Origin of the sequence: Nonomuraea sp. ATR24, assembly GCF_041950485.1 — a bacterium.
GTDB classification, from domain to species: Bacteria; Actinomycetota; Actinomycetes; order Streptosporangiales; family Streptosporangiaceae; genus Nonomuraea; species Nonomuraea ceibae.
Window position 1 is genome coordinate 1 of the sequence record NZ_JBGNUU010000009.1, and the last position, 54206, is coordinate 54206.

The window sequence follows — 54206 nt, forward strand, 5'->3', positions numbered from 1 at the left end:
TTGGTGGGGGAGGGGAGGGCGTGGTGGACGGCCAGGGCGGCGGCGAGGGTGAGGGGGACGTTGATCCAGAAGATGGCGTGCCATCCGCCCACCTCGACGCCCAGCAGCGAGGCGGCGGGGACGCCGGCGAGGAGGCCGCCGTACACGGGCCCGAGGGCGCTGCCGAGCTCCTGGGCGGCGCCGACGGCGCCGAGGGCCAGGGGGCGCTCCCGCTCGCCCCACAGGTCGCCGATGAGCGCCATCGTGATCGGCAGCAGCGCGCCCCCGGCGACGCCCTGGACGGTGCGGCCGGCCACCACCATCACCTCCCCGGACGCCAGCGCCGTCAGCACGGAGCCGGCCGCGAAGGCCGCCAGGCAGGCGTGGATGAGCGGCCGCCGCCCGAACCGGTCGGACAGCCGCCCCAGCAGCGGCATCGCCGCCACGTACCCGAGCAGGAACCCGGTGACCACGGGCGTGACCCGTTCGAGCCGGTTGAGCGGGATGCCGATGTCGGCGGCGATGTCGATGAGGACGGTCACGACCACGTACGCGTCGAGGGCGGCGAGCAGCACCACCGCCCCGCCCACGCCGAGGACGACCCGGCGGGCGCTCCTCATCCGGCGGACGGCGCCGACGACGACGATGACGACGGCGGGGGCGTGATCGTCACCGGCGCGTCGTAGTCGGCGAACGAGACCGTCACCGTGCCCTCGCGCAGCTGCAGCAGCACCTTGGTGAGCCTGCTGCTGGCCCGGTCGACCCAGACGGTGCCGTTGACGCCCTCGGTGACGCCGGGCACCAGCGTGCTCAGCGCCTGCCCGGTGAAGGCGACGTCGACCCGGTAGGCACCGTCCTCCTCGGCCCGGACGAGCGGGTCGGCGGCGGTGGCGAGCAGCCCCGGGATGCCCTTGGCGGGGTCGAGGATGAGCGACGGGTCGTAGAGCTGGGCGAGCTGTTGCCGGGTCATCTCCTGGTAGCCGCCGGTCGGCCCCTTGAAGTGGACCTTGTCGCCGATGAGCATGAACGACACCTCCTGGAGGTTGCCGAACACCTCCAGCGTGATGGTCCCGTCGGCGTCGCCCTCGGCGGTGAGCCGCCCGTCGGCCTTCTTGACGGGCACGTTCGGCTTGCCCTCGGTGGCGATGGAGAACGCGGCGGATTTGACCGTCTTCATCGCCTCGGCGGCCTGGCGCATCAGGTCGGGCCCGGCGGGCAGCGCCGCGCCCTCGCCTGCGGAGGAGCAGGCCGCCAGGGCCACGACGGCCAGGGCCACCACGAGCAGCTTTCTCAACATGAGCGGATCGTAGCGAGCGGGACGGACACCCGGGCGGCCCCTGCGGTATCGACTGCGTGTCAGCGCAGTTTCTTCAGATGCTCCACGATGGGCCCGTAGGCGGCCTCCAGCTCCTTGAGCTGGTCGTCGGTGAGCCGGTCGACGAAGTGCTCGCGCACCCCGGCCACGTGGTCGGGCGCCACCCGCTGGATCGTCTCCCAGCCCTCGTCGGTCAGCACGGCGAACGTGCCCCGCCGGTCGTCGCGGCAGTCTTCGCGGGTGACCAGGCCCTTGGCCTCCATCCGGGAGATCTGGTGGGAGAGCCGGCTGCGGGACTGGATGGTCGCGTCGGCCAGGTCGCTCATCCGCATGCGCCGCGCGGGGCTCTCGGACAGGTTGACCAGGATCTCGTAGTCGTTGAGTGACAGGGCGTGTTCCTGAAGCTCCCGGTCCAGGCGGTGCATGAGCAGCTTGTGCAGGGCCAGGTGGGTTCGCCAGGCACGCTGCTCAGCGGGGGAAAGCCAGCGAGGCGCGCTCATGATCTCCAATCTAGCGCACGTAGAGTGACGAAGGTGGGGGAGAAGTCGGGAGAGAGCCTGGGCACCGTGCTGGTGGCCGGGGCGGCGAACCTCGCCATCGCGGTGGCCAAGCTGCTGGCGGGGATCGTCAGCGGGTCGGCGGCGATGCTGTCGGAGGCGGCGCACTCGGCGGCCGACACGGTGACGGAGGTGCTGCTGCTGGTCGCGGTCCGGCGTTCGGGCAAGCCGGCCGACCGGCGCCATCCGTTCGGATACGGCAAGGCGGGGTTCTTCTGGGCGATGATGGCGGCGTTCGCGACGCTGGCGGGCGGCGCCGGGTTCTCGATCACCCACGGCGTGCACGAGATCGTCCGCGGGGAGGAGCTGTCGGCGCTCACCCCGGCGTACGTGGTGCTGGCGGTCTCGTTCGTCATCGAGGGGGTGTCGTTCCTCAAGGCGTACGGGCAGCTGCGCGGCGAGGCGGGCCGGTGGCGGGTCAGCCCGCTGCGGCTGGCCAGGAAGACGTCCGACACGGCGCTCAAGGCGGTGCTGCTGGAGGACGGGGCGGCGCTGGCCGGGCTGGTGATCGCGGCGCTGGGGCTGCTCGGCTCGCAGCTCACCGGGTCGTCGCTGTGGGACGGCCTGGCGTCGGTCCTCATCGGCGTGCTGCTGCTGGTGGTCGCGCTCACGCTCATCCAGGCGAACCTGTCGCTGCTCATCGGCCAGGCGGCGCCGCGCCCGATCGAGACGGGGGTGCGCGCGGTGCTCCTCGTCCAGCCGGAGGTGGAGGACGTGGTCGAGCTGCTCACCATGGTCATCGGGCCGGGCCGGTTCCTGGTCGCGGCGAAGATCGACTTTCGGGACGAGGTGCGCGCCGGAGGTGTGGAGCGCGCCTGTGAGGAGGTGGACCGCAGGCTGCGCGAGCGCTTCCCCGGCATCGACCAGGTGTTCCTCGACCCCACCCCGCCCCGCCGCCGCTAGTCGAACGCCATGACGATCGCCACGCCGACGACGTGCATGACGACCACGGCGACGAGCAGCGACACGAACACGAACTTGGCCGGCCCGTGCTCGAACGTCCGGCCCTCTTCGAGGGGGCGCCGCTGGGTCATCCGGTCCGCGATGCGCTCCTCCAGGGGCTTCTTGTAGAACATGCGCCCACATTATCCGGACATCGGCAGGCGGGTGGCGGGCGAGTCGGTGATCACGGCCACCAGGACGTCCGGCTCCGCGTGCCATTCCAGCAGGTGGCGGCCCGTCCAGTCCGGTTCGGCCGTGGCCATCTCGGCGAGGGTCAGCTCGCCCCGCTTGATCAGCGCCTCCTTGCGCACCCAGTGGCGGATCAGGTCCTCGTTGCCGCGCGCCCCGGCCAGCTCGGCGGGGGTGAGCGCGATCGGGGCCAGCGTGCGGTCGAGCGGGCCTGGCGGCACCCGCTCGGCGTCCACGCCGACGCGGCCGGGGCCGGCCGCCGCGCACACGTAGCCGCGCGTGTGGCTGAGGCTCACGCCCAGTTCGGGGGCTTCGACCAGGTACGGCCTGCCGTGCCCCGGCCCGTGCACGTCGCAGTGCTGCGCCAGCGTCAGCTCGCCGGGATCGGCGCCCAGCACCCGGCCGGCGCAGAGCCGTACCAGCAGGTGGGCGGCGACGAACGCGATCCGGTCGGGGGCGAAGCGGAAGCGCGCGGCGCGATCGCGCTCGACGTCCGTCAGCCACTCCAGGGGTGCGCGCACCTCGTCGGGCGGGCAGCCCATCGCCGCCGCCAGGGCCGTCGCAGGAGTGATCGTCACTGGGTGGATCGTACCTCCCGCGCAGGGAATTTGAGGGGGATTTCACCGCCCGCCAACCCCTCCAAATACGGATAAATCCTAGGATTAAGTGATATTTCGGGATAAGTCGCGCACTGGGGGTGGCGGCATGGTCCAGCTCATCAAGCCGGAGCTCGACAGGCTCCGCGACCGCTGCGCCGGGCGGGTCGTCACCCGCCACGACACCGAGTACGACGTGCTGCGCTCGATCTGGAACGGCGCCATCGACCGCCGCCCCGCCGTGATCGTCCGGTGCAGCGGCCCCGAGGACGTCTCGGCGGGCGTGCGCTTCGCCCGCGAGGAAGGGCTGGAGATCTCCGTACGCGGCGGCGGCCACGGCTTCGGCGGCTCGGCCGTCACCGACGGCGGCCTCATGCTCGACCTCAGCCCGCTGCGCCTCGTCGACGTCGACCCCGCCACCCGCAGCGCGGTCTGCTGCGGCGGCGCCACCTGGGCCGACGTCGACGCCGCCACCCAGGCCCACGGGCTGGCCACGCCGGGCGGCACGATCAGCCACACCGGCATCGGCGGCCTGACGCTCGGCGGCGGGTTCGGCTGGCTGACCCACAGGCACGGCCTGACGATCGACAACCTCGAGGCGGCCGACCTGGTGCTGGCCGGGGGCGAGCAGGTGCACGCCTCCGCCCGGGACCACCCGGACCTGTTCTGGGCCCTCCGGGGCGGCGGCGGCAACTTCGGCGTCGTCACCGCGTTCACCTACCGGCTGCACCCCGTCGGCCCGGCCGTGCACGTCGCCGTGCTGTTCTGGGAGGCCGAACGCGGCAGGCAGGCCGCCGAGGTCATCGACGCCGCCGCCACGGGCCTGCCGGACGACGCCGCCGTGCTGATCGGCTTCGGGATGAGCGCCCCGCCCGCCCCGTTCGTGCCCGAGGAGCACCGGCTGCGCCCAGGCCACGCGCTGATCGTCGCCGGGTTCTCCACGGCCGAGCGGCACGAGGCGGTGCTGGCCTCCATCCGGCGGGAGCTGGAGCCGCTGTTCGAGTTCGTCGCGCCGATGCCGTACACGCAACTGCAGTCGCTGCTCGACGAGAGCGCGCCGTGGGGCATCTCCGCCTACGAGAAGGCGCTCGACCTGCCCGGCCTCACGCCCGAGGCGATGACGGCGATCTGCGAGCAGGCGGCGGGCAAGTCCTCGCCGCTGTCGTTCCTGCCGACCTTCCGGCTCGACGGCGCCTTCGCCGCCAGGGACGACGACGCCACCGCGTTCAGCGGCAGCCGCGCGCCGCACTACACGATGTCCATCGCCGCGATCACGCCCTCGGCGGACGAACTGCCCGCCGAGCGGGAGTGGGCGCGCTCCGCCTGGGAGGCGCTGCTCCCGTACGCCGGGGGCACGGGCTCGTACGTGAACTTCATCGCCGACCGGGACGAGGAGCGGGTGCGCGCCTCGTACGGGGCGAAGTACGACCGGCTGGCGGCCGTCAAGGCCGCCTACGATCCCGACAACGTCTTCCACCTGAACGCCAACGTCAGGCCCCGGCCGGGGCGGGAGGAACCGCCCCGGCCGTGACCGTCATCGGGTGAGGCGGTAGCCGGGCAGCCCGGGGATCGGGCCGGTCGGCGGCCGGTGACGCAGGGCGGACATCTCGGCCGGCGGCACGGCCTGGCACCGCAGGCCCCGCTCCGGCGGGTCGACGGAGACCAGGTAGGCGTCGATCGCCCGCGTCGGGCAGTCGCCGCGGCCGTAGATGCCGTGACCCCAGCCCTCGTAGGTGATCAGCCGGGCCTCACGGCCGATCTGCCGCGCCGCGCTCACCGCCCACGGGTAGCCCGTGGCCGGATCGTGCAGGGCGTTGCCCAGCAGCAGCGGGGGTGTGCCGTCGACGCGCAGCCGATGCTGCGGGTTGGGGATCGGCGCCTCGGTGCCCAGGCACGCCGCGGTGATCGGATGCGCCGCCGCGCTGACCAGCATGTCCGGCGCGATGCGCGCGGACCTGCGCAGGTGCTGCTCGTAGGCGCGGTAGTCGCGGATGGGCAGCAGGTAGTCCTGGCAGAAGACGCGCGTCGGATCGTTGATCGCCTGCTCGGCGGACGAGGCCGACGAGGCGGTGGAGGGCGGGGTCAGGATCGGGCGGGCGGTCGCCGCGCCGCTCTCCAGCGCCACCAGGAACTCGGCCAGCTCCTTGAACGCCGGGCCGTAGAACGCGCCGAACGCCTGCCCGATCAGGTCGAGCTTGCCCAGCTTGATCTCCGGGGAGCCCGGCAGGCTCAGCTCGCCGCGCTCCGCCCGCGCCAGCAGGTCCGCCCAGACGGTCCGCACGTCCCTGCCGTGCAGCGCGCACGTCCGGGTGCGCTCGCACCAGGCGACGAACTCGTCGAAGGAGTCCTGCGCGGTCCACGACTCGGTGTCGAGGAACGCCCGCGTGCCCAGGCTGTGGTCCATGTTGCTGTCGAGCGCCAGCGCGCGGATCCGGTGCGGGAACCGCTCGGCGTAGAGCTGGCCGATGAGCGTGCCGTAGGAGATGCCGTAGTAGGTGAGCTTGTCGTCGCCGAGCGCGGCGCGCAGGGCGTCGAGGTCGCGCACCACGCTGCCGGTGTCGACGTGGTCGAACAGCGGCCCGGTGCGGGCCCGGCAGTCGTCACGGTAGCGCCGGTTGTGCGCCAGCAGCGCGTCGAACCCGGCCTGGTCCCTGATCGACAGCGGGTCGGGCGCCTGGAGGGCCAGCTCCAGCGAGCACAGGACCGGATGGCTGCGCGCCACGCCGCGGGGGTCGAAGCCCACCACGTCGAAGCGGCTGGTGATCTCCGGGGTGAAGCCGAGGTAGCCGCCCACCACGGCGTCCACGCCGGAGCCGCCGGGGCCGCCCGGGTTGATGACGAGCGAGCCGATCCGGGCCGCCGGATCGCTCGCCTTGCGCCGGGCCAGCGCGAGCTCGAACGTCTCGCCGCGCGGCCTGCGCCAGTCGACGGGCACGGTCAGCGTGCCGCACTCGGCCGACGGGTCCTCGGCGCACGGAGCCCAGGAGATCGCGCCCGCGCTCGCCGTGGCCGGCGTCAGCGGCGCGATAAGGCTGAGGACGAGAGCGGGGAGGAGCGAGAGGATCAGGACAGGTCTTCGCACTGCGCGTCCAATCGTCGGGGATCCGATCATCGACCGGATCTCCCGACAAGACCATCCGACTGGAGGACGAAACGGATGTCATCCTCCAGGCCGACATCAGCGCAGCAGACCGGCCATCCAGTCCTCCACCTCGTCGGGGTGGCGGGGCAGCGCGCCGGACATCAGGCGGGCGCCGTCGGCCGTGATGACCAGGTCGTCCTCGATCCGCACGCCCAGGCCGCGGAACTCCTCCGGCAGGGTGAGATCGTCCGGCTGCAGGTACAGGCCGGGCTCGACGGTGAGCACCTGGCCCTCCTCCAGGACGCCGTCGAGATAGACCTCGGCGCGCGCCCTGGCGCAGTCGTGCACGTCCAGGCCGAGCATGTGGCCGCTGCTGCACAGCGTGTAGCGGCGGTACAGGCCCGTCTCCATGAGCGTGTCGGGCGACTCCTTGAGCAGGCCCCACTCGTTCAGCCCCTCGCAGATGACGCGCATGGCCGCCTGGTGGAAGTCGCGGAAGCGGGCGCCGGGCCGCAGCGTGGCGATCGCGGCTGCCTGCGCCTCGTACACCAGCTCGTACACCTGCCGCTGCACCGGCCCGAACCGGCCCGACAGCGGCAGCGTGCGGGTGACGTCGGCGGTGTAGAGCGTGTCGGACTCCACGCCCGCGTCGAGCAGCAGCAGGTGCGCCGGGTCGAGCGGGCCGTCGTTGCGGATCCAGTGCAGCACGCAGGCGTGCGCCCCCGAGGCCACGATGCTGTCGTAGCCGGTCGCGTTGCCCTCCAGCCGCGAGCGCAGCCCGAACACGCCCTCCAGATAGCGCTCGCCGCGCGGGTGGCCGAGCGCCGCGGGCAGGGCGCGCACCACGTCCTCGAAGCCGCGCGCGGTGGCGTCGACCGCCCCCTGCAGCTCGCCGACCTCCCACTCGTCCTTGATCAGCCGCATCTCCGACAGGAAGCCCTCGAACTCGGCGTCGCCGTCGCCGGGCGCCACCATCGCGTCCACCGCCGCGTCCACGCCGCGCAGCACCCGCGCCGAGCCCTTCAGGTCCAGCTCGCGGATGTGCGCGCAGTCCACCTGGTACAGCTCCGACGCCTCGGCCAGGTCCGGCCTGCGGCCCACCCAGAACTCGCCGTAGCGGCGGTCGCGGTAGAACTCCTCGCCCTCCTCGCGGGGCGAGCGCGGCCTGACGTACAGCCGCGCCTCGCCGGACGGCTCGATCACGAGCACGTCGTCGGGCTCGCCCGCGCCCGTCAGGTACGCGTACGCGCTGTGCGGGCGGAAGCGGTAGTCGCTGTCGTTGCTGCGGACCTTGAGCCGCCCCGACGGCACCACCAGCCGCTCCCCGGGGAACCGGCTCGCCAGCGCCGCCCGCCGCTTGGCCGCCCACGGCGCGACCGGCAGCGCCGTGACGTCCGTGCGCCGGGTGTCGGCCCACCCGGTCCGCATGAACGCGGCCAGCTCCCCGGTGATCGGCAGGTCGTGGCTCCCGGTGTTGAGCGGCTCGTTCATCAGGTGTCTCTCCGCAGGTGGATCGTGATTATCCCGGACTTTCGGTACGGCAGCTTACGTGACTCCTTGACGGGCTCCCACCCGGTTGCTTGCCTGGGACGACAAGCGCTTAACCGGGTGCCCGCCGGGGTAACTCAGAGCCGAGGTGGTGCAGATGCTCATCGGGACGATCCTGCGCGGCAAGGGAAGCGGCGTCACGACGGTGGCGCCGGAGGCCACCGTCCGCGACCTGCTGGACAAGCTCGCCGAGCACAACATCGGCGCCGTCGTGGTCTCCGCCGACGGCGTGACCATCGACGGCATCGTGTCCGAACGCGACGTGGTGCGCCGCCTGCACGACCGGGGCGCCGCCATCCTCGCCGAGCCGGTGTCGTCGATCATGACGGTCGAGGTGCGCACCGTCGCGCCCGGCGACCGGGTCGACGAGCTGCGCAAGATCATGACCACGCACCGGGTGCGGCACATGCCCGTGGTCGAGGACGGCCGCCTGGTCGGCATCGTCAGCATCGGCGACGTGGTCAAGAGCGCGATCGAGGAGCTGGAGACCGAGAAGGCGTCGCTGGTGGACTATCTTCACCGCTGACCGGGGTGGGACCCTGGTCGGGTGATGTACGGGCCTCCCGAATACCCTCGCGCGTCCAGCAGCCCGACGATCATCCTGCTGGTGTCGGGGATGACCGGTGTGCTGGGGTTCCTGATCGGCTTCTTCGCCGGGCTCGGCTCGGGGGAGACGGCCGCCCCGCCCGCGCCCCGGGTCACGGTGACGGTCGAGGGGCCGACGGCCGAGCCGGAGCCCGCCCCGACGGCCACCGGCCAGCCGCCGGGCACCGAGGCTCCCGGCACGGGCGCGCCCGACACCGGGACGCCCGACATCGGCACGCCCGACACCGGCGCGCAGCCCCCGGGCACCGGCACGCCGCCCGTGACCGCCGGGCCCGGCGGCGGCAACGCCACGCTCCGCACCCTGGTCGTGGGCGTCGACATCCAGCCCGGCACCTACCGCACCACCGGCCCCGTCACCGCCTCCCAGAGCTGCTACTGGGCCCGGATGAAGGGCACCACCGCCTCGATCGCCGACGTGATCGACGCCGGCATGCCGACCGGCCCCGCCACCGTCACCGTCCTCGCTACGGACAAGTCGTTCCAGACCGGCGGCTGCGCCGAGTGGACCAAGGCGTGAAGCAGGTGTTTGCGGAGGCCACACCGCACGTAGGAGGATTCCCTCAGCCCACCTAGGAGGATGACATGTCGGTGTTGCGGAGCTTCGTGGACAGCGTGCGGAACGGCTCGATCGAGGTGATCGACCTGACCGCGCCCCTCTCCTCGGACACGCCGATCCTCCAGCTCCCCGAGCCGTTCGGCAACACGATCCCGTTCCGCCTGGAGGAGATCAGCCGCTACGACGACCGCGGCCCCGCCTGGTACTGGAACGACATCCACACGGGTGAGCACACCGGCACCCACTTCGACGCCCCCGTCCACTGGGTCACCGCCCGCGACGGCCAGGACGTGTCCCAGGTGCCCGTGACGAGCCTGCTCGCCCCCGCCGTCGTCCTCGACTTCGCCGCCGAGGCCGCCAAGGACCCGGACTTCCTCCTCCAGGTCGACCACGTCAAGGAATGGGAACGCGCCAACGGCCCGCTCCCCGATGGCGGCTGGCTCCTCTACCGCACCGGCTGGGACTCCCGCTCCGGCGACCAGGCCGCGTTCCTCAACGCCGACGAGACCGGCCCGCACACACCCGGCATCTCCGTCGAGTGCGCCCGCTGGCTGGCCGAGGAGACGCCCGTGCTCGGGCTCGGCGTCGAGACCGTCGGCACCGACGCGGGCGCCGCCCACTCCTTCGACCCCGCCTTCCCGTGCCACTCCTACCTGCTCGGAGCCGGCAAGTACGGCCTCACCCAGCTCCGCAACCTCGACCGGCTCCCGGTGACCGGCGCCGTCGTCGTCGCGCCGCCGCTGCCCATCCTCGGCGGCTCCGGCAGCCCCGTACGCGTGCTCGCCCTCGTCGAGCGCGGCGGCGGCGAGGCCGGGCAGGCGCGGTGACCGTCGCCGAGGCCGTCGGGCGGGCTCTGGCCGCCGCCGGGGCCCGCGTCGCGTTCGGGGTGGTCGGCAGCGGCAACTTCCACGTCACCAACGCCCTCGTACGGCACGGCGCGCGTTTCGTCGCGGCCCGCCACGAAGGCGGCGCCGCCACCATGGCCGACGCCTACGCCCGCACGAGCGGCCACGTCGGCGTCGTCACCGTCCACCAGGGGCCCGGGCTCACCAACGCGGTCACCGGCATCGCCGAGGCCGCCAAGAGCCGCACCCCGCTCGTCGTGCTGGCCGGCGAGGCCACCGACGCGCGCTCCAACTTCCACATCGACCAGGACGCCCTGGCCCGCTCCGTGGGCGCCGTCGCCCTGCGCGTCACCTCCCCGGCCACGGCCGTCGCCGAGGCCCTGGAGGCGTTCCGCCTGGCCCGCGACGACCGCCGCACCGTCCTGCTCAACCTTCCCCTGGACCTCCAGACCGCCGACACCGCAGCCAGTACGGAGTCCACCCGCGTCGAAGGAGTCCCGGACCGTGGGGTGGCAGGGGGCGCCGCCCTTGAGGGGCCTGCCACCGGCCAGGGGGACCTTCGCGCGAGGGTGGAGGAGCTCGCGCGGTTGCTGCGGGAGGCGCGGCGGCCGGTGTTCGTGGCGGGGCGCGGGGCCAGGCGGGCGCGGGCCGAGGTGGAGGCGCTGGCCGGGCGGGCCGGGGCGCTGCTGGCGACGTCTGCGGTCGCCCGGGGCCTGTTCCGGGGCAGCCCGTGGGACCTGGACGTGAGCGGCGGGTTCGCCACGCCGCTGGCCGCCGAGCTGATCCGCGACGCCGACCTGGTGGTGGGCTGGGGGTGCGCGCTGAACATGTGGACCACCCGCCACGGCGCGCTCATCGGCCCGGACGCCACGGTCGTGCAGGTGGACCTGGAGCCCGAGGCCGTCGGCAGGCACGTCCGCGCGGACCTGGGGGTCGTCGGGGACGTGGCCGTGGTGGCGCGCGCGGCCGGGGACGCCCTCGCGGCCGGGCAGCCGTCCGCGGGCTACCGGTCGGCGGACGTGGCGCGGCGGATCCGGGAGGAGGGCCGGTGGCGGGACGTGCCGTACCGGGACGAGAGCGGCGACGGCCGGATCGACCCGAGGACGCTCAGCATCGGCCTGGACGACCTGCTGCCCGCCGAGCGCACCGTGGTCCCCGATTCCGGAAATTTCATGGGATATCCGGCGATGTTCATGGATGTCCCCGACGAGGCCGGGTTCTGCTTCACCCAGGCGTTCCAGGCCGTCGGGCTGGGCCTGGCCGGCGCGATCGGCGCGGCCGTGGCACGCCCGGACCGGCTGACGGTGGCGGCGCTCGGCGACGGCGGCGCCTGGATGGGCGCGTCCGAGCTGGAGACCGTCGTGCGGCTCGGCCTGCCGATGGTGGTCGTGGTGTACGACGACGAGGCCTACGGCGCGGAGGTGCACCACTTCGGGCCGGGCGGCGACCCGCTCGACACCGTGCGGTTCCCGCCGGCCGACCTGGCGGCGGTGGCGCGCGGGCACGGGTTCGCGGCGGTGACCGTGGGCGCGGCGGCGGACCTGGCCGGGGTGGCCGACTGGCTCAAGGGGCCGCGCGACCGGCCGCTGCTGGTGCACGCCCAGGTCACCCGGGAGCGCGCCTCCTGGTGGCTGGAGGAGGCGTTCCGGGGCCACTAGAGCTTGCGCTGGGTGCGGGCCTCCTCGGCGGCCGACAGCACGGTGGCCAGCGGCGCGCCGCCGCCCGCCGCGACGGCGGCGGCGATCGCGCCCTCCACGAACGGCACGTCGGCCAGCACCACCCGGCCCGGCTCCACCAGCAGCCTGGCGGTCAGCACCGAGCTGCCGAGGTCCGGGATGAGCACCACGCCGTCGCCCTCGTCGACCTGCTCGACGGCCTGGTCGATGAGGTCCACGCTGGTGCCGGTGCGGCCGTCGCCGGTGCCGCCGCACGCGGCGACCCGCACCCGGTCGCCGGCGATGCACCGGGCCAGCGAGGCCACCTCGGCGGCCAGCCCGGCGCTGTGCGAGATGAGGATGAGCCCGACCATCAGGACGCCACCGCCGCCAGCGCCGCCATGATGATCGCCGCCGAGGCCGCCCCGGGGTCCTCGTGGCCGACGCTGCGCTCGCCGAGATAGCTGGCGCGGCCCCGGCGGGCCCGCAGCGGGATCGTCGCCCGCGACCCCTCCTCGGCCGCGCGGGCCGCCCGCTCGAACGCCTCCCGCGCCGCGATCTCCTCCTGTACGGCCCGCGTCAGCTCCCGGGAGGCGGGCACCAGCGCGTCCAGCATCGTCTTGTCGCCCTGCGCCGCCTTGCCCAGCCGCTCCACCGCCCGCACCCCCGACTCGAACGCCGCGGCGAACACGGCCAGCGTGACCGGCGAGTCCATGCTCTTGCCCATCTGCCGGAACGCCGACCCGTACAGGGGACCCGAGGCCCCGCCGACGCGGCGGATCAGGGTCGTGCCGGCGGACACCAGCGCCTGCACGGGCGTGGCGGGCGGCCACTCGGCGAACGCCTGCCGCACCTCGGTGAAGCCGCGGTCGAGGTTCGCGCCGTGGTCGGCGTCGCCGATGGCGGCGTCGAGCGCGGTCAGCCGGTCGCGCTGCAGCCGCACCAGCCGGCCCGCGTCCTCGAACCAGGCCAGGAAGAACGCCGTGTCCATCCCCTCGCCCGTCCCGCGGTCCATCAGCTCGCCCATCCCGCCCATCAGCGCCCCCAGCGCAGCCCCGGAGTCTCGACCGGTGCGTCCCAAAGGCGCGTCAGGTCGTCGTCGAGCCGGCACACGGTCACCGAGAAGCCCTGCATGTCCAGGCTCGTCACGTAGTTACCCACCAGCGAGCGCGTCACCCGTGCCCCCTTGCCCCGCACGAACGACTCCACCTCGGCGAAGACCACGTACAGCTCCATCAGCGGGGTCGAGCCCATGCCGTTGACCATGACGAGCAGGTCGCCGCGCAGCGGCAGGTCGCCGTGGATCGCCTCCATCGCGATCGCGGCCAGCTCGCGCGCCGACACCAGCGGGACGCGGGCGCGGCCGGGCTCGCCGTGGATGCCGATGCCGAGCTCCACCTCGTCGCCGGGCAGGTCGAAGGTGGGCTTGCCGGCGGCGGGGGAGGTGCAGGAGGTGAGCGCGATCCCGAACGAACGGCTCCGCCCGTCCACGTCGGCGGCCACCCGGGCCACCTCGGCCAGCGGCGCGCCCTCCTCGGCCAGCGCCCCGGCGATCTTCTCCACGAACACCGTGGCCCCGGTGCCGCGCCGCCCGGCGGTGTAGAGGGAGTCCTGCACGGCCACGTCGTCGTCGACGATCACCTTCGCCACCTCGACGCCCGCGCACAGCTCGGCGGCCATCTCGAAGTTGAGCACGTCGCCGGTGTAGTTCTTGACGACGTGGAGCACCCCGGCGCCGCCGTCGACGGCCCTGGTGGCGTCGAGGATCTGGTCGGGCACCGGCGAGGTGAAGACGTCGCCGGGGCAGGCGGCGTCCAGCATGCCGTGGCCGACGAAGCCGGCGTGCAGCGGCTCGTGGCCGGAGCCGCCGCCGGAGACCAGCGCCACCTTCCCCGGCCTCGGCGCGTCGGCCCGGTAGACCACGCGGTCGCGCACCCGCAGGGACGGGTGGGCCGCGGCCAGGCCGTTCAGCGCGTCCTCAACCACGGACTCGGCCGTGTTGATGAGCTTCTTCATGGTGAGAACATCTGCCCGTTATGACGCCCTGGCAAGCACCCCGGCGTGGAGGGCCGGCCGGGTAGGCTACCGTCTGCACATGGCTGAGATCGTGTACCCGCCGGTGATCGCCGCCGCGCGGACCCTCTTTCGCGTGCTCGACTACCGCTTCCACTTGGAGGGCACCGACAACGTGCCGCGTTCCGGCGGCGCGGTGCTGGTGAGCAACCACATCAGCTATCTGGACTTCATCTTCGCCGGGTTCGGCGCGCTGCCGTCCAAGCGGCTGGTGCGGTTCATGGCCAAGCAGGACGTGTTCGACCACCGGATCTCCGGGCCGCTGATGCGCGGCATGCACCACATCCCGGTCGACCGGGGGGCGGGCGCGGGCTCCTACGCGACGGCGCTGCGCATGCTGAAGGCCGGCGAGGTGGTGGGCGTGTTCGCCGAGGCCACGATCAGCCGGTCGTTCACCGTCAAGGAGATCAAGAACGGCGCGATCCGGATGGCGCAGGCGACCAAGGTCCCGGTGATCCCGGTGGCGCTGTGGGGCAGCCAGCGGCTGTGGACCAAGGGCAGGAAGAAGCAGCTCCTCCAGCGGCACGTGCCGATCACGATCCTGGTGGGCGAGCCGATGCACCCCAAGCGCGGCGAGGACGTCAACGAGCACGCGGCCGACCTGCGCGAGCGGCTGACGGCGCTGGTCGACCGGGCGCAGCGCACCTACCCGGAGATCCCGCCGGGCGTGTGGTGGCAGCCGGCGCACCTGGGCGGCACCGCGCCGACCCCGGAGGAGGCCGCCGCGATGGACGCCGCCGAGGCCGAGGCCAGGGCCGCCAAGCGGGAGGACTAGATCGCCGCCTGATAGCTGCTGGCGCGCATGCCCGCCAGCAGCCCCGCGGTCTGCTCCGGGGTGAAGCGGCGCACGGGGTCGTGGTGCAGCAGGCCCTCGATGAGCGGGCGCATCACGCCGGCCCGGCGCGGCGGCGGGAACCGGCCGCTGCGGGCCATGCCGAGCACGGTCGCGGCGTCCTGCCCCGGGTAGGGCGGCTGGCCCTCGATGGCGCTGTAGAGGGTGGCGCCGAACGACCACATGTCGGCCTCCTTGCTGGCCGGGCCGCCGTAGAGCCGCTCGGGGGCCATGAACGCGGGGGTGCCGCGCAGCCGCCGCGAGGTCGTCATGCGGATGTCACCCTCGGCGGTCGCTATGCCGAAGTCGCTCAGCACGACCCGCTCGCCCGTCAGCATGACGTTGGCGGGCTTGACGTCACGGTGCAGCACGCCGGCCTGGTGCGCGGTGCGCAGCGCGGCGAGCAGGTGCTGGCCGATGGCCGCCACCGACTGCGCCGGCAGCGTGCCGACCTGCGACAGGAGCTGGTGCAGCGACAGCCCGTCGAGGTATTCCATCACGATCCAGAGCTTGCCGCCCTCTTCCATGAGGTCGTGGACCGTGACGATGTTGGGGTGGCTGAGCCGGGCCGCCATTCTCGCCTCGCGAAGGACACGACGGCGCACCATCTCGGCCTCGCCGGCGAGCGTCAGCTCCTTGAGCGCCACCTCACGGTGCAGAAGCTGATCGAACGCGCGCCAGACGACGCCCATGCCCCCACGACCGGCCTCCTCGTTCAGGAGGTACCGTCCGCCGATCTCCCGCCGCATACCATCCCCTCTTTGACAGGGGTAATCATGTCATCTCTGCGCGCAGCTTTGGGTGCCTAACGTGATCTGGATATGTCGGGAATCGTAGCTTGGCTGGTCAACGGCGCGGAAATTCGCCCGCGAACGACACGCCAGAGCAGGCCGACGGCCACGAGCGACAGCACGACGGACCCGCCGAACACCGCGGGCAGCCCGGCCGCCTCGCCCAGGACGCCGCCGAGCGCGGCCCCGACGGGCATCCCGCCCATGCCGATCAGCCGGTAGGCGGCGTTCACCCGGCCCAGCAGCTCGGTGGGGATCAGCCGCTGCCGGGTGGAGATGACGAGCACGTTGGACACCGCGCTGGAGATGCCCCACAGCAGCGCCGTCGGGTAGAGCAGCCAGGTGACGGGCACGAACAGCGGCACCAGGTGCAGCAGGGTGTTGAGCAGCCACATGCCGATCAGCGTCCGGCCCTCGCCGAGCAGCCCGGAGATCCGCTCCGACACCAGCGCCCCGGCCGCCGCCCCGGCGGCGAACACGGTCAGCATGAGCCCGTAGCCGCTCGGCTCCAGCCCGAACCGCGACTCCTCGCCGACCAGCCACAGCACGAACACCCCCCAGTAGGCGGCGGTGGCGAAGTTCAGCGTCCCGGCGGTCAGGGCCAGCGCCCGCAGGAACCGCTGCGACCACAGCCAGCGCAGCGCCTCGGCGATCTCCCCGGCCATGGGCCGCCGGGCGCCCGCCGGCTGGTAGGAGCCCCGCATGCCCAGCAGGAGCAGCCCGGCCGCGGCGTACAGGAGGCCGGGCCCGCCGAAGACGGCGGCGGGCAGGACGGTGACGAGGACGCCCGCGAGCGGGGAGCCGGCGAACTCGTTGCCGATCATCTGGGCGCTCTGCAGCCGCCCGTTGGCCCGCGTGAGGGCCTGGGGCTCGACCGCCATCGGCAGCACGGACTGCGCGGAGGTGTCGGCGAGCACCTCGGCCACGCTCGCCAGCAGCACGGCGGCCAGCATGACCCACAGGTTCATTAGCCCGAGCACGGCCAGCGCGCCGGCGGCCACGAGCACGCCCGCGCGCAGCGCGTTCGCCGTCACCATGATCCGCCGCCGGTCCAGCCGGTCGGCCAGCGCCCCGGCGGGCAGCGCGAACAGCAGCCACGGCAGCGTGGTGGCCGCGCCGACGAGCGCCACCTGCGCGGGGGAGCGGGTGAACGACACCGCCAGCAGCGGCGCGCCCACCTTGAGCACGCCGTCGGCCAGGTTCGACAGCGTGGCCGACGACAACAGGAAGCCGAACGATCGATTCACCGGGGCACTCCGATAGTGTGTAAGGAAAAGTGTGCAAATGAACCTTTGCAAAGATAGGTGTGCACAGTGATGTCCCGCAAGAGCCCTTCCGCGCGGAAACTCGACGCGAGCGCGCTCAAGTCCTTCGCCCATCCCCTCCGCCTGCGCCTGTACGAGCTGCTGGACGAGCACGGCCCCTCCACCGCCACCCGGCTCGCCGCCCTCGTGACGCAGAACACCGGCGCCACCAGCTACCACCTGCGCGAGCTGGCCAGGCACGGGATGATCGAGATCGCCCCCGAGCTGGGCCGAGGCAAGGAGAAGTACTGGCGGGTGGTGCCCGGCGGCTTCTCCTACGGCGACCCGCCCGGCGACCCCGAGACGGCCGGCGCGCTGGAGTTCCTCCTCGACGACCTCGTCCGGCGGCGCGGCGCCGAGCTGGCCCGATGGCGCGAGGAGGAGCCGCGCACCCCCAAGGAGTGGGTAGAGGCCAGCGTCCTCGGCCGCCGCTCCCTGCGCCTGACCCCCGACGAGACGCGCGACCTGCGCGACGAGGTGTTCGAGGTGATGGAACGCTACCGGGCCCGCTCCGACAGCCGCTCCCACGACGCCCCCGGCACCGGGCACGTCGTCATCCACTTCGACGTCCTGCCCACAGGCATGACGGACTCCTAGGGGCCGCCCTCATCACTTCCGCGCATACCGGTGAACGCGCCGGGGACGGCCTGCGTACCTCCTGCCGACCAGCGAGAACCGGAAGGGGATGAGGGCACGTGCGACCCCGACGCGGCCGTACCCTGCTCGCCGCCTGCTGTGCCGCCTGGTGTGCCGCCGCGCTGCTGACCGGCTGCGGCGGGCAGGCGGCCCTGCCCAGCGCCGACACGGCCCGGGTGGCGGACCTCCTGGAGACCGACATCCCGGAGGAGAGCCTGGCCCCGCCCGCCACCAGCCTCACCGACCCCACCGGCGCTCCCGCCCCCACCGGCGCCCCCACCGGCGCCCCCGCCGCCTCGCCCGCGCCCGGCCGGCGTGACGACCTCACCTGGCCCACCGAGTCCGGCCCGCTGTCGCCCGCCGACCGCGACCTGATCAAGAAGGTACGGCTGGCCACGCTCTGGGAGATGACGATCGCGCAGGAGGCCGTCCAGCGCGGCGCCAGCGGCAAGGTGCGCACGATCAGCGCCGAGATCGCCGAACAGCACCACGGGCTCGACGTCGAGGCCAGGGAGCTGGCCAAGCGGTTCGACATCCGGCTGCCGGTGGAGCCGACCGAGACGCAGCAGCGCTGGATGGCCGACATCTCCGGCAGGTCGGGCCGCGACTACGACGTCACGTTCGTGAAGTGGCTGCGGCTGGCGCACGGGCAGATCTTCGGGCTCATCGGCGCCGTACGCGGCAGCACCCAGAACACGCTCGTCCGCAAGTTCGCCGAGACCTGCAACGCGGCGGTGCTCAACCACCAGCGCCTGCTGGAGAGCACCGGACTGACCGGCCCCGAGTCCTTCCCCAGCCCCCCGCCCGTTTGAACGGCCACCGCCCGCTCGATTGTGAAAGTAGACTCTCAATTAAGAGACTGCACTCACAAGGAGCTGTCATGACTGATCTGCCCACCCGCCGCACCCCTGGATGCCCGTTCGACCCGCCCGCCGCCCTCTCCGACCGGCCCGCCGTCGGCCCCCTCACCTTCCCCGACGGCCACCGGGGCTGGCTGGTGACCGCGTACGAGCCCGCCCGCGCCGTCCTGGCCGACCCGCGCTTCAGCGTGCGCGCCGACCTCAGGCACTCGCCGCTGCCCCGCCCCAACGTCCGGCCCCGGAGCGCCGACGGCACCGCCCCGCCCGGCTGGTTCGGCGGCATGGACCCGCCCGCCCACAGCCGCTACCGGCGACTGCTCGCCGGCAGCTTCACCGTCCAGCGGATGCGGCGCCTGGAGCCGCGCGTCGCCGAGATCGCCGCCCGCCGCCTCGACGCCATGGCCGCCGAAGGCCCGCCCGCCGACCTCGTCCAGGCGTACGCGCTGCCGATCCCGTCCCTGGTCATCTGCGAGCTGCTCGGCGTCCCTTACGACGACCACGCCTTCTTCCAGGAGCACTCAGCCGTCGCCCTGGACCTGGCCAGCTCCGAGGAGCGGGCCACGGCGTCGGTCGGCGAGCTCGCCGGCTACCTGGCCGGGCTCGTCCGCCGCCACCGCGCCCGCCCCGGTGACGACCTGCTCGGCGAGCTCGTCACCCGGAGCGACCTGACCGACGAGGAGCTCACCAACATCGCCCTGACGCTCCTGGTCGCCGGGCACGAGACCACCGCCGGCATGCTCGCCCTCGGCGTCTTCGCCCTCCTGCGGCACCCCGACCGGCTCGACGCGTTCCGCCGCGACCCGTCGCTCACCGAGACCGCCGTCGAGGAGCTGCTGCGCTACCTGACCGTGGTCCACCTGGGTGCCCCCGGCCGGGTGGCCCTGGAGGACGCCGAGGTGGGCGGCCGGACGGTCCGCGCGGGCGAGACCGTCGTGCTCGCCCTGCCCGCCGTCAACCGCGACCCGGCCCGCTTCCCCGACCCCGCCGTCCCGCGCCTGGACCGCGCCGAGGCCCGCCACCACCTGGCCTTCGGGCACGGCGTCCACCAGTGCCTGGGCCAGCAGCTCGCCCGCATCGAGATGCGCATCGGCTTCCGCGCGCTGTTCGACCGCTTCCCGGGGCTGCGCCTCGCGGTCGCGCCGGACGAGGTGCCGATGCGGGACACGGCGCTGGTGTACGGGGTGCGGCGGCTCCCGGTCGCCTGGTAGCCGCCGCCGGCCGCGGGGGCGCGACCTGAGGATGACCCCGGCGCGACCTGGTGACGATGTGCGCGGGGGCGGCGGGGCGGCACTCTGGGCCGGTGAACACCTCTCAACCAGGACACCGGCGTTCCGCCGTGCCCCTCGTGATCGTCGCCGCCTGGTCGGTGAGCTACCTGGTCCTCGGCCTCCTCTGGGCGTCCGGCGGGCCGGGATACCCCTTCGACGCGGGCGGGGAGGGCGTGGGCAACACGCTGCTCGACCCCCTCCCGGCGGCGGCCGGGGGCGGCGCGCTGGCGGGGGCGGCGCTCGTGGCGGGCGTCGTCGCCGCGCTCGCCGCCCGGGGGCCGCTCGCCCGGCCCGCCGCCGTCGTGGCCGTCGTGGCGGGCGCCGCGCTGGCGGTGCTCCTGCCCGACGTGCGCATCATGATGACCGCCGGCTACCTGCCGGTGATGCTCGTGGCCGTGCTCGCCGGGCAGGCCGAGTTCTCGCTGATCGTGTCCATGCTGACCTGGCCGACGGTCAACCTGCTGATCCTGATGGCGGCCGGCGTCGCCCTGATGGCGCTGGGAACGCGCACCCTGCTCGCGGGGGCCCAGCGCGCCGGTGGCGCGGATGGGGCGCTGCGGGCCGGGCGGTGGGCCGTCACCGTCGCGGTCGCCGTCCCCGTCGTCTACGCGATCACCCGCGTCGGCTGGCTGCTCGGGATCCCCGTCGGCATCAGCGACGACTTCCTCGCGAGCATCGCCTCGATCACCCCGATCGGCGCGGGGCTCGCCACGCTCGGCCTGCTCGGCGCGGTCCTCACGCTCGGCCTGGTCCGGCCGTGGGGCGAGATCTGGCCGCGCTGGGTGCCGTTCCTGCGCGGCCGTCCGGTCCCGGCCCGCCTTCCCGCGTACGCGGCGCTGATCGTCGCCGTGCCCATCACGTCCGCCGGGCTGATGTACGTACGCAAGAAGCTCACGGGTGAGCAGGCCGGCCCGCCGGGAGCCGTCGACGAGCTGGGCGCCTGGCTGCCGGAGATGCTGTGGCCGCTGTGGGGCGCCGCCCTGGCCGTCGCCGGGCTCGCCTACCTGGCCCGGCGCCGCGACCCCGCCACCGCGATCCGGCCGCGCCGCCGACCATAATGGCGGGTGTGCGCGCGTCCCTGTCCCAGGCCGAGGCCGCGGTGGACTCGTTCCTCGGCCGGCACCGGCTGAGCGTCGACGCCGTGCTCGCCGTGCTGCTGGCCGTGCCGCTCGGCCTCGTCTCCTCCGGCCTGCTCCGGGCCTCCGACAGCCCGCTCTCCCTGCGCCTGCTGGCGGGCGCGGCGGTGCTGATGGTGCACGCGTGCGTGATCCCGCGCCGCGTCCGCCCGCTCGCCGCGTACGGCGTGGCCGCCGCGGCGATGCTGCTGCTGGGGCTGCTGCCGCCCCTGCACGACCCGGCCGGCGCCTACTACCCGGCGGTGATGCTGCCCAGCTCGCTCGTCTTCGGGCTGCTCCTCTACACGGCGTCGGCCCGGCTCGGCCTGCGGCTCGGGCTGGCCTGCCTGGGCGTCGCCCTGGCCGGGGTGGTCGTGGTCCTGGCGCGGGTGTGGGCCCCGGCCTCGTGGGGCGGCTCGTCGGGCGGCTACGGCCTGGCCGCCTGGCGGATCGGGCTGTCGGCGGGCCTGGCCGCCGTGACCGCGTGCCTGTGGTGGCTGGGCCGCCTCAGCCGCGTGCGCGCGCTGTACGTGGCCGAGCTCCGGGCCAAGGCCGAGCGCGCCGAGGCCGACCGCGCGCGGGAGCGGGCCGAGGCGGCACGGGCCGAACGCGACCGGATCAGCCGCGAGATGCACGACGTGGTGTCCCATTCGCTCGCCGTCATGGTCAGCCAGGCCGAGGGCGGCCGGCTGTCCGATCCGGGCTCGCCCGGGGCCGCCGTGTTCGCCACCATCGCCGGTGTCGGCCGCGATGCCCTGCGTGACATGCGCGGCCTGCTGGGCGTGCTGCGCGCCGACGGCGGCACCGCGCCGCAGCCCGGCCTCGGCGACCTGCCCGCCCTGCTCGACCACGTGCGCACGACCGGCGTACGGCTGTCCGTGGCGGAGAGCGGCGAGCCGCGCCCGCTGCGGCCCGCCGCCGACCTGACCGCCTACCGCGTCGTGCAGGAGGCGCTGACCAACGTCATCAAGCACGCCGGGCCCGAGGCCACGGCGGAGCTGGCGCTGGCGTGGAGCCCCGGCGCGCTGCGCATCACCGTCCGGAACGCCGGCGGCGGGCGGGACGGCGGATCGGGCGCCGGGCCGGGCGGCGGGCCGGGCGCCGGATCGGGCGCCGGGGAGCCGGACGGCGGGGAGCTGGGCGCCGGGCTGACCGGGATGCGCGAACGCCTCCGCATGGTCGGCGGCGCCCTGGAGACCGGCGCGCGGCCCGGCGGCGGCTTCGAGCTGTCGGCCGTCGTCCCCTACGAGCCGAGGAGCCTCCCATCATCCGCATCATGATCGTCGACGACCAGGAGCTGCTGCGCCACGGCGTCACCATGGTGGTGCGCTCCCAGCCCGACATGGAGGTGGTCGCCGAGGCGGCCGACGGCGCGGAAGCCCTGGAGAGGCTGAAGGCGCTGCGCGTCGACGTGGTGGTGATGGACATCCGGATGCCCCGCATGGACGGCGTCACCGCCACCCGGGAGATCCAGCGGCTGGCCGACCCGCCCAGGGTGCTGGCGCTGACCACGTTCGACCTCGACGAGCACGCGCTGGCCGCGCTGCGGGCGGGCGCGAGCGGGTTCATGCTGAAGGACGCCCCCGGCGAGGAGATCATCGCGGCCATCCGGCACGTGCACCGGGGCGACGCGATCATCGCGCCCGCCACGACCCGGCGCCTCGTCGGCAGGCTGGTCGCCCCGGGCGGCGGCGATCCCGAGGCCCTGCTGGGCGCCCTCACACAGCGCGAGCGCGAGGTCTTCCTCGGCCTGGCCAGGGGCGCCTCCAACGCCGAGATCGGCGCCGAGCTGTTCCTGTCGGAGGCCACGGTCAAGACGCACGTCGGCCGCATCCTGACGAAGTTCGGGCTGCGTGACCGGGTGCAGGCGGTGGTCCTGGCCTACGAGTCGGGCGTCGTCACCCCGGGCGACCGCCGCCCGTAGCCGCCCGTACCCGGGGAGCCGCCCGGGCACGGGGAGCCGTCGCGCCGGGGAGCGGCCGTGCCCGGGGGGAGCGGTCAGAAGCCGGTCAGCTCCGGGTGGTCCCTGACGGGCCGCAGGACGCCGGGCAGCACGGTGCGCAGCTCGTCGACCGTGGCGGGCGGCAGGTCGAGCCGGACCTCGTAGCCGGCCTCCGTGCCCAGGTCGTCGGCGGCCTCGGGGGTCAGCTCCAGCCGGAGGACGGCGCCGTCCAGCGTGATGGCGCGGACCCCGTCGCCGGTCGTGCCTTGGTCGGCGCGGCTCACGAACCACTCGGCGCCGCGCCGCAGCACCAGCAGATGCCCGGCCTTCCGGTCGCCCCCGCGCTCGCCCAGGTAGAGCAGGTGCTCGCCCACCCTCTGCCGGTGCTCCAACACGCGCGCGGTCAGGGCGGACGGCGGCCGGTAGGCCAGCTCCCCGCCGATCGGCAGCAGGGGCCCGGGCTCCTGCCCGCCTCGGTGGCTGTGGAGCCGGTCGTAGCGCTCGCCGTAGGTGACGGGCAGCCCGAGCGGTGCGGCCGTCGGCAGCGCGTCCAGCAGCCACCCGGGCGGCTCCGCGCGGGGGAACGCGGTCAGCTCCACCAGCGCGGCGGCGGGCGGCACGTCGGCGAACGGCGGCCCGGCGGCGTCGACGCGGCCGTGGTAGGCCCGGCTGCCGGGCGTGTACTCCAGCTCGCAGGTGAACCAGGTGCCGTCGCCCGCCCGGTAGGACAGCTCGCGCAGCCGCCGGAACGGCTCGTCCAGGCCCTCGGCGGCCAGCTCCCGCCCGTCGCACGTGAGCCGGGTCCGCGCGTGCGCGCCGACCTGGGCGTGGTGGACGGCCAGCCGCGACCAGCCGGGCGCGGCGGCGGCGCGGGCCAGCTCGCCGATCGTCAGGCACAGGTCGTGCCCCTCGTCGTAGCGGGTGTGCCGCCGGCCCCGGATCCGCTTCGTTCTCATGGTCATCCTTCCTGGGCGGTGAGCCGGTCGTGCAGGGCGCGGATCGCGCGGAGCAGGTCGCCGGCGCCCTTGCGGGCCGCCAGGTCGCGTACCTCGGGGATCTCGCCGCGAGCGCCGGACCAGCCGGCGGCGGCTCCGGCGAGCGCCACGAACGCGGCCAGGCCGTGGCGCGGGCGCTCGCCCGGCCTGGGCAGCAGCAGGGGCAGCGCGGCGGCGGCGATCCGCCACACGTGCGCGTGGGCGCCCTGCGAGGCGGCGGCGTCGAGCGCGGCGGTGAGGTCGGTCAGCCGGATCGTGCCCTGGGCCGCCATGAGCCCGGCCTGGCGGCCGATCCCGGCGGCGGGCAGCTCGTCCCGCGCGGCCGCCTCCAGCAGCACGCCGACGGACTCGGGCAGCTCCGGGTCGCCCAGGACGCGGGCGAGCACCGCCGCGCACGCCTCCCCGGCGGGCCCCTCGGCCCGGGCGAGCTGCCGGGCCTGCTCCGCCCCGACGTGGAGCGGCCCCCAGCCCCGGGTGAGCAGGTGCGGCATGAGGTGGGCGGCGGCGACCTCGCGGTGCGAGGGCAGCGTCGAGGGCCACCAGGCGCAGTGCTCGGCCTGCGAATGCGGCCAGGGGAGGCTGAGCATCGCGTCGACCAGCGGGAGCCCCGTGGCGGTCGCGTCGATCGAGACCACCGGGCGCAGGGTGTGGCCGTGGCGCCGGTGGCAGTCGTGGTCGCCGTTCGCGCTGCCGCACTCCCACGCCAGCCCGACCTCGGCCTCCGGGCAGGTCCACGCGGCCACCATCCGGCCGGCGGCCGACGTCAGGCGGGACGCCCGCTCCGCCGCGTCCGGGTCGGGGGTGCGGGGCAGGCGCAGCAGCGCCTGCTGCAGGTCGGCGGCCGGCGGCCGGGCCCCGGCCGCCTCCAGCACCTCCATGCGGCGGACCAGCTCGGCCGCCGCCACGTGCCCGGTGGTGTGCGTCGGCGTGGCCAGCAGCAGCGGCGGCAGCGTGTCGTCCTCGACGGCCCGCAGCACCTCGGCGCCGCGGTGGAGCAGCAGCAGGTGCGGCACGGCGACCCGCCGCGGCAGAAAGGCCTGCCAGACGCCCCGCGCCGGGGCGGTGCCCGAGAGGGAGCGGGCGGCGCCGAGCAGCCACTGGCCGGGCCGCGTCCACTCGCCCGAGCGGTAGTCGTCCACGGACGAGGAGAAGAGGCGGGGATACATCTCCGCCGCCACGCCCGCGCGGTCGTGGTAGGCGAGCGTGACGAACCCGGCGAGCAGCCGCTCCCACGCCTGCCAGGACCGCGGCGCGCCCGCCATGAGCAGCCGCCCGAGCTCCTCCACCGTCTCGATCGGAGGCTCGGCCTCCTGGGAGCGCGCGGGCGCGGACGGCAGCGGCGGCGGCGTGAACACGGGCTCGGCCTGCGCCACCTCCCCGCCGCCCACGGCCTCGGCCACCTGCCGTCCGAGGCCGGCGGGCAGCAGCCCGACCGCCTCGCGGACGGCGGCGCGCCCCTCCTCGTCCATGCCGCCCGCGCAGGCCAGGACGAGCTCGACGGCCTTCTCCCGCAGCTCGGCGGAGTCGGCGGCGAACGCGCGGGCCAGCGGCGCGGCGGCCACGGCGGCCAGCGACGGCTCCTGACGGACCGAGCGTTCGAGCCACGACAGCCCGCCGCGCACCAGCTTGCGCTCCGCCCTGAACAGCAGCGACTCCCACGCCTCGCCCAGGTCGTCGGCGGACAGGCCGGTGACCCGGCGCAGCCGCTTCATCGCCAGCTCGGCGACCGGGCCGGGCGCGGACGCCAGCAGGCACCGGTAGTCGCGGGCGTGCGGGGCCGTCTCGGCGGGAGCCGGGTCGAGCGCCTCGTGCAGGCGGACGAAGAACCGCAGGTCGACGGCCGAGCCGCCGAGCAGGAACCGGCGCACGCAGCCCTCGATCAGCGCCTCGCGCTTGATCCGCCCGGCCTCGGCCAGCGCCGTCAGCGCGCCCAGCCAGCCCGCGCCGGGCGTGCTGTCCCACTGGAGCGCCCGGCCCACGCCCGTGGCCTCGAACAGGCGCGGCAGCAGGTGGTCGAGCAGCGGGTCGTCCGCCAGGCCGTCGGCCCCGCGCGTCACCCAGGCGGTGACCAGCGGATCGTGGTGCGGCGGCTCGATGCCGGTCTCGCCCAGCACGGCGAGGGCGAGCGCGGCGCCGGCCTCGTCACCGGCGCGCACGCGCAGCGCCAGGCGCTCGGCCAGGTCGGCCCGCCAGGCGGCCGGCCGGTCGGCGAGCACCGCCAGGACCAGGCGCGTGCCGGGCTCCGCGCGGCCCCACCGGGGCGTGAAGTCGCGCCGGAGCAGCCAGGCCGCCACGGCTGCCGCGCCGCCGATCGTGGCCGCGCCCGCCACGCGCAGCGCCGCCGCGTAGCCGATCAGGCCGTCGTCCCAGCGGTCGAAGCGGCCGCGCAGCTCCTTCAGCAGCCCCGGCAGCCGCGCCGCCACGTCCTGGCGCGCCGCGCCGTCGAGCGCCGCGACCTTCTCGGCGACCCGGTCGGGCCGCCGCGCCTCGATCAGCTTCCTGACCTCGCCCCAGTGATCCATGTCGCGGACGGTAACGGGCCCCGCCGACAGTTTCCGCGCGGCCCGGTGAGCCGGATCCTCACCAGGCCAGGTCGCCCGTGGAGCCGTCGCCCCGCCACACGACGGAGGCGTGGAGCCCGAGGCCGGCGTCCCCTGCGGTGGTGCGCGGCAGTGCGCCGAGGTCGACGCGGATCAGCGCCCCCACGGTGCCGCACGCCTGCGCGGGGGAGGGCGGTGCTGGGGAGGGCGGCGCGGAGGAGGGCACACGGGAACGCCGGAAGATCGGCACGATCACGGAGCACAGCGTTGAAAACGCCCCCGGCTCCTGCTGGAACCGGGGGCGCTGCTCGCGGGGATCAGCCCATGTGCGGGTAGCGGTGATCCGTCGGCGGCACGAACGTCTCCTTGATCGTGCGGGAGTTCACCCACCGGATCAGGTTGAAGATCGAGCCCGCCTTGTCGTTGGTGCCGGAGGCGCGGGCGCCGCCGAACGGCTGCTGCCCGACCACGGCGCCGGTCGGCTTGTCGTTGACGTAGAAGTTGCCGGCCGCGAAGCGCAGCCGCTCCGACGCCGAGGCGATCGCGTAGCGGTCCTGGGCGATGATCGACCCGGTCAGCGCGTACGGGGCGATGCCCTCCATCTGGTCCAGGACGGCATCGAAGTCGGCGTCGTCGTAGACGTGCACGCCCAGGATCGGGCCGAAGTACTCCTTGACGAAGATCTCGTCGGCCGGGTCCGCGCACTCCAGGATGGTCGGCTTCACGAAGTATCCGGCGGAGTCGTCGTACGAGCCCGTCAGCACGTCGATGTTCGACGCGGCCCGCGCCCGGTCGATGGCCTCCTTGTGCTTGGCGAAGGCCCGCTCGTCGATGACGGCGCCCATGAACGTCGACAGGTCGGCCGTCACGTCGCCCACGGTCAGCGACTCGGCCACGCCCACGAGGTCGTCGCGCATCCGGCTCCACACCGAGCGCGGCACGTACGCCCGCGAGGCCGCCGAGCACTTCTGCCCCTGGTACTCGAACGCGCCCCGGACCAGGGCCGTGGCGAGCACGCCCGGGTCGGCCGACGGGTGGGCCAGCACGAAGTCCTTGCCGCCGGTCTCGCCGACGAGGCGCGGGTAGCTCCGGTAGCCGGCGATGTTGGCGCCCACCGTGCCCCACAGGTGCTGGAAGGTCGCCGTCGAGCCGGTGAAGTGGATGCCCGCGAGCTCCGGATGCGTCAGCGCCACCTCGGAGATCGCCTGGCCGTTGCCCGTCACCAGGTTGATGACGCCGGGAGGCAGCCCGGCCGCCTCCAGCAGGCGCATGGTGAAGTGCGCCGCGAACTGCTGCGTCGGCGACGGCTTCCACACCACGACGTTGCCCATGAGCGCGGCCGACGTCGGCAGGTTGCCGGCGATGGCGGTGAAGTTGAACGGCGTGATCGCCAGCACGAAGCCCTCGAGCGGCCGGTACTCCATCCGGTTCCACACGCCCGGCGAGGAGATCGGCTGGTCGGAGTAGAGCTGGCGGGCGTAGGAGACGTTGAAGCGCAGGAAGTCGATCAGCTCACAGGCGGCGTCGATCTCCGCCTGCTGCACCGACTTCGACTGGCCGAGCATCGTCGCCGCGTTGAGCGTCGCCCGCCACGGCCCCGCCAGCAGGTCGGCGGCCTTGAGGAAGATCGCCGCCCGCTCGTCGAAGGAGAGCGCCCGCCAGGCGGGGGCCGCCCGCAGCGCGCTCCCGATCGCGTCCTGCACGTCCTGGGCCGTAGCGTCGTTGGTACGCCCCAGGACGGCGGTCTTGTTGTGCGGCTGCACCACGTCGATGGGCGCGCCGCCGCCGAGCCGCTGCTCGCCGTCGATCGTCATCGTCAGGTCGATCGAGGCGCCGGCCAGCTCCTTGATCCGGTTCTCCAGGGCGGCGCGCTCGGCGCTGCCCGGCGCGTAGCCGTAGACCCGCTCGTTGGCGGGAACGGGCACGTTGCTGATGGCATCCATGTTCACTTACCCCCAAGGGCACGAAGGAAGAAGGCGACATTGGCGGGGCGCTCGGCCAGCCGGCGCATGAAGTAGCCGTACCAGTCGTCGCCGTAGGGGACGTAGACGCGCATCGTGTGACCGGCCCCGGCCAGGGCCTCCTGCCGGTCGGTGCGGATCCCGTACAGCATCTGATACTCGTAGTCGCCCCTGGAGCGCCCGAACCGGTCGGCGAGCAGCTCGGTGATGGAGATCAGGCGGTCGTCGTGGGTGGCCACCATGGGGTACCCCTTCCCCGCCATGAGGATGCGCAGGCATCGCACGTACGCCTTGTCCACGGCGGACTTGCCCTGGTGGGCCACGGAGGCGGGCTCCCGGTAGGCGCCCTTGACCAGCCGGACGCGCGAGCCCTCGCCGGACAGCGCGCGGCAGTCGTCCTCGCTGCGGAACAGGTACGCCTGGATGGCCACGCCGGTCGACGGGTAGTCCTCGCGCAGCGCGCGCAGGATGCCGAGCGTGGAGTCGACCGTGGTGTGGTCCTCCATGTCGAGCGTGACGGTGGCGCCGATGGCGTCGGCGGCGGCGCAGATCTCGCGCGCGTGCTCCAGCGCCATCGCGTCGTCGAGCTCCTGGCCGACGGCCGACAGCTTGACCGACACCTCGCCGCGGCGGCCCAGCTCCAGCGGGCGCAGCTGCTCCAGCAGCGTGATGTACGCCTTCGCGGTGGCGGCGGCGGCGCCGGCGTCGCGGGTCTCCTCGCCGAGATGGTCGACGGTCACCGCGAGCCCGGTGTCGCGCAGTCGTTCGATCGCGTCGCGGGCCTCCTGGACCGTCTCGCCGGCGACGAAGCGGTCGACCACCTTGCGCGTGAGCGGGAAGCCTGACACGGAGCGGCGCACGAGCGCGCTCCGGGATGTGGCGAGCAGCAGTTGACCCAACATGCTTCCAGCCTAAAACCGCAGCTCAAACGGGGCCATGAACGGGCGTAACGGCGGGTGTGGCAGGCTGTCATACAAATGCACAACACCACGGATCTGCAGGAGATCGTCGACGAGGTCGCGGGCCTGCTCGGCGCGTCGGCCACGCTGGAGGACCGCTCGTTCCGGCTGCTCGCCTACGGCGCGCAGCACGGCGACATCGACACCGTCCGCCAGGAGTCGATCCTGCGCCGCCGCGCCACCGGCGAGGTGCGCGACTACTTCGAACGCTACGGCATCGCCCGCGCGCACGGCCGGGTCCGCATCCCGGCCGACGCCGACCTGGGTGTGCTGGCCCGCGTGTGCTGGCCGCTGCGCCACGGCGAGGTCGTCTACGGCTACCTGTGGCTGCTCGACTCCGGCAGCCTCACCGACGCCGCCCTGGACCGGGTCGCGCCGCTGGTCGCCCGCGCCGCCGCCGCGCTCGCCCAGGAGGCCAGGAGCCGCCGCGACCTCGGCTACGGGCTGCGCGCGCTGCTGTCGGACGACCCGGAGGAGCGCGCCGGCGCCTCCATCGAGATGCCGGGACCGGTGACCGCGATCGCGGTGCGCGAGTCGCCGGAGCGCGTGGCCGCCCTGTGGACGCTGCCGCGCGGCGTGCTCGCCCGCGCCGGCTCGCCGGTGGCGCTGCTCGCCCCGGCGCACCTGGCCGCCGAGGTCGCGCAGACCGTCCTCGGCGCGTACGGGACGGCGGCGGGCGTCGGCGGCACCCGCGCCGATCCGGCCGACGCCTGGCAGAGCTGGCGCGAGGCCCGCCACGCGCTGCGCGTCGCCGAGCACTTCCCGCGCTTCGCGCCCGTCGCCCGCTGGGAGGACCTGGGCGCGCACCGGCTGCTGGCCAGGCTCGGCCAGGGCGACCTGCGCGAGCTCGCCGGCGAGGTCGCCGTGCTGGACCCCGAGCTGGCCCAGACCGTCGAGACGTACCTGGACCTGGGCGGCCACGCCCAGAAGGCCGCCGCCGCGCTCGGCATCCACCGCCAGACGCTCTACTACCGGCTGGGCAAGGCCGAACGGCTGACGCACCGCGACCTGACCGACGGCGACGACCGGCTCACCGTCCACCTGGGGCTGAAGGCCGCCCGGCTGCGCGCGTAGGGCGGGCCGGCGGGCTCAGGCCAGGTGGCGCAGGGCGCTCTCGTCGCCGGGGCCGCCCCGGCCGGCCAGGCCCTTGGCGACCTGGCCGCGCAGCGCCGCGTCCTTGTGGCCGTCGTACTTGAACTTGCCGCGGATCTCCTCCACCGCCAGCCGCAGCCCCTGGAGGCCGGACAGCAGCCGGGGCATCTCCGCCGGGTCGCCGTGGCCCGGCTCCAGGTCGCCGAGCTGGGCGCGCAGGATCTCCAGCTTGCCCGCCGCGTCGGCGACGATCTCGGCCCGGCAGGTCACCTGGACCGAGGAGTAGTAGGTGGTCGGCACGCCCAGCGACGGGTCCGTGCCGGGCTCGGCCCGCCAGGCTCCCGGGATGTACGACCACGGCCCGGCGACCGACAGCAGCACCTTCGGGTTCTCCTCGACGGCCGCCCAGATCGGGTTCGGCCTGGCCAGGTGCAGCCAGATCGTGCGCTCGTCCACGAGCAGGAACTGGGTGGGCACGACGACGGGCACCTCACGCCCCCTGCCCGAGGCGATGAGGTGCCCGAACGCGTTCTCCCGGAGATAGGCGAGCGACTGCTCGCCGGAGCCGGCATCCCAAGGGTGGATCAGCATGGGATGACGATATAGGGGGGTGTCTAGGCGCAGGCCGCCTCGTACACCCGCAGCAGCTCCTGGCTGACCCGCTCCCACGAGTAGCGGGAGCGCGCCCGGTCCGCGCCGGCGTAGCCGAGCGCGGTGCGCAGCGTCGGGTCGGTCAGCAGCTCCCTGGCCAGCCGCGCGGTCCTGGCGGGCCGGTCCGGCGGCACCAGCAGCCCGGTGACGCCGTCGATCACGGAGTCCAGGTGCGCGCCCACGGCCGAGGCGATCACCGGCACGCCGCAGGCCATCGCCTCCAGCGCGACGATGCCGCTCGTCGTCTCGCGCGGCACCGACACGACGGCGTCCGCGCCGCGCATCAGCTTGGGCACCGCCGCCCGCTTCACCTGGCCCAGCAGCGTCACCCGGTCGGCCACGCCGAGCTGCTCGGCCAGGGCGCGCAGCCGCCGCGCGTCCCTGTCGTCGCCGAGGTCCTCGGGGGCGGGGCCGCCGGCCACCACGAGCTCCACGTCCGCCAGCCCCGGCAGCGCCCGCACGATCGTGTGCGCGCCCCGGTCGGGGGAGAGCGGGCCGACGTGCAGCAGCCGCTTGCGGGTGCCGCGCGAGACGGCCATGCCCTGGCGGTGGAAGCGCTCGGTGTCGACGCCGTAGGGGACGATCGCGATGCTGGTGCGGGGGACGCCGATGCGGATCAGCGCCGACTCCTCGTCGCCCGAGCCCGCGATGACCGCGTTGGCCCGGCGGCCCAGCGCCCGCTCCAGCTTCACGTGCGCGGGGTCGACGGTGTGGAAGGTGTGCGTGACGGGCACGTCCAAGCCCTTGGCGCCGGAGACGGCGGCCAGGCCGCAGGTCCACGAGTGTGCGTGGATCACGTCCGGCCGCTCCTGCTGCCAGCGGCGCATCAGGTAGCCGCCCACGTCGTTCAGGTAGGGGGCGACGTCATCGGGGGTCAGGCTGCGGGCCGGGCCCACGTCGATGTACTCCACCGTGACGCCCGGGGCCACCCGCGTTTTGGGCTTGCCGTCGGCGCTCTCGCGGCGGGAGTAAATGGTGACGTGGTGGTCGCGGCCGAGTTCGCGCGCCACGGAGAGGATGTGGTGGCGCTTGCTGCCCGAGCCGGAAGCGACGATCGCGATATTCATGGCACACCTCAGCGTGAAAAAAGCCTTCAAGGTGTGCCTGCGTCTTAGGCACGATCTAACTACGGACGACCATACCCACTTTCCCGCGAATCGCAAACCATGCCTCATGAGTCAGGTGATCACACGCCGCGGAGCGCGAGGATCACGATCTCGTCCCACACCTGCCCGCCGGAGAAGGCGTTGCGGTCGGCCTCGATCGCCTTGACCACCGTCGAAGGGGCCTGACCTGCGGATCTGCCGAGCACGTCGGCCAGCCGCTCCTCGCCGTAGGGCTCGCCCACCTCGTTCCTGGAGGAGATGAGGCCCTCCGAATACAGCACCAGTGTCTCCCCGGCCGCCAGTGTGATCTCCTCGGTGCTGGTCTCCGCCTCCGGCGCGATGCCCAGCGGCACCCCGCCGCCCGCCGCGAAGCGCACGTGCCCGTCGGGCTGTACCAGCGCCGCCGGATGGTGCCCGGCCGACGACATGCGGATCCGCCGCCCCTTGACGAGCCCGGCCACGGCCATGACGAACATGCCGGTGCCCTGCTCCACCAGCGCCTCGTTCACCTTGCGCACCACCGCGTCCGGGTCGGACTCCCAGGTGCCGAGCACCCGCAGCCCGCCGCGTACCATCGCGCTGACCGAGGCGGCCTCCTCGCCCTTGCCGGCCGCGCCGCCCATCGCGAAGCCCCAGCCGCCCGCCATCGGGAACACGTCGTAGAACTCGGCGCCGACCGACGAGCCCGGATGGTAGATCGCCGCCGCCTCGTAGCCGGGCACGTCCGGCAGGCTGCGCGGGGCCACGCTCGCCGACAGCGCGTCGGCGGCCCGCGACCGGCTCTGGAAGCTCGTCTGCGCCCGCAGCGCCAGCCCGAGCTGCACCCCGACCTCCTCCATCACGCTCAGGTCGGCCAGCGTGAACGGCGGCCGGTCGTGCCCCCGCACCAGCGTCAGCGCCCCGTCACCGGCCCCGATCGGCACGCACAGCAGCGAGCCCGCGCCCATCGCCGTCAGCAGCGGCCCCTCCGGGCAGAAGCCGAGCAGCGTCTCGTCGTCGACCATCTCGTGCACCACGCCCGAGCCGCGCTCCAGCACCTGCGCCACCACCTGCGCGCCCGCCGGGTCGCTCGCCTCCACCTGGCGGACCAGGCCGCCGAGCGGCACGTTCTTCGGCGCCACCACCGCCGAGCGGCGCGGCAGCCCGTCACGCAGCTGGTCGGCCACCACCCAGTCGGCCCACCCGGCGGCCAGCAGCCGCGTCGCCCGAGGCAGCGCCACCGGCTGGCGCATCGCCTCCTCGTCCAGCAGCAGCGTCGCCATCCTGGCCAGCAGGTCCTGCCGCCGGGCCGCCGCCAGCAGCAGCGCGCCGTCGTCGTCCTGCGGCCCGCCGGTCCCCGGCTCCGGCAGCTGCGTCTCCGTCGGCAGCGCCACCACGGCCACCATCTGCTGCGGCTCGCCCGGCATCGTCAGCCTGGTCAGCGCGAGCTGCACCGTGTGCGTGCGGCCCTGGTGGGCCAGCCGCGTCTCGAACGCCGCCGGCTGCCCGGTCCGCAGCACCGCCGTCAGGTGCGAGCGGAACGCCGCCCGCCGCGACACGTCCACCAGCAGCGGGAACGAGCGTCCCACCAGGTAGCCGTCGGGGCTGCCCAGCACCCGGGAGGTCTCCGGGTTGATCCGCCGGACCACGCCGCCGCCGTCGAGCACGACGACCGGCACCGGGAACGCCCGGAACACCTGGCGCAGCAGCTTCAGCTCCCGCTGGGAGCCGTCCTTCTTGCCCGCCGCCCGCTTCGGCGACCTGCGCAACTGCTCGCGGGCCTCGGCCAGCAGCTCGGCGGCGGTGTCGAGCTCCGCCAGCGCGGCGTCGAGCGTCGGCGCGAGGTCGGCGGGGTAGGCCGCACGCGCCTCCCGCAACGACGAGACACGCCCGGCCAGTGCGTCGAGGGCGTGTTCGAGGTCCGGCATGGTCATCCTCCGACGCTACGCCACACGGGATAATGGCAGCCATAAGGGGTAGGGGCAGAATAGCTATGGAATCGACCGTGATGATCACTCCCGGGCTCGCCCGCAACCTGGCGGCACTGGGCAGGCTCGGCGAGGACACCTCGACCGAAAGCGTGCTGCGCGGCCTGACGACCGCGCTGGCCGACGGCGTGCCCGGCTGCTCGGGCGGCTCGGCCGAGCACTGGCACGAGCACCGCGTCCTGGTGTCGGGTTCGCACAGCGAGCTCATCATGCTCGTCGAGGGGGAGCGCGCGCTCGGCGAGGGCCCGTCGACCGAGGCCAGGAAGACCGGTGCCCGCATCGCCGTCGGCGACGTGCTCACCGACACCCGCTGGCCGCGTTACGCGGCGCTCGCCACCCGCAGCGGCGTCCGTTCGGTGCTCGCCGTCCCCATCCGCATCCCGCCGGCCCTGCTGGTCGTGGGCCTGTACTCGGTACGGCGCGGCGCGTTCTCCCCGCAGGGCTCGCACGCCCTGGCCGACATGCTGACCGAGCAGGTCGGCGTGGCCCTGGCCAACATGTGGGACTTCGAGGAGGTGCGCACCGACGCCGCGCAGCTCCAGGAGGCCCTGGCCGGCCGGGCGCTCATCGATCAGGCCAAGGGCATCATCATGCAGACCAGCGGCTGCACCGCCGAGGCGGCCTTCGAGGAGCTGCGCCGGATCTCCCAGCACCACCAGGTCAAGGTGGCCGACCTGGCCCGGCTCCTGGTCGAGGAACACCAGCGCAAGAACCGCCGCTAGCCGATCGCCGCCAGCGCTTCGTCGAGCGTGTCGTAGATGGGCAGGCGCTGGGCCAGCCCGGTGATCCACATCACCTTGGACTTGGAGTATTCGACCCCGATGAGGGCGAACTTCGCGCCCGCGCCGAGGCTCGTCTGCCAGTGGTGGACGATCAGCCCGAGCGCCCGCGAGTCCATGAACGTCACCCCGCCGAGGTCCAGGATGAGGTCCGGGCCGGCGAGCGCCAGGTAGTCGGCGAACTGCTCGCGGGTGGTGGCGTCGAGGACACCGTCGACCTTGATGACCGCGATGTCGTCCACGGTCGACGATGTCAGGCTGAGGGCCGCGACGGACCCGCTGCCGTTTTCGGGCATTGTCACGGGGCAACTTTACTGTCACTCAAGTGGAGAGGAATACTTCCACCGGAGTGGGGGATACTGGAGTCCGAAGTCCAGCAGAGGGCTTCCGTCTCGAACGAGCGAGGCGTGCCTCTGCATGGGCTTTTTCCATTGCGGAGGGCGCCTGCAACCCATATGAGGAGCAGCCATGGCTGTGCAGGACCTCGTCCTCGAAGACATGACCGCGGAAGAACTCCTGGCCGAGATGGTCCGCGAAGACACCCCCGACGGTCTGCGGGAACGGCTGCGCGAGCGCATCGTGGAGATGCACCGGCCGCTCGCCATGGAAATCGCCCGGCGCTACCGTTATCGGGGCGAACCGCTGGAGGACCTGCTCCAGGCCGCGTACGTTGGCCTCATGAAGGCGGTCAACGGTTTCGACCCGACCCTCGGCCACGCCTTCAGGGGCTACGCGGTGGTGACCATGACCGGTGAGGTCAAGCGCCACTTCCGCGACCGCACCTGGGCCATCCGGGTGCCGCGCCTCTACCAGGAGCGCCGTTCCGAGCTGAACCGGCTCGTCGCCGACCTCAGCCAGGACCTCGGCCGCTCGCCGACCGTGGCCGAGCTGGCGGCGAAGATGAACATCTCGGAGGAGGACGTGCTGCTCACGCTCGACGCCTCCGCCGCCTACAGCACGCTGTCTCTGGACGCGCCGCTGGGCACCGACGACGACGCCGCCTCGCTCGGGGACGTCATCCCCGAGGACGACGACACGCTGAGCACGATGGTCGACCGGGAGGCCGTCAAACCGCTCATCGACGCGCTCCCTTCGCGGGAGAAGCACATCCTCCTGCTGCGGTTCTTCGGCAACATGACGCAGGCCGAGATCGCGGCGGAGTTCGGCATATCGCAGATGCACGTGTCCAGGATTCTGCGTAAGGTACTCGACCAGCTCCGCGCAGAGCTGCTGGTCGGTTGAGAAGGCGGTCACCGGGTGATGACGGAGGACACAGATCCTCGGGCGGGCTCCACGGGCCCGCCACCCGGTGCGCCCGTGCGCAAGCTGCCGTTCCGGCTCGCGGACCTGCCGCGGGTCCGGGAGTTCGCCGAGTCCGAGGCCCGTGGCTTCGGCATGCCCGACGAGGCCGTCAACGACGTGGTCATCGCCGTGAACGAGGTCGCCACCAACGCGGTGACCCACGGCGACGACCACGCGCACGTGCGTGCCTGGCCCGACAGCGGCGACCTGGTCGTCGAGGTGCACGACGACGGCTCGTGGAAGCCCGGCCCGATGCCCGGCGCGGTGGGCGGCATGGGGCTGTGGGTGGCCCGGCTGCTGTCCAGCGATCTCACGCTGCGGATCGGGAGCGGGGGAAGCACGGTCATCATGCGCTTCCCGGGTAAGAACTGACGCGTCCGGCGCGCCCGGCGTGCTCGCCTTCGAGCACGCCGGGCGCGGTGTGCGCGCAGGTCACCGGCGGGTGCGTCCGCCGCGCCAGCCGCCGTAGCTCTTGATGCTCGCGGTGCCGATGCCGGCCTGGTGCAGCGCCAGCAGCGTCAGGCCGAGCAGCATGAACGTGGTGCCGGAGATGCCCGCGGCGATGCGGGCGTTCAGCAGGTCGAGCAGGAATCCGAGGCCGAAGACGATGGCCGCGACGATGGCGAGCATGTCACCTCACCTCGATCCGGAGCCGGTCAGGGCGAGCAGCTGCTCCAGCATGCCGCGGTACTCGCGCAGCGCCAGCCGGAGCTGTTCGGTGTCGCCGTCGCCGGCGCCCTTCCAGCGCTCGCGCAGCTCGCCGGTGCGGGCGTTGAGCGTGCTCGTCAGCGTCTCGACGACCTCGCCGACCAGCCCGTCGGCCCGCTGGACCGCCTCTCCGGGGTCGTCGACGAACGCCGTCTGCAGGTCGCGCCAGCGCGCCTGCACCTCGGCCGGGTCCTGGTCGAACAGGGCCCGCTCCTGCGGGGCCGCGTGCGCGGGCGGCTCGCCGGCCACCGCGGTCGCGGGCACCGGCTCGGGCGTCCCCTCGTGGCCCGGCACCCGCTCGTGCCCGGGCCGGTCGTGATCGGGCGTCTCGTGCCCGGGCGTCTCGTGTCCGGGCGTGCTGTGCGCGGGTGTCTCGTGCTCGGGCCTGTCGGGCGTCCGGCGGGCGGGCTCCGTCTCGGGGACGGGCCCGGCCACGTGGACGTCCTCCGGCCGGTGCGCCGGATCCGGGTCGGCGATCACGTCCTCGCCGGTCCTGGCGTACGGGTCGCGGTACGGCTCGTCGGCGAGCACGTCCGCCCCCTGGTCGGCGCGGCCATCGGCGTCCCGGTCGAGCGGGTCGTGGCCGAGAGGGTCCCGGTCGTGCGGGTCCCGGTCGTGCGTGTCGAGGTCGTGCGTGTCGCGGTCGTGGGTCTCGTGGTCCGTGGGGGAGCGGTCGTCGCCGGGCCGGTCGGCCCGCTGCGACGGCACCTTCAGCTCATCGCGGTTCATCTGTCGTCACCGTCCTCGGGATGTCTCGTGAAGCAGCTCCTCGAAGAGCGAGCGGTAGTGCACCATCGCCTGCCGCAGCTCCTCGGTGGACGCCTCCTTGCGGGCCGCCCGCCCGCTGATCTCGTGCGCCTTGCGGTAGTGGTCGAGCGTCGCCGCGTGCCCGACCGACAGGTCGGACAGCCGCTGCTCGAAGTTCTCCGTCGGGTAGCCGCGCTCGGCCATGACGGCGGTGACGAGCTGGTCAGCCTCCGTCACGGCGAAGCCGGGGGCGTCGACGAAGCGCTCCTGGACCTCCGTCCAGCGCGTGGCGTAGGTCTCGCGGGACTCCTCCGGCAGCGGCCGGATGTCGAGCTCGGCGTGCCGCTGCTCACGGGCGAGCAGCTCCTGCTCGACGTCCCGTTTGTTGTCGTGCTCGGCCATCATGCGCTCGTATTCGGGGCCGAAGCGCTCGCGGAGCCGGCCCCGGCGCTGCTGCTGCAGCGCGACATAGGCCACCGCGGCGAGCGCCACGACCGCGAGCACGACGACGGCCACCCAGATCCAGGTGGACATGATGTTCGCCTCCGGTCTTTTGTCGGGGACCGGCGACTGCCCTCGAACGGGCTCGCGAAACCCGTATGTCAGCGCTCTTCGAGGCCCTCCAGGGCCGCTGCCAGCACCGATGCGACGTGTGAGCCCTCAGGGGCGGCCGGGGTCTCCGCGAACCCGGTGGCCGGGTCGTAGGTCACGTCCAGCCCGGCGTCGACGAGCCTGTGCGCCCAGCGTAGCGCCGTGTTGAGCCGTTCGGCGGCCGGCGGCCTGCCCTGCGCGGCGGCCGACAGGTTGCGCAGGTTGGTGGCGGGGCCCGACTGGGCGTGTGCGCGGGCCAGCTTCCACGGCAGCGCGGCGCTGTGGTCGAGCATCGGCTTGGCCAGCCCTGCGGCCCGTTTGGCCTGGAGCACCCCGGACTCGCTCACTCCGAAGCGGGCGGCCAGCTCCTGCACGCTCAGCCCTTCGGCGACGAGCCTGGCCAGCTCCGCCCGGTCGATCGTCGGCCTGCGCCCCACCCGGCACCTCCCCGGACATGGAATCACCCGATCATCGCCAGGCGATGATCGGGTGAGAAAAGCGTCGGGACGACAGGATTTGAACCTGCGACCCCCTGACCCCCAGTCAGGTGCGCTACCAAGCTGCGCTACGTCCCGCCAGGCCGCTGAGCTGAACCTTTTGTGCCGGTCCTGCGTGGCCTTGCGGGGAAAACACTACCACGGGCGGCGCACCTCTCAGCGCCACCTTTACCGGGCCCGCCCGGGGGCGAACCGCACGGATTCCCCCGTACGCGCCCCGATCCGGTGACGGCCCCGCCGCCCTCGGGTGCCTCGCCGCGGGCGGCCGGAGGCCGGGCTCTAGGCTTGCCCCATGGGCATGGTCGGGACGGTCGGGCTGGTGCTGCACCCCAGGCGCGACTCCAAGCAGGCGATCGACACCATCCTGCGCTGGGCGGGCGCGCGTGACGCCACCGTGCTCGGGCTGCCCGACGAGGTGGGGCGGATCGACTGCAGCGCGGTCGCGGTCGACGCGGCGACGCTGGCCGGGCGGTCCGACCTGCTGGTGAGCCTCGGCGGCGACGGCACGATGCTGCGCACCATGCGGCTCATCGCCGGGCGCGACACCCCGGTGCTGGGGGTGAACCTGGGGCGGCTGGGCTTCCTGGCCGAGATCGACGTGGCCGAGCTGGCCGCGACGCTGTCGGCCATCGACGGCCACCACTACTCGGTCGAGCCGCGCATGGCGATCCGCACCCGGCTGGCGGGGGAGCCGGAGCTGACCGCGTTCAACGACATCGCGCTGGCCCGCATCCCGGGGGAGGGGCTGGCGGCGGTCACGGTCAAGCCGTCGGGTCACCCGTTCGTCAGCTACACCGCCGACGCGGTGATCGTGGCGACCTCCACCGGCTCGACCGCCTACAGCTTCTCGGCCGGCGGGCCGGTGGTCTCGCCCCGGGTGGAGGCCGTGCTGGTGGTGCCGGCGGCGGCGCACTCGGCGTTCAACCGGGCGCTCGTGCTGCCCGCCGACGAGGAGGTCACGCTGGAGGTGCTGCCCTCCAGCGGGCGGCTGGCCGTCGAGCTCGACGGCGCGGTGGTCGGCCACCTGTGCCCGGGTGACACCGTCACGGTGTCGGCGGTGCCCGGCGCGGCCAAGGTGGTGCGGCTCGGCACCACCTTCTACGAGCGCGCCCGGCGCAAGCTGCGCGTCGGCGGGAGCGCGGAGGCGCTCTGATCCGCCGCCCGGCGGTGCCGTGCCCGTGAGGGCGGCGGCGCGTGGCCGGGCGCGGGCGGGTGGTGGTGCGGGTCGCCGGGCGGCTCGTCGTGCTCGTGCGGGTCGCGGCGGCTGGAGACCAGCGCGGCCAGCGCCGTGGTGATCGGCACGGCGGCGATCAGGCCGAGCGTGCCGACCACGCTGCGGGCGATCTCCTGCGTGATGACGGGCGTCGTCAGCACCTCGCCGAGCGGCTGCTCGCCGACGCTGAACAGCAGCAGCAACGGCAGCGACGCGCCCGCGTACGCCAGGATGATCGTGTTGATGACGGAGGCGATGTGCGCCCGCCCCACCCGGCTGCCCGCCCGGTAGAGGCGGCGGAAGCCGTAGGAGGGGTTGGCGGCGGCCAGCTCCGCGACGGTGACGGCCTGCGTGACGGTCACGTCGTCGAGCACGCCGAGCGCGCCGATGATGATGCTGGCCAGCAGCAGCCCCTGCGTGTCGATCGACAGGCTCATGCCCAGCGTGAACGCGCTGTCGTCGGTGACGCCGTTGAGCCTGGCGAACCCGATCACCAGGTAGGACAGCACGCCGGTCAGGGTGAGGCTGGCCAGCGTGCCGAGCACCGCCATCGAGGTGGCGGCGGTGAAGCCGTGGGTCAGGTAGAGGACCGTCAGCATGATGGCCGCCGCGCCCGCGATGGCCACCAGCATGGGCGGCTTGCCCTCCAGGATGCCCGGGATCACGAACGTCAGCAGCAGCACGAACGTGATGCCCAGCCCGGCCAGCGCCGTCAGCCCGCGCCATCGGCCGAAGGCGATGACCGCCAGCGTGAACGCCACGCCCAGCAGCCACAGCGGGCTCGTCCTGTCGTGGTCGGACAGCTGGTAGGCGGGCGTGCCCGGCTCCGCCTCGGCGTGGTGCAGGAGCACGACCGCGTCGCCCGCCGCGAACCGCTGCGAGCCCGGCGCGCTCGGCAGCGCCATCGTCACGGTTTTGCCGTCGTCGAGCATCACGCTCGCCTTGCCGCAGGTCGCCGGGTCGGGCCGGGGTGCCTCGGGCGCGTCCTCCGGGCACGGCTCCAGCACGACGGCGGTGACCGTGCCGGTGAGCCGCTCGAAGCCCGCGTGCTGCTGGGCCGCCTCCTGCCGCCCCTCGGGCCACAGCCACACCAGCGCCACGAGCGTGGCCAGAGCCAGCGGCACCAGCACCGCCAGGGTCGCCACGACGGCCCGCCGCGACGTGCGCACCCGTGTGCCGTGCGCGTGGTCAGCGCCCATCCCCCAAGGCCTCCTCAGGACTCCGAAGTGCGACAGTACTGCACCCGCGCGGATGGGGTAGCCCGTGTGCATGGGCACGTTGGTGGGCACCTCCGGATGGCAGTATCGCGACTGGCGCGGCGTGCTCTACCCCGAGGGCGTCCCGCAGCGGCTGTGGCTGGAGACGTACGCTGCCGAGTTCGCCACCGTCGAGAGCAACAACGCCTTCTACCGGCTGCCGCCGCCGCGCACGTTCGCCGCTTGGCGCGAGCGGACCCCGGACGGCTTCGTGATGGCGGTCAAGGCCAGCCGGTTCCTCACCCACATCCGGCGGCTGGCCGAGCCGGAGGAGCCGGTCGCCCGGCTGATGGCGGCCGTCGCCGGGCTCGGCGGCAAGCTCGGGCCGATCCTGCTGCAGCTCCCGCCCACGCTGCGGGCCGACCTCGGCCGCCTGGACCGGTGCCTGCGCTGCTTCCCGGCCGGGACGCGGGTGGCGGTGGAGTTCCGGCACCCGTCCTGGTGGACGGACGGGACGCGCGCCGTCCTGGAGGCGCGCGGGGCGGCGCTGTGCTGGGCCGACCGGCTCGGCCGCCCGCGCAACCCGTTCTGGGACACCGCCGGCTGGGGCTACGTGCGGCTGCACGAGGGGCGGGCCGGTTTCGCGTACGGCGACACGTCCCTGAAGACGTGGGCCAGGCGGGTCCGCGAGTCCGGCTGGCGGGACGCGTACGTCTACTTCAACAACGATCCGGGCGGCGCGGCGGTGCGGAACGCCGCGCGGTTTGCCAGACTCCTTTGAATGCGCACCCGTCTGTACAGGAACGGCCGTCTGGTGAAGGAGGGCTTCCCCATCGCGGAGGTCTCCGACCACGTGGCCGACCGGGGCAACGTCGTCTGGTTCGACCTCTGCGCGCCGACGGAGGAGGAGGTCGCGGCGATCGGCGAGGAGCTCGGGCTGCACGAGCTGGCCGTCGAGGACGTGCTCCACGAGTACCAGCGCCCCAAGCTGGACATCTACGACAACCACCTGTTCATCACCGTGCACGCGGTGCACTTCGACGGCGGGCGGTTCGCGCCGGTCGAGATCGACGTGTTCATCACCCCGAACGCGCTGGTGACCGTCCGGCAGAGCGCCGCCTTCGACATCGGCGAGGTCGTCAGGCGCTGGGACAAGGCCGCCCACCTGGCCTCCCACGGCGTGGCGTTCCTGCTGCACGGGCTGCTCGACACCGTCGTCGACGGGCACTTCGCGCTCGTGCAGGAGCTCGACCAGCAGGCCGAGGACCTGGAGGACGAGCTGTTCGAGGAGCGGCTCGCCGACGGCCGCGAGCTCCAGCGCAGGATGTACGAGCTGCGCAAGACCACCGTCAGGTTCCGCAAGATCGCGGTGCCGATGCGGGAGATCGTCTCCACGCTGCTCCGCCGCGACCAGGAGCTGATCGCCGGCACCGGCATGGCCCCCTACTACGAGGACGTCTACGACCACGTGCTGCGCACCGCCGAATGGGTGGAGTCGCTGCGCGACCTGGTGGCCAACATGCGCGAGACGCGGCTGGCCCAGCAGGGCTTCCGGCTGAACGAGATCATGAAGCGGCTGACCGGCTGGGCCGCCATCATCGCCGTCCCCACCATGATCACCGGCTTCTACGGCCAGAACGTGCCCTACCCCGGCGAGGGCCAGCCGTGGGGCTTCTGGATGTCGCTGTTGCTGGTGGCGCTGGCCTCGGTGGCGCTGTACGCGGCGTTCAAGAAGAGGGACTGGTTGTAGGGCGGCGGGCACGGGCCGCCCCGCCCGGCCCTGGCGGCCCCCACCGCGACGCGCACCGCCCGCGCGCCCCGCTCCGGGTGCAGCGGCAGGCAGCGGCCCCCGGCCAGCAGCGTCCGCCGGCCGATCGGGGTGGCCAGCAGCGGCAGCTCCTCGTACGTGACGGGCTCGGCCAGGACCAGCAGCCACCCGCCGCCGGGCAGGCGGCGGCGCTCGCCCTCCAGCGCGTAGTAGTCGAGCACGCCGCCGCCGGTCGAGACGACCGCCTGCATGGTGAACCGGCGGCCCTCGGCCGTGAACACCTCGGCCGACGGCGCCCGGTAGACGCTGTGCACGTAGCCGAGCGCGAACACGCCGGAGGCGGGCAGCGGCAGCCCGTTGACCGCCGGGCGGCCGGCCCCGTCGCCGGAGCCGGCCGCCAGCACGAGCGCGGCGAGCGCGAGGGCCGCCCTGCTCAGCCCTTCTCCTTGTAGTAGCGGGCCGCGCCCGGGTGCAGCGCGACCGGCTCCACCTGCTGGGCCAGCGCCCGGTCGAGCTTCTCGGCCTCCGGGTGCACCTTGACCAGCTCGGCCTTCTTCTCGAACAGGGTTCGGGTGATGTCGTAGGCGAGCTGTTCGGGCATCGCGTCGGGCACCAGCAGCACGTTGGCGATGCCGACCGTCCTGACCGTGCCCTGGAGCTTGTAGACGCTCATGTCGATGTCGAGCCCCACGTACTGCTTGCCGTACTTGGCCTGCATCCCGGCCAGCACGTCGCTGGTGTCGAGCATCTTCATGTCGGGCTTGGTGGTGGCCAGGTCGACCACCCCGGCCGTGGGCAGGCCGCCGACCCACACGAACGCGTCGATGGTGCCGTCCTTGATCGCCTGCACCGACTCGTTGATCGACAGCTGCTGCTTGGTGATGTCGCTGTCGGGGTTCAGCCCGGCGGCCTCCAGCATGCGGCGGGCCACGACCTGGGTGCCGGAGTTCGGCGGGCCGAGCGAGACCGTCTTGCCCTTGAGGTCGGCGACCTTCTCCGCCGCGACGCCGGGCGCCACCACCACGTGCGAGTAGTTGTCGTAGATCCGGGCCAGCGCCTTGACCGGCTGCTTCCCGGTGAACGAGCCGGTGCCCGCGACCGCGTCGGCCGCCGTGTCGGACTGGGAGAAGCCGATGTCGGCCTTGCCGGTGGCCAGCAGCTTGATGTTCTCGATCGAGGCCGAGGTGACGGACGCGGTGGCCTGGGTGTTGGCGATGTTGTTCGACAGCTGCGCGGCCAGGCCGCCGCCGTAGACGTAGTAGACGCCCGTGGTGCCGCCGGTGGCGACGGACAGCCGGTTCCCCGAACCGCCGCAGCCCGCGATCAGGGCGAGCGCGGCGAGCACCGCAAAGATCCGCTTCACGCTGGGGTTCTCCTTCTCCTGATGAGGTGTACGGCAGCCGCGACCGCCAGGACGGCCAGGCCGGCCGCGATCGGGACGGGTTCGAGGAACAGCAGCAGCATGGCGGCGCAGGCGGCCAGCAGCCGCTCGGGCACGCCGCTCAGCCCGCCGGTGGCCATCGCCAGCGCGGCCACCGCGACCGCCGAGACCGCCGTCATCGCCAGCACCGTGCCGATCGGCCCCTGGCCGAGCAGGGCCTGCCCGTTGGGCGTCAGCACGAACGCGAACGGAACCAGGAACGCCGGCAGCGTGTAGCGCCAGGTCAGCAGCATCGTCCGGTACGTGTTGCCGCCCGTGATCGCCGACGCCGCCACCGCCGACAGCGCCGTCGGCGGGCTCACCTCCGACAGGACCGCGTAGTAGAAGACGAACATGTACGCCTCGGGCTCGGTCACGCCCAGCGTCATGAGCGCCGGGCTGATGATGACCGCGGCGATGATGAAGCTCGCGGTCACCGGCACGGCCAGGCCGAGCAGCATGACCGCCCCGGCCGCCAGCAGCGTGGTGAGCACCAGGCTGCCCGCGGCGAAGTCCACGATGATCTTGCTCAGGTTGAGTCCGAGCCCGGTCTGGGTGATGACGCCCACGATGATGCCCGCCGCCGCGCACACCGCCGTGACCGGCAGCACCTCCAGCGTGCCCTTGGCCAGCGCGTGCCAGACCCGCCGCGGGCCCATCCGGTGCGCCGGGTCCAGGAACGACAGCCCGAACGCCACCACCGTGGCGATCACCACCGACAGGAAGGCCGAGTAGTCCAGCGCCATCAGCACCACGATGATCAGCAGCGAGCTGAAGTGGTAGCCGAAGCGCAGCAGCAGCCTGCCGACGGGCGGGGCGTCCACCGGCACCGCGCGGGTCCCGAACCGGCGCGAGTCGATCTCGATGGCCAGGAAGATCCCCAGGTAGTACAGGATCGTCGGGACCGTCGCGTAGATCAGCACCTCCAGGTAGCCGACGTTGAGGCGCTCGGCGATGATGAACGCCGCCGCGCCCAGCGTCGGCGGCGACAGGATCGCGCCGATGCCGCTCGCCGCCAGGATCCCGGCCGCGGGCTCCCTCGGGTAGCCGGCCCGGCGCAGCACCGGCCAGGCGACGCTGCCGAGGCTCACGGTCGTCGCCACGCCCGAGCCCGACACGGTGCCGAGCAGGAAGCCCGCCGTGGTGACCGTCCGGCCGGGGGCGGCGCGCGACCTGCGGAAGGCGGCGAAGCTCAGGTCGATGAAGAACTTGCTGGCGCCGGAGAAGTCGAGGACGGCGCCGTAGACGGTGAAAAGGATGATGTAGCTGGCGGCGACCTGCAAAGGGACGCCGAAAAAGCCTTCGGTGCCCGTATAGAGCTGCGAGACGATCTGGGCCAGGTCGAATCCGCGGTGACCGATGGTCCAGTCAATGGGCAAATACACCCCGAAATAGGCATAAGCCAGGAAAAATGCGCATATGGCGGCCAGGGCCCAGCCGACGGTCCGCCGTACCGCCTCCAGCAGCAGCCCGGTCAGCGCCAGCCCCGCCACCACGTCCAGCCCGGTCAGCGCCGCCCCGGAGCCCCGGTCCCGGAAGGCGTCGATGTCGGCCAGCGGATAGACCAGCACCGCCACCGACAGCACCGCCAGCACCCAGTCGCCGACGGTCGGCCACTCCCGGCCCGCCTCCGATCCCGCGCCCGGCCCCGTGCCCGCTTCCGATCCCGCGCCCCCGCCGGACGCCGGCTCGTCCGGTGCGGCCGCCGTCGCCGCGGGGAGCGTTTCCGTGGGGGTGACCGTCTCCACGGTGGCGGCCGCGCCCGGGGCGGCGGCGGGCAGCTCGACGGTGGGGGCGACGGCAGGGGCGGTGGGGACCTCCACGGTGGCGTCGTCGGGCGCGGGGAACTCCGGGAGCGTCGGCGCCACCGCCCCATCCGGGGACGGCGACGGCCGGCGGCGGCGCAGGCGGTGGAGCGCGGGTCCCAGCCCGGAGCGGTAGGCCAGGAACACCAGCGGCAGCGCCACCGCCAGGAACGTCATCCGATGCTGCAACGCCTCGACCGGCCAGAAGACCACCGCGATCGAGTAGGCCGACAGCAGGGCTCCGACGATCCACACGGCGAGCCGCAGGATTCCGCCGAGCCGCCGGGCGGGCCGTTCTTGTTCGTGCGCCGAAACCAGGTCGGCCTCTCGGTCGCTCAGCTCGGTCACAACGATTCCTCCCGACACGGCACTGGGGGCAATTTACGAGGGGTTTACAGGCCGTGGGAAGACTCCGTTACCTTTATGGGATTATTGTCCGCCTGAAAACCGTGGCCTGGCCCGAGCGGCCAATTCGGCGAGCGGCACCGCGCCCGCCTGGCTGCCGTCCCGCAGCCGCACCGACGCCGCCCCGCTCGCCGCCTCACGCGGGCCCACCACGAGCTGGTACGGCACCAGCCGGTGGGCCCGGATGCGGGCGCCGAGGCTGCCCTTGGCCGCGGGGGCCAGCTCGGCCCGCAGCCCTTCGGCGACGGCCCGCCGTACCAGGTCCTCGGCGGCGGGCTGCTCGGCGTCCGACAGCGGCAGGACGACGGCCTGCACGGGCGCGAGCCAGGCGGGGAACGCGCCGGCGTGCACCTCGACGAGGTGGGCGAGCAGCCGTTCCAGGCCGCCGACGACGCTGCGGTGCACCATGACGGGACGCCCGCCGCCGGCGTAGGACAGCTCGAAGCGCTCCGGCTGGAAGTAGTCGACCTGCACGGTGGACAGGGTGGACTCGCGGCCGGCCGGGTCGGCGATCTGGATGTCGATCTTCGGCCCGTAGAAGGCGCCCTCGCCGCGTTCCTCGTCGTACGGGCGCCCGCGCCGCTGGAGCACCTCGCGCAGCACGGCCTCCGAGCGCGCCCACAGCTCCGGGTCGTCGACGAACTTGGCGCCGTCGCCGCGCAGCGACAGCCGGTAGCGGGCGGCCCGGATGCCGAGCTGGGCGTGCGCGGCCTCGATCAGGTCGAGCGCCGCCGACACCTCGCCGGCCGCCTGCTCGGGGCGGCAGAACACGTGCCCGTCGTTGAGCTGGATGGCGCGCACCCGGGTGAGGCCGCCGAGCACGCCCGACAGCTCGGCGCGGTACATGCCGCCGAGCTCGGCCAGGCGCAGCGGCAGGTCGCGGTGGCTGCGCTGGCGGGAGCGGTAGACGAGCGCGTGGTGCGGGCACAGGCTGGGCCGCAGCACGTACTCCTCACCGCCGACGCGCATCGCCGGGAACATGTCCTCGGCGTAGTGCGCCCAGTGCCCGGACCGCTCGTACAGCTCGCGTTTGCCGAGCACGGGCGAGTGGACGTGCTGGTAGCCGTTGCGGCGTTCGAGCTCGTGCACGTAGTCCTCGACGGCCTTGCGCACGGCGGCCCCGGCGGGCAGCAGGAACGGCAGCCCGGAGCCGATCAGCGGGTCGGTGTCGAAGATGCCCAGCTCGCGGCCGAGTCTGCGGTGGTCGTTCATGATCGTCCTTTGCGGTGAAAGGGCGAACGACCGATCCGATCCCGGGCATTCGCCCGGGAGACAGAAGTCAGCGCGCCGGGACTGGGTCCGGCGTCGTCGTGACGGAAGCGCGCTGCATACGGGCACCCTAACACCGGTGGCCTCGCCAAGGCCCTGCAAAAAACGGCAAATGATATAAAGAACCGTGGCCGAGATCACCCTGCCCGTGCGCCAGTTGCGGGCGTTCGCCGAGGTCGGCTACCAGGTCGCCGGGGGGAGCGGAGCGCACGGCGCGATGGCGGCGCTGCGCGAGGTCGTGCCGCTGGACGCCTACGAGTTCGTCGCCTTCGACCCCGCCACCGGCCGCCACCACAGCGTCGTCTCCGACGGCCACCGGCGCATCGACGGCGACGCGGCCGAGGAGTACGCGGCGCTGGAGGCGTACCGCAGGGCGATGGCCACCCGGGCGCCGGTCGCGATGCCCGAGCCGGGCACCGAGCGCTACTTCCGCCGCCACCTGGCCCCGTACGGCTGGCGGGCCGGGCTGACGGCGCCGCTGTTCCTGGCCGGGGGCCGCTACACCGGGCTGCTGCACCTGGCCACCCGCGACGCCTTCCCCGAGCTGACCGCCGCGCTGGTCGGCGCGGTGAGCCCCATGCTCGCGCACGTCACCGACCTCACCCGGTGCGTGATCGACCCGGTGGGGCTGCCGGGCGGGTTCCGGGCGGTGGCGTTCGACCGGCTCGGCGTCCGGCGCGGCGTGCCCGGCCTGGAGACCTCGCCGGAGCTGTGGGACGACCCGGCGATCGCCGCCTACGCGCGGGCGTTCATCGACTCGCGCGAGCTCAACCGGCACGGCCTCTGGCTCGACGGGCAGGGCCGCTGGCACGAGATGCGGCTGCTGCGGGCCGGGGTCGGCTTCCAGGGCGGACTGCAGGGCGCCGTGGTGGCCGAACGGCCCTGCGCGCTGCCGTACGAGCTGACCGGCCGCGAGGTGGACGTGCTCACCCGGGTCGCGGCCGGTGACTCCAACCCGCAGATCGCCGCCGCGCTGGTGCTCAGCGTCCGCACGGTCACCACGCACCTGGAGCACATCTTCGCCAAGCTGGGCTGCGACAGCCGCACCCGGCTCAGCACCAAGGCGCTGGCCGAGGGCCTGTGCCGGCTGGACGTCTGAACACCGCTCGTTGTTTCGGGGAAGTCCGCTGATCAGGACGGCGACCGTCGCCGTCCGGCACGAGACACCACGGAGGACATGATGACGACCACGCCGAGCGACCCGGCCGGGGCGCTGCCCGGCCGCCCGCCCGTCGTCGACCTGGCGACCTGGCAGGCGGCCAGGGACGAGCTGCTGGTCCGGGAGAAGGCCCACACCCGTGAGGGCGACGCCATCGCGGCGGCGCGCCGCCGGCTGCCGATGGTGGAGTTCGACGGGACGGCCGAGGTCGTCGGCGCCGACGGGCCGGTGCCGTTCCTGGACCTGTTCCAGGGGCGCGAGGAGCTCGTGGTCTACAAGCACATGTGGTACGACGGCGCGCCGCACCAGGGCCAGTGCGAGGGCTGCACCACGATGGCCTGGCATCTGAAGGACTCCGTCGTCTACCTCGGCACGCGGGGCGTCTCGTTCGCCGTGCTGACCCCGGGCCGCTGGGACGAGGTGGCCGCCTTCACCGCGTTCATGGGCTACACCCAGCCGTGGTACTCGGTGCGCGGCCTGGACGAGCCGCTCGGCGGCGGCATGGCCGCCCTCTCCTGCTTCCTGCGCGAGGGCGAGCGGGTGTTCCTGACCTACTCCACGACCGGCCGGGGCAACGAGCCGGCCAACGGCTGCTTCGGGCTGCTCGACATGACGCCGTACGGGCGCGGCGAGGCGTGGGAGGACAACCCGGAGGGCCGCCCGGAGGGCCGTCACCCGTGCTGGTACTGGCGCTCCGACGTGGACGGCGCCGCCACCTGGGGGCCGGACAGCCGCCCGGTGCCGCAGTGGACCCGCCCCGGCGCCACCCCCGAGAAGACCCTCGGCCGCGAGGGCTCCCACCACTGACGCGGGCGGCCCGGGGCTCAGCCGGTCCCGGTACGGCTCCGGGCGGTCCACCCGGCGGGCACGGTCACCAGCAGCAGCTCGAACCACACGCGGGTGGCGCCGTCGTGCCGGGTGAAGCCCCAGCGGTGGCTGAGCGCCTCCAGCAGCGGCAGCCCCCGCCCGCCCGTCGCGTACGGGTCGGCCCGGCACACGCACGGCGGCGCCTCCGAGCCGCCGTCCTCCACCCACACGCGCACCAGTTCCCCGCAGACCCGCACCGCCACCGTGAACGAGCCGCCGTCGCCCGAGCGCGAGTGCAGGATCGCGTTGGTGGCCAGCTCGCTGGTCAGCAGCGCGCAGTCGTCGTGCAGCGGATGGTCGCGGCCGAGCACGGCCGTCACCAGGCCGCGCGCCCCCGCGACCTGCGACGGCACCCCCGGGAATCGGAGCGCGAGATCGTGTTGCGAGTCCGGCGTGGCCACGGTGGAACCCCCCTGAATGCGGCGACGTCATGAGACGCGCCACGCCGGGGCGGAGGATGGTCGCGAAAAGGTGCGAATGCCCTTGCCCGCGCGGCACCAGGCCCGATGTCCTGCGGGACAGGCGGGGTAGCGCGTCCCCGGCAGGTCACGAGGCGCGAGCGCCTAGTACGCTGCGATCGACGAGTCGACTAGGAGGAGTGCCTGCGTGAGCAGCCTGGAGGCCGTCTGGGTGCAGCGGTACGACCACCCGGGGGCAGCGGTCGTGACCGGAGTCTTCGACATCCTGCACGTGGGCCACGTGCGCTACCTGGGCGCGGTGGCCGCGCGAGGGCTGCCGCTCGTCGTCGGCGTGGAGGACGACCCGCGGGTGCGCGCGTGGAAGGGCCCCTCGCGGCCGTTCAACCCGGCGGCCGAGCGCGCCGAGCTGCTGGCGGCGCTGCGGTTCGTGACGGGGGTGTTCATCGTGACGGGGCCGCCGGAGGCGCACGGGCCCGAGGACTACATCGACCTGCTCACCCCGATGCGGCCCGGCGCGCTCGCGCACACCGCGGGCGACCCGCACGCGGGCGGCCGGTGCGCGGCGGCGGCGCTGCTCGGCGCCGAGTGCTGGGAGCTGGAGGCCATCCCCGACCGGTCGACGACGCGCATCGTCAACGCCGCGGGCAAGGGCTGACGCGGCCCCGCTCCCATGATCGCGTAATCTTCCGTCACATGACGGCCGATCTCCTGGCGCGGAGGGTGACGGACCTGCTGGCGCCGCAGGTGCTGGTGATCGCCATGCCGCCCGCCGTGGGGCTCATCGCGGAGGGCTGGGCGGGGGCGGTGTGGGGGCTGGTGGCCTCCGTGCTGTGCGGCGGCGTGCCCGCCGCGGTGATCGCCGTGGGCGTGCGCTCGGGGCGGCTCGACTCCCACCACATCGTCGACCGGGCCCGCCGCACCGGCCCGCTGCTGGCCGCCGTCGGCGCGGTGCTGTTCGCGCTGCTGCTGCTGGGGGTGCTCGGCGCGCCGACGCTGCTGGTGGCGACGGTGACGGCGATGCTGGCCGCGCTGGCCGTGACGATCCCGGTGACGCTGCGCTGGAAGATCTCCTTCCACGCGGCGGTGTCGGCGGGCACGGTGGTGGTGCTGGCCCACGTGCTGCCCGCGGCGCCGACGCTGGCGGCGGGGGCGGCGGTGGTGGCGCTGGTGTGCTGGGCCCGGGTGCGGCTGACGCACCACACGTGGGCCCAGGTGGCCGCCGGGACGCTCGTCGGGACGCTCGTCACGTGGGGCACGCTGGCGGCGTTCGGCATCGGATAGCGGGCGCGTGACACCGGAATAGGGGAGCCTGCCGCGCGGTTGCGGCGGGCATGGACGCCACGAGCCGGGGCCGGGTGCGCGTCGAGCGCACGGCCAAGCGAGTCAGGACCTATCTGGGCGGCCGCGCGGTCGCCGACACCACCCGCGCCCTGATGGTGTGGGAGAGCCCGCACTACCCGACCTACTACTTCCCGCTGGAGGACGTCGAGCCGGACGCGCTCAAGCCCACGGGCGAGACCCGCCGCTCGCCGAGCCGGGGCGAGGCCGCCGTCCACACGCTCGCCCCGGGCGGCGGCGAGGCGCTCGTCTACGGCGACGACGTGCCCCTGGAGCCGGTACGGGGTCACGTCCGCTTCGACTGGGACGCGATGGACGCCTGGTTCGAGGAGGACGAGGAGGTGTACGTGCACGCGCGCGACCCGTACACGCGCGTCGACATCCTGCCCAGCTCGCGGCACGTGCGGGTGGAGGTCGACGGGGTGACGGTGGCCGACTCGCGCAACGCCCGGGTCCTGTTCGAGACCGGCCTGCGGCCCCGCTACTACCTGCCGAAGACCGACGTCCGGCTCGACCTGCTGGAGCCCACCGCCACGGTCACGCGCTGCCCGTACAAGGGCACGGCCGAATACTGGTCGGTCAACGGCCACGATGACCTGGCCTGGTCCTACCGCACGCCGCTGCCGGAGAGCGAGCGCGTCGCGGGCCTGATCGCCTTCTACAACGAGAAGCTCGACGTCTACGTCGACGGCGTGCTGGAGGACAGGGCCGGTTGACAGCCGCCACCCCGATCCACCACCCTTTCGCTATTCGAATAGTGAAAGGGTGGTTTCGTGATCGAGTTCCAGCTCGACCGGGGATCGGGGGTGGCGACCTACCTCCAGCTCGTCCACCAGGTCAAACAGGCGCTGCGGCTCGGCACGCTGCGGCCCGGCGACCAGCTGCCCACCGCGCGCGAGGTCGTCGAGAGCCTGGCCATCAACCCCAACACCGTGCTCAAGGCCTACCGGGAGCTGGAGCGCGAGGGCCTGGTGGCGGGCCGGCCGGGGCTGGGCACGTTCGTCGAGCAGGGGATCGCCGGGCCGACGCTGGCCGACCACCACCGGCTGCGGCGCGGGCTGGAGGAGTGGGTGCGCCAGGCGCGCGCCGCCGGGCTGGACGAGGAGGACCTGCGGGCGCTGTTCGGCGCGGTGCTGGCCGGCTCCGCGCGTGAGGGCGTCGCGTGAACGCGCTGGAGGTCACCGGGCTGGCCGTGCGCCGCCGCCGCTCCTGGGTGCTGCGCGACTGCTCGCTGGCCGTCCCGGCCGGGCGCGTGGCCGCGCTGGTCGGCCCCAACGGCGCCGGCAAGACCACGCTCATGCACGCCGCCGTCGGCCTGCTCGCCCCCGCCCGGGGCGGCGTCACGGTGCGCGGGCAGGCCGCGTTCGTGGCCCAGGACAAGCCGCTGTACGAGACGTTCACGGTCGCGGAGACGCTGCGCTTCGGCCGCCGCACCAACGACCGCTGGGACGAGGAGGCGGCCAGGAGACGGCTGGACCGGCTCGGCATCCCGCTCACCGGCAGGGTCGGCCGGCTGTCCGGCGGGCAGCGGGCGCAGGTCGCGCTGACCCTCGCGCTGGCCCGGCTGCCCGACCTGCTGGTGCTGGACGAGCCGCTGGCCAACCTCGACCCGGTCGCCCGGCACGACGTGATGCGCTCGATCATGGCCGAGGTGGCCGAGCGCGGGCTGACCGTGCTGCTGTCCTCGCACGTCGTCTCCGACCTGGAGGACACCTGCGACTGGCTGATCGTGCTCAACGGCGGGCGGCTCCAGGTCAGCGGCGACATCGAGGACCTGCTCGGCGGGCACAGCGTGCTGACCGGCCCGGCCGGCGCCTCCGCCGCCGGATGCGACGTCGTCGGGGAGAGCCGCACCGGCAGGCAGGTGAGCCTGCTCGTGCGCGGCGGGCCGCCGCCCGACCCGCGCTGGAACGCCCGGCGGCCGGGCCTGGACGAGCTCGTCATGGGCTACCTGCGCAGCCCCGCGTCGGCGGCGCTGCCCGCGCCCGCGGAGGTGGCCGGATGATCTGGGTCACCTGGCGCCAGCACCGGGCGCAGATCCTCGTCACCGCCGGCTTCCTGGCCGCGCTCGGCCTGCTGCTGCTCGGCTCCGCCCTCGAAGCACGGTCGTTCGTGGCCGCGCACGTGCCCGGCGGCTGCCCGGGGGGCACCGCGTTCTGCGGGTCGCTGGAGGCGGCCGTCGGCCTCGGGGAGCGCTACGACGCGGTCTACTCGGTGTTCGGCTGGATGCCGCTCGTGCTGCCCGCGCTGATCGGCGCGTTCTGGGGGGCGCCGCTGCTCGGCAGGGAGTACGAGCGCGGCACCCACCTGCTGGCCTGGACCCAGCGGGTGCCGGTGCGGCGGTGGCTGGCGGTCAAGCTGGCCGTGCTCGGCGGCGCGGTGGTGGCCGGCGGGCTGCTGCTGTCGCTGATGGTCAGCCTGTGGCGGCCGGTGTTCCGGGAGGGGATCGACTCCGGGTTCGGCAACATCGGGATCTTCAACATGACCGGGGTGGCCCCGGCCGCCTGGTGGCTGTACGCGTTCGCGCTGGGGACGCTGGCCGGGGCGGTGCTCAAGCGGACGCTCCCGGCGATGGCGCTGGTCGTGGCCGGGGTGGCGGCGACCATGTTCGCGCTGTTCGCGCTCAGCGACCACTACGCCACCCCGCAGCGCGCCGAGCTGACCGGCAGCGTGGTGCTCGCCGACCCCGACGCCCGGCTCGTCGGCGGCGGCGCCTGGGTGGACCCGGCCGGGCGCGAGGTCGGCACGGCGGACACGTCCG

59 protein-coding genes and 1 tRNA gene (1 of these 60 running past the window's edge) are annotated in these 54206 nt (G+C 73.9%); 28 read left to right on the forward strand and 32 right to left on the reverse strand.

Annotated elements, in window-relative coordinates:
• The 3 genes from ACBI99_RS22310 to ACBI99_RS22320 all read right to left on the reverse strand — a co-directional run.
• Positions 1-599 (reverse strand): MFS transporter (locus ACBI99_RS22310; protein WP_375073370.1); only part of this gene is annotated, 599 nt, incomplete at its 3' end.
• Positions 596-1276 carry an LppX_LprAFG lipoprotein gene (locus tag ACBI99_RS22315; protein ID WP_375073371.1) on the reverse strand — a complete coding sequence of 227 codons (681 nt, stop codon included), beginning with the start codon at positions 1274-1276 and terminating at the stop codon, positions 596-598. The genes ACBI99_RS22310 and ACBI99_RS22315, both read right to left, overlap by 4 nt.
• 59 nt (positions 1277-1335) lie before the next feature.
• Positions 1336-1794, reverse strand: a complete 459-nt coding sequence (locus tag ACBI99_RS22320) for a MarR family winged helix-turn-helix transcriptional regulator (RefSeq protein WP_219513405.1) — start codon at positions 1792-1794, stop codon at positions 1336-1338.
• A gap of 33 nt (positions 1795-1827) precedes the next feature.
• Between ACBI99_RS22320 and ACBI99_RS22325 the strand changes: the two genes are divergently transcribed.
• Entirely contained in the window at positions 1828-2754 is a 927-nt protein-coding gene (locus tag ACBI99_RS22325; RefSeq protein WP_308126099.1) for a cation diffusion facilitator family transporter, read from the forward strand.
• Here the strand turns inward: ACBI99_RS22325 and ACBI99_RS22330 are convergent.
• Positions 2751-2927 (reverse strand): hypothetical protein, encoded by a 177-nt coding sequence (locus ACBI99_RS22330; protein WP_219513382.1) that lies wholly within the window; start codon positions 2925-2927, stop codon positions 2751-2753. The genes ACBI99_RS22325 and ACBI99_RS22330 overlap by 4 nt on opposite strands.
• 9 nt (positions 2928-2936) lie before the next feature.
• Complete coding sequence (locus ACBI99_RS22335; RefSeq protein ID WP_375073372.1) at positions 2937-3560, reverse strand: 4'-phosphopantetheinyl transferase family protein; 624 nt, start codon at positions 3558-3560, stop codon at positions 2937-2939.
• 127 nt (positions 3561-3687) lie between these two features.
• Here ACBI99_RS22335 and ACBI99_RS22340 point away from each other — a divergent pair, with 127 nt between their 5' ends.
• Positions 3688-5109, forward strand: a complete 1422-nt coding sequence (locus ACBI99_RS22340; RefSeq protein WP_375073373.1) for an FAD-binding oxidoreductase — start codon at positions 3688-3690, stop codon at positions 5107-5109.
• Positions 5110-5112: 3 nt separating this feature from the next.
• Here the strand turns inward: ACBI99_RS22340 and ACBI99_RS22345 are convergent, their stop codons facing one another.
• Both ACBI99_RS22345 and ACBI99_RS22350 read right to left on the reverse strand, forming a co-directional pair.
• Positions 5113-6660 carry an alpha/beta fold hydrolase gene (locus tag ACBI99_RS22345; protein ID WP_375073374.1) on the reverse strand — a complete coding sequence of 516 codons (1548 nt, stop codon included), beginning with the start codon at positions 6658-6660 and terminating at the stop codon, positions 5113-5115.
• A 96-nt stretch (positions 6661-6756) separates the two neighbouring features.
• Entirely contained in the window at positions 6757-8151 is a 1395-nt protein-coding gene (locus ACBI99_RS22350; protein ID WP_219513366.1) for an aminopeptidase P family protein, read from the reverse strand.
• 154 nt (positions 8152-8305) lie between these two features.
• Between ACBI99_RS22350 and ACBI99_RS22355 the strand changes: the two genes are divergently transcribed.
• The 4 genes from ACBI99_RS22355 (at position 8306) to ACBI99_RS22370 (ending at position 11873) form a co-directional block, all read left to right on the forward strand.
• Positions 8306-8734, forward strand: coding sequence for a CBS domain-containing protein (locus ACBI99_RS22355; protein ID WP_375073375.1), 429 nt, complete (start codon positions 8306-8308; stop codon positions 8732-8734).
• A 90-nt stretch (positions 8735-8824) separates the two neighbouring features.
• Positions 8825-9331, forward strand: a complete 507-nt coding sequence (locus tag ACBI99_RS22360) for a hypothetical protein (protein WP_375073376.1) — start codon at positions 8825-8827, stop codon at positions 9329-9331.
• A gap of 65 nt (positions 9332-9396) precedes the next feature.
• Positions 9397-10197: a cyclase family protein gene (locus tag ACBI99_RS22365; RefSeq protein WP_219513361.1), complete on the forward strand. Its 801-nt coding sequence runs from the start codon at positions 9397-9399 to the stop codon at positions 10195-10197.
• Positions 10194-11873: a thiamine pyrophosphate-binding protein gene (locus tag ACBI99_RS22370; RefSeq protein ID WP_375073377.1), complete on the forward strand. Its 1680-nt coding sequence runs from the start codon at positions 10194-10196 to the stop codon at positions 11871-11873. The genes ACBI99_RS22365 and ACBI99_RS22370 overlap by 4 nt, the downstream gene beginning before the upstream one ends.
• On the opposite strand, the gene dhaM is transcribed toward ACBI99_RS22370, so the two are convergent.
• The 3 genes from dhaM to dhaK are packed head-to-tail and all read right to left on the reverse strand — an operon-like array spanning position 11870 to position 13886.
• Positions 11870-12244 carry a dihydroxyacetone kinase phosphoryl donor subunit DhaM gene (gene dhaM, locus ACBI99_RS22375; RefSeq protein ID WP_219513355.1) on the reverse strand — a complete coding sequence of 125 codons (375 nt, stop codon included), beginning with the start codon at positions 12242-12244 and terminating at the stop codon, positions 11870-11872. The two genes, ACBI99_RS22370 and dhaM, sit on opposite strands and share 4 nt — an antisense overlap.
• Positions 12244-12906: a dihydroxyacetone kinase subunit DhaL gene (gene dhaL, locus ACBI99_RS22380; protein ID WP_375073378.1), complete on the reverse strand. Its 663-nt coding sequence runs from the start codon at positions 12904-12906 to the stop codon at positions 12244-12246. The genes dhaM and dhaL overlap by 1 nt, the downstream gene beginning before the upstream one ends.
• A complete protein-coding gene (dhaK, locus tag ACBI99_RS22385; RefSeq protein WP_219513353.1) occupies positions 12906-13886 on the reverse strand; it encodes a dihydroxyacetone kinase subunit DhaK in 981 nt (326 codons plus the stop codon). The genes dhaL and dhaK overlap by 1 nt, the downstream gene beginning before the upstream one ends.
• A gap of 79 nt (positions 13887-13965) precedes the next feature.
• Here dhaK and ACBI99_RS22390 point away from each other — a divergent pair, with 79 nt between their 5' ends.
• Positions 13966-14718: a 1-acyl-sn-glycerol-3-phosphate acyltransferase gene (locus ACBI99_RS22390; RefSeq protein WP_219513352.1), complete on the forward strand. Its 753-nt coding sequence runs from the start codon at positions 13966-13968 to the stop codon at positions 14716-14718.
• Here ACBI99_RS22390 and ACBI99_RS22395 read toward each other — a convergent pair.
• Both ACBI99_RS22395 and ACBI99_RS22400 read right to left on the reverse strand, forming a co-directional pair.
• Positions 14715-15524, reverse strand: coding sequence for a serine/threonine-protein kinase (locus ACBI99_RS22395; protein WP_219513351.1), 810 nt, complete (start codon positions 15522-15524; stop codon positions 14715-14717). The genes ACBI99_RS22390 and ACBI99_RS22395 overlap by 4 nt on opposite strands.
• A gap of 56 nt (positions 15525-15580) precedes the next feature.
• Entirely contained in the window at positions 15581-16813 is a 1233-nt protein-coding gene (locus tag ACBI99_RS22400) for an MFS transporter (RefSeq protein WP_375073379.1), read from the reverse strand.
• A 69-nt stretch (positions 16814-16882) separates the two neighbouring features.
• Between ACBI99_RS22400 and ACBI99_RS22405 the strand changes: the two genes are divergently transcribed.
• The 6 genes from ACBI99_RS22405 (at position 16883) to ACBI99_RS22430 (ending at position 22673) form a co-directional block, all read left to right on the forward strand.
• Positions 16883-17467 carry a helix-turn-helix transcriptional regulator gene (locus ACBI99_RS22405; RefSeq protein ID WP_219513349.1) on the forward strand — a complete coding sequence of 195 codons (585 nt, stop codon included), beginning with the start codon at positions 16883-16885 and terminating at the stop codon, positions 17465-17467.
• A gap of 98 nt (positions 17468-17565) precedes the next feature.
• On the forward strand, positions 17566-18318 hold the full coding sequence (locus tag ACBI99_RS22410) for a DUF4142 domain-containing protein (protein WP_375073380.1): 753 nt from the start codon (positions 17566-17568) through the stop codon (positions 18316-18318).
• A gap of 68 nt (positions 18319-18386) precedes the next feature.
• Positions 18387-19574, forward strand: a complete 1188-nt coding sequence (locus tag ACBI99_RS22415; protein ID WP_375073381.1) for a cytochrome P450 — start codon at positions 18387-18389, stop codon at positions 19572-19574.
• Positions 19575-19702: 128 nt separating this feature from the next.
• A complete protein-coding gene (locus ACBI99_RS22420; protein ID WP_375073382.1) occupies positions 19703-20692 on the forward strand; it encodes a hypothetical protein in 990 nt (329 codons plus the stop codon).
• Positions 20693-20700: 8 nt separating this feature from the next.
• Complete coding sequence (locus ACBI99_RS22425) at positions 20701-22029, forward strand: sensor histidine kinase (protein ID WP_375073383.1); 1329 nt, start codon at positions 20701-20703, stop codon at positions 22027-22029.
• A complete protein-coding gene (locus tag ACBI99_RS22430) occupies positions 22026-22673 on the forward strand; it encodes a response regulator transcription factor (protein WP_219513319.1) in 648 nt (215 codons plus the stop codon). The genes ACBI99_RS22425 and ACBI99_RS22430 overlap by 4 nt, the downstream gene beginning before the upstream one ends.
• Positions 22674-22747: 74 nt before the next feature.
• On the opposite strand, the gene ACBI99_RS22435 is transcribed toward ACBI99_RS22430, so the two are convergent.
• From ACBI99_RS22435 to ACBI99_RS22455, 5 genes are all read right to left on the reverse strand, one after another.
• Positions 22748-23647, reverse strand: a complete 900-nt coding sequence (locus tag ACBI99_RS22435) for a hypothetical protein (protein WP_219513290.1) — start codon at positions 23645-23647, stop codon at positions 22748-22750.
• A 2-nt stretch (positions 23648-23649) separates the two neighbouring features.
• Positions 23650-26208: a DUF6493 family protein gene (locus ACBI99_RS22440; RefSeq protein WP_375073384.1), complete on the reverse strand. Its 2559-nt coding sequence runs from the start codon at positions 26206-26208 to the stop codon at positions 23650-23652.
• A 58-nt stretch (positions 26209-26266) separates the two neighbouring features.
• Positions 26267-26482 carry a hypothetical protein gene (locus tag ACBI99_RS22445; protein WP_219513286.1) on the reverse strand — a complete coding sequence of 72 codons (216 nt, stop codon included), beginning with the start codon at positions 26480-26482 and terminating at the stop codon, positions 26267-26269.
• 61 nt (positions 26483-26543) lie between these two features.
• Positions 26544-28169: an L-glutamate gamma-semialdehyde dehydrogenase gene (gene pruA, locus ACBI99_RS22450; protein WP_219513284.1), complete on the reverse strand. Its 1626-nt coding sequence runs from the start codon at positions 28167-28169 to the stop codon at positions 26544-26546.
• 2 nt (positions 28170-28171) lie between these two features.
• Positions 28172-29089, reverse strand: coding sequence for a proline dehydrogenase family protein (locus tag ACBI99_RS22455; RefSeq protein ID WP_219513279.1), 918 nt, complete (start codon positions 29087-29089; stop codon positions 28172-28174).
• Positions 29090-29164: 75 nt separating this feature from the next.
• Between ACBI99_RS22455 and ACBI99_RS22460 the strand changes: the two genes are divergently transcribed.
• Positions 29165-30220: a CdaR family transcriptional regulator gene (locus ACBI99_RS22460; protein ID WP_219513276.1), complete on the forward strand. Its 1056-nt coding sequence runs from the start codon at positions 29165-29167 to the stop codon at positions 30218-30220.
• A gap of 15 nt (positions 30221-30235) precedes the next feature.
• Here ACBI99_RS22460 and ACBI99_RS22465 read toward each other — a convergent pair whose 3' ends face one another.
• The 3 genes from ACBI99_RS22465 to ACBI99_RS22475 form a co-directional block, all read right to left on the reverse strand.
• Entirely contained in the window at positions 30236-30829 is a 594-nt protein-coding gene (locus ACBI99_RS22465) for an FMN-binding negative transcriptional regulator (protein WP_219513275.1), read from the reverse strand.
• A 23-nt stretch (positions 30830-30852) separates the two neighbouring features.
• Positions 30853-31956: a glycosyltransferase gene (locus tag ACBI99_RS22470; protein WP_375073385.1), complete on the reverse strand. Its 1104-nt coding sequence runs from the start codon at positions 31954-31956 to the stop codon at positions 30853-30855.
• Positions 31957-32075: 119 nt separating this feature from the next.
• Positions 32076-33908, reverse strand: a complete 1833-nt coding sequence (locus ACBI99_RS22475) for a GAF domain-containing SpoIIE family protein phosphatase (protein WP_246646436.1) — start codon at positions 33906-33908, stop codon at positions 32076-32078.
• 74 nt (positions 33909-33982) lie between these two features.
• Between ACBI99_RS22475 and ACBI99_RS22480 the strand changes: the two genes are divergently transcribed.
• Entirely contained in the window at positions 33983-34684 is a 702-nt protein-coding gene (locus tag ACBI99_RS22480) for an ANTAR domain-containing protein (RefSeq protein ID WP_375073500.1), read from the forward strand.
• Here the strand turns inward: ACBI99_RS22480 and ACBI99_RS22485 are convergent.
• Positions 34681-35037, reverse strand: a complete 357-nt coding sequence (locus ACBI99_RS22485) for an STAS domain-containing protein (protein WP_219519923.1) — start codon at positions 35035-35037, stop codon at positions 34681-34683. The genes ACBI99_RS22480 and ACBI99_RS22485 overlap by 4 nt on opposite strands.
• A gap of 172 nt (positions 35038-35209) precedes the next feature.
• On the opposite strand from ACBI99_RS22485, the gene ACBI99_RS22490 reads away from it, so the two are divergent.
• A complete protein-coding gene (locus ACBI99_RS22490; RefSeq protein WP_219519899.1) occupies positions 35210-35983 on the forward strand; it encodes a SigB/SigF/SigG family RNA polymerase sigma factor in 774 nt (257 codons plus the stop codon).
• A gap of 75 nt (positions 35984-36058) precedes the next feature.
• Positions 36059-36415, forward strand: coding sequence for an ATP-binding protein (locus tag ACBI99_RS22495; RefSeq protein WP_308126270.1), 357 nt, complete (start codon positions 36059-36061; stop codon positions 36413-36415).
• A 60-nt stretch (positions 36416-36475) separates the two neighbouring features.
• On the opposite strand, the gene ACBI99_RS22500 is transcribed toward ACBI99_RS22495, so the two are convergent.
• The 5 genes from ACBI99_RS22500 to ACBI99_RS22520 form a co-directional block, all read right to left on the reverse strand.
• A complete protein-coding gene (locus ACBI99_RS22500; protein WP_219519906.1) occupies positions 36476-36673 on the reverse strand; it encodes a hypothetical protein in 198 nt (65 codons plus the stop codon).
• A 6-nt stretch (positions 36674-36679) separates the two neighbouring features.
• Positions 36680-37480 (reverse strand): hypothetical protein, encoded by an 801-nt coding sequence (locus ACBI99_RS22505; RefSeq protein ID WP_375073386.1) that lies wholly within the window; start codon positions 37478-37480, stop codon positions 36680-36682.
• Between the two features lie 6 nt (positions 37481-37486).
• Positions 37487-38032 carry a hypothetical protein gene (locus ACBI99_RS22510; protein ID WP_219519912.1) on the reverse strand — a complete coding sequence of 182 codons (546 nt, stop codon included), beginning with the start codon at positions 38030-38032 and terminating at the stop codon, positions 37487-37489.
• A 68-nt stretch (positions 38033-38100) separates the two neighbouring features.
• On the reverse strand, positions 38101-38526 hold the full coding sequence (locus ACBI99_RS22515) for a helix-turn-helix domain-containing protein (protein WP_219519915.1): 426 nt from the start codon (positions 38524-38526) through the stop codon (positions 38101-38103).
• A 64-nt stretch (positions 38527-38590) separates the two neighbouring features.
• Positions 38591-38664, reverse strand: a tRNA-Pro gene (locus ACBI99_RS22520).
• A gap of 214 nt (positions 38665-38878) precedes the next feature.
• Between ACBI99_RS22520 and ACBI99_RS22525 the strand changes: the two genes are divergently transcribed.
• A complete protein-coding gene (locus ACBI99_RS22525; RefSeq protein ID WP_357590883.1) occupies positions 38879-39739 on the forward strand; it encodes an NAD(+)/NADH kinase in 861 nt (286 codons plus the stop codon).
• Here the strand turns inward: ACBI99_RS22525 and ACBI99_RS22530 are convergent.
• On the reverse strand, positions 39685-40998 hold the full coding sequence (locus ACBI99_RS22530) for a YibE/F family protein (protein ID WP_219517799.1): 1314 nt from the start codon (positions 40996-40998) through the stop codon (positions 39685-39687). The two genes, ACBI99_RS22525 and ACBI99_RS22530, sit on opposite strands and share 55 nt — an antisense overlap.
• 70 nt (positions 40999-41068) lie before the next feature.
• Between ACBI99_RS22530 and ACBI99_RS22535 the strand changes: the two genes are divergently transcribed.
• Positions 41069-41776 carry a DUF72 domain-containing protein gene (locus tag ACBI99_RS22535; protein ID WP_219517800.1) on the forward strand — a complete coding sequence of 236 codons (708 nt, stop codon included), beginning with the start codon at positions 41069-41071 and terminating at the stop codon, positions 41774-41776.
• Positions 41777-42745 (forward strand): magnesium transporter CorA family protein, encoded by a 969-nt coding sequence (locus ACBI99_RS22540; RefSeq protein WP_219517802.1) that lies wholly within the window; start codon positions 41777-41779, stop codon positions 42743-42745. It abuts the gene before it with no gap.
• Here the strand turns inward: ACBI99_RS22540 and ACBI99_RS22545 are convergent.
• The 4 genes from ACBI99_RS22545 to thrS form a co-directional block, all read right to left on the reverse strand.
• Positions 42640-43167, reverse strand: a complete 528-nt coding sequence (locus tag ACBI99_RS22545; RefSeq protein WP_375073387.1) for a DUF1850 domain-containing protein — start codon at positions 43165-43167, stop codon at positions 42640-42642. The genes ACBI99_RS22540 and ACBI99_RS22545 overlap by 106 nt on opposite strands.
• Positions 43168-43196: 29 nt before the next feature.
• Positions 43197-44126, reverse strand: a complete 930-nt coding sequence (locus ACBI99_RS22550; protein ID WP_357590881.1) for a TAXI family TRAP transporter solute-binding subunit — start codon at positions 44124-44126, stop codon at positions 43197-43199.
• Positions 44123-46336: a TRAP transporter permease gene (locus ACBI99_RS22555; RefSeq protein ID WP_375073388.1), complete on the reverse strand. Its 2214-nt coding sequence runs from the start codon at positions 46334-46336 to the stop codon at positions 44123-44125. Before ACBI99_RS22555 ends, ACBI99_RS22550 begins: the two co-directional genes overlap by 4 nt.
• An 81-nt stretch (positions 46337-46417) precedes the next feature.
• Positions 46418-47605: a threonine--tRNA ligase gene (gene thrS, locus ACBI99_RS22560; protein ID WP_375073389.1), complete on the reverse strand. Its 1188-nt coding sequence runs from the start codon at positions 47603-47605 to the stop codon at positions 46418-46420.
• A 184-nt stretch (positions 47606-47789) separates the two neighbouring features.
• On the opposite strand from thrS, the gene ACBI99_RS22565 reads away from it, so the two are divergent.
• Both ACBI99_RS22565 and ACBI99_RS22570 read left to right on the forward strand, forming a co-directional pair.
• Positions 47790-48761 (forward strand): response regulator transcription factor, encoded by a 972-nt coding sequence (locus ACBI99_RS22565; RefSeq protein ID WP_375073390.1) that lies wholly within the window; start codon positions 47790-47792, stop codon positions 48759-48761.
• Between the two features lie 78 nt (positions 48762-48839).
• On the forward strand, positions 48840-49628 hold the full coding sequence (locus ACBI99_RS22570; protein ID WP_375073391.1) for a DUF899 domain-containing protein: 789 nt from the start codon (positions 48840-48842) through the stop codon (positions 49626-49628).
• A 17-nt stretch (positions 49629-49645) separates the two neighbouring features.
• Here ACBI99_RS22570 and ACBI99_RS22575 read toward each other — a convergent pair whose 3' ends face one another.
• The gene (locus tag ACBI99_RS22575) at positions 49646-50089 is read right to left on the reverse strand and encodes an ATP-binding protein (RefSeq protein ID WP_219517808.1); all 444 of its coding nucleotides are present in this window, start codon (positions 50087-50089) and stop codon (positions 49646-49648) included.
• 205 nt (positions 50090-50294) lie between these two features.
• Here ACBI99_RS22575 and ACBI99_RS22580 point away from each other — a divergent pair, with 205 nt between their 5' ends.
• The 6 genes in view from ACBI99_RS22580 to ACBI99_RS22605 are tightly spaced (at most 57 nt apart) and all read left to right on the forward strand, a layout consistent with a single transcriptional unit that may run on beyond the window.
• Entirely contained in the window at positions 50295-50762 is a 468-nt protein-coding gene (locus ACBI99_RS22580; RefSeq protein ID WP_219517809.1) for an adenylyltransferase/cytidyltransferase family protein, read from the forward strand.
• A gap of 38 nt (positions 50763-50800) precedes the next feature.
• Positions 50801-51388 carry a hypothetical protein gene (locus tag ACBI99_RS22585; RefSeq protein WP_375073392.1) on the forward strand — a complete coding sequence of 196 codons (588 nt, stop codon included), beginning with the start codon at positions 50801-50803 and terminating at the stop codon, positions 51386-51388.
• A gap of 50 nt (positions 51389-51438) precedes the next feature.
• Entirely contained in the window at positions 51439-52161 is a 723-nt protein-coding gene (locus ACBI99_RS22590) for a DUF427 domain-containing protein (protein ID WP_375073393.1), read from the forward strand.
• Positions 52162-52218: 57 nt separating this feature from the next.
• Entirely contained in the window at positions 52219-52611 is a 393-nt protein-coding gene (locus tag ACBI99_RS22595) for a GntR family transcriptional regulator (protein WP_219517814.1), read from the forward strand.
• Complete coding sequence (locus tag ACBI99_RS22600; RefSeq protein WP_375073394.1) at positions 52608-53450, forward strand: ABC transporter ATP-binding protein; 843 nt, start codon at positions 52608-52610, stop codon at positions 53448-53450. The genes ACBI99_RS22595 and ACBI99_RS22600 overlap by 4 nt, the downstream gene beginning before the upstream one ends.
• A protein-coding gene (locus ACBI99_RS22605) for a hypothetical protein (protein ID WP_375073395.1) crosses the window boundary here: on the forward strand, positions 53447-54206 show its 5' portion. Its footprint extends 326 nt past the window's final position; only the first 760 of its 1086 coding nucleotides appear in the window; it begins with the start codon at positions 53447-53449; its stop codon lies off the right edge, out of view. The genes ACBI99_RS22600 and ACBI99_RS22605 overlap by 4 nt, the downstream gene beginning before the upstream one ends.

What these genes read in the sequence shown, in the direction of transcription:
- ACBI99_RS22330 (WP_219513382.1), bottom strand. Translation starts at nt 2,927, where the DNA reads ATGTTCTACAAGAAGCCCCTGGAGGAGCGCATCGCGGACCGGATGACC.
- pruA (WP_219513284.1), bottom strand. Translation starts at nt 28,169, where the DNA reads ATGGATGCCATCAGCAACGTGCCCGTTCCCGCCAACGAGCGGGTCTAC.
- ACBI99_RS22470 (WP_375073385.1), bottom strand. Translation starts at nt 31,956, where the DNA reads ATGAATATCGCGATCGTCGCTTCCGGCTCGGGCAGCAAGCGCCACCAC.
- ACBI99_RS22355 (WP_375073375.1), top strand. Translation starts at nt 8,306, where the DNA reads ATGCTCATCGGGACGATCCTGCGCGGCAAGGGAAGCGGCGTCACGACG.
- ACBI99_RS22585 (WP_375073392.1), top strand. Translation starts at nt 50,801, where the DNA reads ATGACGGCCGATCTCCTGGCGCGGAGGGTGACGGACCTGCTGGCGCCG.
- ACBI99_RS22490 (WP_219519899.1), top strand. Translation starts at nt 35,210, where the DNA reads ATGGCTGTGCAGGACCTCGTCCTCGAAGACATGACCGCGGAAGAACTC.
- ACBI99_RS22535 (WP_219517800.1), top strand. Translation starts at nt 41,069, where the DNA reads ATGGGCACGTTGGTGGGCACCTCCGGATGGCAGTATCGCGACTGGCGC.
- ACBI99_RS22320 (WP_219513405.1), bottom strand. Translation starts at nt 1,794, where the DNA reads ATGAGCGCGCCTCGCTGGCTTTCCCCCGCTGAGCAGCGTGCCTGGCGA.
- ACBI99_RS22480 (WP_375073500.1), top strand. Translation starts at nt 33,983, where the DNA reads ATGATCACTCCCGGGCTCGCCCGCAACCTGGCGGCACTGGGCAGGCTC.
- ACBI99_RS22315 (WP_375073371.1), bottom strand. Translation starts at nt 1,276, where the DNA reads ATGTTGAGAAAGCTGCTCGTGGTGGCCCTGGCCGTCGTGGCCCTGGCG.
- ACBI99_RS22340 (WP_375073373.1), top strand. Translation starts at nt 3,688, where the DNA reads ATGGTCCAGCTCATCAAGCCGGAGCTCGACAGGCTCCGCGACCGCTGC.
- ACBI99_RS22390 (WP_219513352.1), top strand. Translation starts at nt 13,966, where the DNA reads ATGGCTGAGATCGTGTACCCGCCGGTGATCGCCGCCGCGCGGACCCTC.
- ACBI99_RS22500 (WP_219519906.1), bottom strand. Translation starts at nt 36,673, where the DNA reads ATGCTCGCCATCGTCGCGGCCATCGTCTTCGGCCTCGGATTCCTGCTC.
- ACBI99_RS22430 (WP_219513319.1), top strand. Translation starts at nt 22,026, where the DNA reads ATGATCGTCGACGACCAGGAGCTGCTGCGCCACGGCGTCACCATGGTG.
- ACBI99_RS22435 (WP_219513290.1), bottom strand. Translation starts at nt 23,647, where the DNA reads ATGAGAACGAAGCGGATCCGGGGCCGGCGGCACACCCGCTACGACGAG.
- ACBI99_RS22590 (WP_375073393.1), top strand. Translation starts at nt 51,439, where the DNA reads ATGGACGCCACGAGCCGGGGCCGGGTGCGCGTCGAGCGCACGGCCAAG.
- ACBI99_RS22530 (WP_219517799.1), bottom strand. Translation starts at nt 40,998, where the DNA reads ATGGGCGCTGACCACGCGCACGGCACACGGGTGCGCACGTCGCGGCGG.
- ACBI99_RS22395 (WP_219513351.1), bottom strand. Translation starts at nt 15,524, where the DNA reads ATGCGGCGGGAGATCGGCGGACGGTACCTCCTGAACGAGGAGGCCGGT.
- ACBI99_RS22350 (WP_219513366.1), bottom strand. Translation starts at nt 8,151, where the DNA reads ATGAACGAGCCGCTCAACACCGGGAGCCACGACCTGCCGATCACCGGG.
- dhaL (WP_375073378.1), bottom strand. Translation starts at nt 12,906, where the DNA reads ATGGGCGGGATGGGCGAGCTGATGGACCGCGGGACGGGCGAGGGGATG.
- ACBI99_RS22415 (WP_375073381.1), top strand. Translation starts at nt 18,387, where the DNA reads ATGACTGATCTGCCCACCCGCCGCACCCCTGGATGCCCGTTCGACCCG.
- ACBI99_RS22540 (WP_219517802.1), top strand. Translation starts at nt 41,777, where the DNA reads ATGCGCACCCGTCTGTACAGGAACGGCCGTCTGGTGAAGGAGGGCTTC.
- dhaK (WP_219513353.1), bottom strand. Translation starts at nt 13,886, where the DNA reads ATGAAGAAGCTCATCAACACGGCCGAGTCCGTGGTTGAGGACGCGCTG.
- ACBI99_RS22570 (WP_375073391.1), top strand. Translation starts at nt 48,840, where the DNA reads ATGATGACGACCACGCCGAGCGACCCGGCCGGGGCGCTGCCCGGCCGC.
- ACBI99_RS22525 (WP_357590883.1), top strand. Translation starts at nt 38,879, where the DNA reads ATGGGCATGGTCGGGACGGTCGGGCTGGTGCTGCACCCCAGGCGCGAC.
- ACBI99_RS22485 (WP_219519923.1), bottom strand. Translation starts at nt 35,037, where the DNA reads ATGCCCGAAAACGGCAGCGGGTCCGTCGCGGCCCTCAGCCTGACATCG.
- ACBI99_RS22455 (WP_219513279.1), bottom strand. Translation starts at nt 29,089, where the DNA reads ATGTTGGGTCAACTGCTGCTCGCCACATCCCGGAGCGCGCTCGTGCGC.
- ACBI99_RS22510 (WP_219519912.1), bottom strand. Translation starts at nt 38,032, where the DNA reads ATGTCCACCTGGATCTGGGTGGCCGTCGTCGTGCTCGCGGTCGTGGCG.
- ACBI99_RS22405 (WP_219513349.1), top strand. Translation starts at nt 16,883, where the DNA reads ATGTCCCGCAAGAGCCCTTCCGCGCGGAAACTCGACGCGAGCGCGCTC.
- thrS (WP_375073389.1), bottom strand. Translation starts at nt 47,605, where the DNA reads ATGAACGACCACCGCAGACTCGGCCGCGAGCTGGGCATCTTCGACACC.
- ACBI99_RS22440 (WP_375073384.1), bottom strand. Translation starts at nt 26,208, where the DNA reads ATGGATCACTGGGGCGAGGTCAGGAAGCTGATCGAGGCGCGGCGGCCC.
- ACBI99_RS22475 (WP_246646436.1), bottom strand. Translation starts at nt 33,908, where the DNA reads ATGACCATGCCGGACCTCGAACACGCCCTCGACGCACTGGCCGGGCGT.
- dhaM (WP_219513355.1), bottom strand. Translation starts at nt 12,244, where the DNA reads ATGGTCGGGCTCATCCTCATCTCGCACAGCGCCGGGCTGGCCGCCGAG.
- ACBI99_RS22365 (WP_219513361.1), top strand. Translation starts at nt 9,397, where the DNA reads ATGTCGGTGTTGCGGAGCTTCGTGGACAGCGTGCGGAACGGCTCGATC.
- ACBI99_RS22505 (WP_375073386.1), bottom strand. Translation starts at nt 37,480, where the DNA reads ATGAACCGCGATGAGCTGAAGGTGCCGTCGCAGCGGGCCGACCGGCCC.
- ACBI99_RS22460 (WP_219513276.1), top strand. Translation starts at nt 29,165, where the DNA reads ATGCACAACACCACGGATCTGCAGGAGATCGTCGACGAGGTCGCGGGC.
- ACBI99_RS22360 (WP_375073376.1), top strand. Translation starts at nt 8,825, where the DNA reads ATGACCGGTGTGCTGGGGTTCCTGATCGGCTTCTTCGCCGGGCTCGGC.
- ACBI99_RS22465 (WP_219513275.1), bottom strand. Translation starts at nt 30,829, where the DNA reads ATGCTGATCCACCCTTGGGATGCCGGCTCCGGCGAGCAGTCGCTCGCC.